Source organism: Salinicola sp. V024 (assembly GCF_052645315.1).
Genome location: NZ_JBQXYB010000007.1, coordinates 57390 through 115060 on the forward strand (window position 1 = coordinate 57390; position 57671 = coordinate 115060).

47 protein-coding genes and 1 pseudogene are annotated in these 57671 nt (G+C 63.6%); 19 read left to right on the top strand and 29 right to left on the bottom strand.

Annotated features, from left to right (window positions below; translation table 11 throughout):
- Nucleotides 1–96: 96 nt before the first annotated feature.
- Nucleotides 97–2013 carry a DNA primase gene (dnaG, locus tag ACUN9V_RS11900; RefSeq protein WP_445511534.1) on the bottom strand — a complete coding sequence of 639 codons (1917 nt, stop codon included), beginning with the start codon at nt 2011–2013 and terminating at the stop codon, nt 97–99.
- A 272-nt stretch (nt 2014–2285) separates the two neighbouring features.
- Nucleotides 2286–2501: a 30S ribosomal protein S21 gene (rpsU, locus tag ACUN9V_RS11905; RefSeq protein WP_075560838.1), complete on the bottom strand. Its 216-nt coding sequence runs from the start codon at nt 2499–2501 to the stop codon at nt 2286–2288.
- A gap of 343 nt (nt 2502–2844) precedes the next feature.
- On the opposite strand from rpsU, the gene tsaD reads away from it, so the two are divergent.
- Nucleotides 2845–3873, top strand: a complete 1029-nt coding sequence (tsaD, locus tag ACUN9V_RS11910) for a tRNA (adenosine(37)-N6)-threonylcarbamoyltransferase complex transferase subunit TsaD (protein ID WP_445511535.1) — start codon at nt 2845–2847, stop codon at nt 3871–3873.
- Nucleotides 3874–4096: 223 nt separating this feature from the next.
- On the opposite strand, the pseudogene ACUN9V_RS11915 reads toward tsaD, so the two are convergent.
- Nucleotides 4097–4654: pseudogene (locus tag ACUN9V_RS11915) on the bottom strand (glycerol-3-phosphate acyltransferase); the annotation flags it as partial.
- Between the two features lie 160 nt (nt 4655–4814).
- On the opposite strand from ACUN9V_RS11915, the gene folB reads away from it, so the two are divergent.
- The 4 genes from folB to ACUN9V_RS11935 all read left to right on the top strand — a co-directional run bounded on the left by folB (nt 4815) and on the right by ACUN9V_RS11935 (nt 8165).
- Nucleotides 4815–5168 carry a dihydroneopterin aldolase gene (gene folB, locus ACUN9V_RS11920; RefSeq protein WP_075560836.1) on the top strand — a complete coding sequence of 118 codons (354 nt, stop codon included), beginning with the start codon at nt 4815–4817 and terminating at the stop codon, nt 5166–5168.
- Nucleotides 5168–5698, top strand: coding sequence for a 2-amino-4-hydroxy-6-hydroxymethyldihydropteridine diphosphokinase (gene folK, locus ACUN9V_RS11925; RefSeq protein WP_445511536.1), 531 nt, complete (start codon nt 5168–5170; stop codon nt 5696–5698). The genes folB and folK overlap by 1 nt, the downstream gene beginning before the upstream one ends.
- A gap of 169 nt (nt 5699–5867) precedes the next feature.
- Nucleotides 5868–7424, top strand: coding sequence for an ATP-binding protein (locus tag ACUN9V_RS11930; protein ID WP_445511537.1), 1557 nt, complete (start codon nt 5868–5870; stop codon nt 7422–7424).
- A 45-nt stretch (nt 7425–7469) separates the two neighbouring features.
- Nucleotides 7470–8165 carry a response regulator gene (locus tag ACUN9V_RS11935; RefSeq protein ID WP_445511538.1) on the top strand — a complete coding sequence of 232 codons (696 nt, stop codon included), beginning with the start codon at nt 7470–7472 and terminating at the stop codon, nt 8163–8165.
- A 49-nt stretch (nt 8166–8214) separates the two neighbouring features.
- On the opposite strand, the gene ACUN9V_RS11940 is transcribed toward ACUN9V_RS11935, so the two are convergent.
- From ACUN9V_RS11940 to ACUN9V_RS11955, 4 genes are all read right to left on the bottom strand, one after another.
- Nucleotides 8215–8757, bottom strand: a complete 543-nt coding sequence (locus ACUN9V_RS11940) for an O-acetyl-ADP-ribose deacetylase (protein WP_445511539.1) — start codon at nt 8755–8757, stop codon at nt 8215–8217.
- A 299-nt stretch (nt 8758–9056) separates the two neighbouring features.
- Entirely contained in the window at nt 9057–11027 is a 1971-nt protein-coding gene (locus ACUN9V_RS11945) for a diguanylate cyclase (protein ID WP_445511540.1), read from the bottom strand.
- A gap of 148 nt (nt 11028–11175) precedes the next feature.
- Nucleotides 11176–11775 carry a recombinase family protein gene (locus ACUN9V_RS11950; protein WP_445511541.1) on the bottom strand — a complete coding sequence of 200 codons (600 nt, stop codon included), beginning with the start codon at nt 11773–11775 and terminating at the stop codon, nt 11176–11178.
- Between the two features lie 365 nt (nt 11776–12140).
- The gene (locus tag ACUN9V_RS11955) at nt 12141–13109 is read right to left on the bottom strand and encodes a LysR family transcriptional regulator (protein ID WP_110649165.1); all 969 of its coding nucleotides are present in this window, start codon (nt 13107–13109) and stop codon (nt 12141–12143) included.
- Between the two features lie 122 nt (nt 13110–13231).
- Between ACUN9V_RS11955 and ACUN9V_RS11960 the strand changes: the two genes are divergently transcribed.
- The 5 genes from ACUN9V_RS11960 to wrbA all read left to right on the top strand — a co-directional run bounded on the left by ACUN9V_RS11960 (nt 13232) and on the right by wrbA (nt 17286).
- Nucleotides 13232–14062: a DODA-type extradiol aromatic ring-opening family dioxygenase gene (locus ACUN9V_RS11960; protein ID WP_087718286.1), complete on the top strand. Its 831-nt coding sequence runs from the start codon at nt 13232–13234 to the stop codon at nt 14060–14062.
- Nucleotides 14063–14124: 62 nt separating this feature from the next.
- Nucleotides 14125–14922 carry an SDR family NAD(P)-dependent oxidoreductase gene (locus ACUN9V_RS11965; RefSeq protein WP_445511542.1) on the top strand — a complete coding sequence of 266 codons (798 nt, stop codon included), beginning with the start codon at nt 14125–14127 and terminating at the stop codon, nt 14920–14922.
- Between the two features lie 93 nt (nt 14923–15015).
- Complete coding sequence (locus ACUN9V_RS11970; protein ID WP_179208840.1) at nt 15016–15537, top strand: cytochrome b; 522 nt, start codon at nt 15016–15018, stop codon at nt 15535–15537.
- Nucleotides 15538–15601: 64 nt separating this feature from the next.
- Nucleotides 15602–16543, top strand: a complete 942-nt coding sequence (locus tag ACUN9V_RS11975) for an aldo/keto reductase (protein WP_087718288.1) — start codon at nt 15602–15604, stop codon at nt 16541–16543.
- A gap of 146 nt (nt 16544–16689) precedes the next feature.
- Nucleotides 16690–17286, top strand: coding sequence for an NAD(P)H:quinone oxidoreductase (gene wrbA / locus ACUN9V_RS11980; RefSeq protein ID WP_087718289.1), 597 nt, complete (start codon nt 16690–16692; stop codon nt 17284–17286).
- A 64-nt stretch (nt 17287–17350) separates the two neighbouring features.
- Here the strand turns inward: wrbA and ACUN9V_RS11985 are convergent, their stop codons facing one another.
- The 4 genes from ACUN9V_RS11985 to ptsP are packed head-to-tail and all read right to left on the bottom strand — an operon-like array spanning nt 17351 to nt 23763.
- Nucleotides 17351–17908: a hypothetical protein gene (locus tag ACUN9V_RS11985; RefSeq protein ID WP_432415355.1), complete on the bottom strand. Its 558-nt coding sequence runs from the start codon at nt 17906–17908 to the stop codon at nt 17351–17353.
- Nucleotides 17853–19859: a PTS fructose-like transporter subunit IIB gene (locus ACUN9V_RS11990; RefSeq protein ID WP_332779009.1), complete on the bottom strand. Its 2007-nt coding sequence runs from the start codon at nt 19857–19859 to the stop codon at nt 17853–17855. Before ACUN9V_RS11990 ends, ACUN9V_RS11985 begins: the two co-directional genes overlap by 56 nt.
- Nucleotides 19860–19870: 11 nt before the next feature.
- On the bottom strand, nt 19871–20836 hold the full coding sequence (gene pfkB, locus ACUN9V_RS11995; RefSeq protein ID WP_445511543.1) for a 1-phosphofructokinase: 966 nt from the start codon (nt 20834–20836) through the stop codon (nt 19871–19873).
- Complete coding sequence (gene ptsP / locus ACUN9V_RS12000; RefSeq protein WP_445511544.1) at nt 20836–23763, bottom strand: phosphoenolpyruvate--protein phosphotransferase; 2928 nt, start codon at nt 23761–23763, stop codon at nt 20836–20838. Before ptsP ends, pfkB begins: the two co-directional genes overlap by 1 nt.
- Nucleotides 23764–24048: 285 nt before the next feature.
- Here ptsP and cra point away from each other — a divergent pair, with 285 nt between their 5' ends.
- From cra to ACUN9V_RS12015, 3 genes are all read left to right on the top strand, one after another.
- On the top strand, nt 24049–25032 hold the full coding sequence (gene cra, locus ACUN9V_RS12005) for a catabolite repressor/activator (RefSeq protein WP_445511545.1): 984 nt from the start codon (nt 24049–24051) through the stop codon (nt 25030–25032).
- A gap of 111 nt (nt 25033–25143) precedes the next feature.
- Entirely contained in the window at nt 25144–27192 is a 2049-nt protein-coding gene (locus ACUN9V_RS12010; RefSeq protein WP_445511546.1) for an alkaline phosphatase family protein, read from the top strand.
- The gene (locus ACUN9V_RS12015) at nt 27189–27686 is read left to right on the top strand and encodes a GNAT family N-acetyltransferase (protein ID WP_445511547.1); all 498 of its coding nucleotides are present in this window, start codon (nt 27189–27191) and stop codon (nt 27684–27686) included. The genes ACUN9V_RS12010 and ACUN9V_RS12015 overlap by 4 nt, the downstream gene beginning before the upstream one ends.
- Nucleotides 27687–27806: 120 nt before the next feature.
- Here ACUN9V_RS12015 and ACUN9V_RS12020 read toward each other — a convergent pair whose 3' ends face one another.
- The 7 genes from ACUN9V_RS12020 to ACUN9V_RS12050 all read right to left on the bottom strand — a co-directional run bounded on the left by ACUN9V_RS12020 (nt 27807) and on the right by ACUN9V_RS12050 (nt 37052).
- The gene (locus ACUN9V_RS12020; RefSeq protein WP_445511548.1) at nt 27807–29342 is read right to left on the bottom strand and encodes a SulP family inorganic anion transporter; all 1536 of its coding nucleotides are present in this window, start codon (nt 29340–29342) and stop codon (nt 27807–27809) included.
- Nucleotides 29343–29501: 159 nt separating this feature from the next.
- Nucleotides 29502–30161 (bottom strand): carbonic anhydrase, encoded by a 660-nt coding sequence (locus tag ACUN9V_RS12025; protein ID WP_445511549.1) that lies wholly within the window; start codon nt 30159–30161, stop codon nt 29502–29504.
- A gap of 574 nt (nt 30162–30735) precedes the next feature.
- The gene (locus ACUN9V_RS12030) at nt 30736–31536 is read right to left on the bottom strand and encodes an MOSC domain-containing protein (RefSeq protein WP_445511550.1); all 801 of its coding nucleotides are present in this window, start codon (nt 31534–31536) and stop codon (nt 30736–30738) included.
- Nucleotides 31537–31578: 42 nt separating this feature from the next.
- Nucleotides 31579–32124, bottom strand: a complete 546-nt coding sequence (locus tag ACUN9V_RS12035; RefSeq protein ID WP_445511551.1) for a DUF4385 family protein — start codon at nt 32122–32124, stop codon at nt 31579–31581.
- Between the two features lie 23 nt (nt 32125–32147).
- On the bottom strand, nt 32148–34748 hold the full coding sequence (locus tag ACUN9V_RS12040; RefSeq protein WP_445511552.1) for a TRAP transporter permease: 2601 nt from the start codon (nt 34746–34748) through the stop codon (nt 32148–32150).
- Between the two features lie 412 nt (nt 34749–35160).
- The gene (locus ACUN9V_RS12045) at nt 35161–36135 is read right to left on the bottom strand and encodes a TAXI family TRAP transporter solute-binding subunit (RefSeq protein ID WP_445511553.1); all 975 of its coding nucleotides are present in this window, start codon (nt 36133–36135) and stop codon (nt 35161–35163) included.
- Between the two features lie 380 nt (nt 36136–36515).
- The gene (locus ACUN9V_RS12050) at nt 36516–37052 is read right to left on the bottom strand and encodes a DUF192 domain-containing protein (RefSeq protein WP_445511554.1); all 537 of its coding nucleotides are present in this window, start codon (nt 37050–37052) and stop codon (nt 36516–36518) included.
- 222 nt (nt 37053–37274) lie between these two features.
- Between ACUN9V_RS12050 and ACUN9V_RS12055 the strand changes: the two genes are divergently transcribed.
- The 5 genes from ACUN9V_RS12055 (at nt 37275) to ACUN9V_RS12075 (ending at nt 42147) form a co-directional block, all read left to right on the top strand.
- A complete protein-coding gene (locus ACUN9V_RS12055) occupies nt 37275–38144 on the top strand; it encodes a DMT family transporter (protein ID WP_445511555.1) in 870 nt (289 codons plus the stop codon).
- Complete coding sequence (locus ACUN9V_RS12060) at nt 38141–38599, top strand: GNAT family N-acetyltransferase (protein WP_445511556.1); 459 nt, start codon at nt 38141–38143, stop codon at nt 38597–38599. The genes ACUN9V_RS12055 and ACUN9V_RS12060 overlap by 4 nt, the downstream gene beginning before the upstream one ends.
- A gap of 262 nt (nt 38600–38861) precedes the next feature.
- A complete protein-coding gene (locus tag ACUN9V_RS12065) occupies nt 38862–39080 on the top strand; it encodes a DUF1656 domain-containing protein (protein WP_439304869.1) in 219 nt (72 codons plus the stop codon).
- A complete protein-coding gene (locus tag ACUN9V_RS12070; protein WP_445511557.1) occupies nt 39080–40078 on the top strand; it encodes an efflux RND transporter periplasmic adaptor subunit in 999 nt (332 codons plus the stop codon). The genes ACUN9V_RS12065 and ACUN9V_RS12070 overlap by 1 nt, the downstream gene beginning before the upstream one ends.
- A gap of 5 nt (nt 40079–40083) precedes the next feature.
- Entirely contained in the window at nt 40084–42147 is a 2064-nt protein-coding gene (locus ACUN9V_RS12075; protein WP_445511558.1) for an FUSC family protein, read from the top strand.
- Nucleotides 42148–42166: 19 nt separating this feature from the next.
- Here ACUN9V_RS12075 and ACUN9V_RS12080 read toward each other — a convergent pair whose 3' ends face one another.
- The 7 genes from ACUN9V_RS12080 to ACUN9V_RS12110 all read right to left on the bottom strand — a co-directional run bounded on the left by ACUN9V_RS12080 (nt 42167) and on the right by ACUN9V_RS12110 (nt 49599).
- Complete coding sequence (locus tag ACUN9V_RS12080; protein WP_445511559.1) at nt 42167–43201, bottom strand: trans-3-hydroxy-L-proline dehydratase; 1035 nt, start codon at nt 43199–43201, stop codon at nt 42167–42169.
- A gap of 36 nt (nt 43202–43237) precedes the next feature.
- Entirely contained in the window at nt 43238–44023 is a 786-nt protein-coding gene (locus tag ACUN9V_RS12085; protein WP_445511560.1) for an ABC transporter ATP-binding protein, read from the bottom strand.
- The gene (locus ACUN9V_RS12090; RefSeq protein ID WP_445511561.1) at nt 44020–44796 is read right to left on the bottom strand and encodes an ABC transporter ATP-binding protein; all 777 of its coding nucleotides are present in this window, start codon (nt 44794–44796) and stop codon (nt 44020–44022) included. Before ACUN9V_RS12090 ends, ACUN9V_RS12085 begins: the two co-directional genes overlap by 4 nt.
- A gap of 9 nt (nt 44797–44805) precedes the next feature.
- Nucleotides 44806–45810: a branched-chain amino acid ABC transporter permease gene (locus ACUN9V_RS12095; RefSeq protein WP_439286536.1), complete on the bottom strand. Its 1005-nt coding sequence runs from the start codon at nt 45808–45810 to the stop codon at nt 44806–44808.
- A 1-nt stretch (nt 45811) separates the two neighbouring features.
- Nucleotides 45812–46726, bottom strand: a complete 915-nt coding sequence (locus tag ACUN9V_RS12100) for a branched-chain amino acid ABC transporter permease (RefSeq protein WP_075560815.1) — start codon at nt 46724–46726, stop codon at nt 45812–45814.
- A 125-nt stretch (nt 46727–46851) separates the two neighbouring features.
- Nucleotides 46852–47976, bottom strand: a complete 1125-nt coding sequence (locus tag ACUN9V_RS12105) for a branched-chain amino acid ABC transporter substrate-binding protein (RefSeq protein ID WP_445511562.1) — start codon at nt 47974–47976, stop codon at nt 46852–46854.
- 327 nt (nt 47977–48303) lie between these two features.
- The gene (locus ACUN9V_RS12110) at nt 48304–49599 is read right to left on the bottom strand and encodes a hypothetical protein (RefSeq protein ID WP_445511563.1); all 1296 of its coding nucleotides are present in this window, start codon (nt 49597–49599) and stop codon (nt 48304–48306) included.
- Nucleotides 49600–50015: 416 nt separating this feature from the next.
- Between ACUN9V_RS12110 and ACUN9V_RS12115 the strand changes: the two genes are divergently transcribed.
- Complete coding sequence (locus ACUN9V_RS12115) at nt 50016–52649, top strand: membrane-bound PQQ-dependent dehydrogenase, glucose/quinate/shikimate family (RefSeq protein ID WP_445511564.1); 2634 nt, start codon at nt 50016–50018, stop codon at nt 52647–52649.
- A 502-nt stretch (nt 52650–53151) separates the two neighbouring features.
- On the opposite strand, the gene rpoH is transcribed toward ACUN9V_RS12115, so the two are convergent.
- From rpoH to ftsY, 4 genes are all read right to left on the bottom strand, one after another.
- Nucleotides 53152–54018, bottom strand: coding sequence for an RNA polymerase sigma factor RpoH (rpoH, locus tag ACUN9V_RS12120; RefSeq protein ID WP_445511565.1), 867 nt, complete (start codon nt 54016–54018; stop codon nt 53152–53154).
- Nucleotides 54019–54300: 282 nt separating this feature from the next.
- Nucleotides 54301–55281 carry a permease-like cell division protein FtsX gene (gene ftsX / locus ACUN9V_RS12125; protein ID WP_445511566.1) on the bottom strand — a complete coding sequence of 327 codons (981 nt, stop codon included), beginning with the start codon at nt 55279–55281 and terminating at the stop codon, nt 54301–54303.
- A complete protein-coding gene (gene ftsE, locus ACUN9V_RS12130) occupies nt 55278–55946 on the bottom strand; it encodes a cell division ATP-binding protein FtsE (protein ID WP_445511567.1) in 669 nt (222 codons plus the stop codon). The genes ftsX and ftsE overlap by 4 nt, the downstream gene beginning before the upstream one ends.
- Nucleotides 55943–57586 (bottom strand): signal recognition particle-docking protein FtsY, encoded by a 1644-nt coding sequence (gene ftsY, locus ACUN9V_RS12135; RefSeq protein WP_445511568.1) that lies wholly within the window; start codon nt 57584–57586, stop codon nt 55943–55945. The genes ftsE and ftsY overlap by 4 nt, the downstream gene beginning before the upstream one ends.
- Between the last annotated feature and the right edge of the window lie 85 nt (nt 57587–57671).

Sequence of the window (57671 nt, forward strand, 5' to 3'; positions counted from 1 at the left end):
GTCTGCTCTAGAAACGCCGGACGGTTGCTGTACAAACGCCGGGCGCTCGCGCCAATCTCGTTATTTGCATGACCTTGGTGTCAATCCGGTCGACGCTCATGGAGAGCCTGACCCGCCAGTTGCCAACTGACCGATCAGCGCCCGGAGCCGCTGCTTCTCTTCGCTGCCGAGGGCGCCCGGCTGACGGCTCTTCTCCAGCAGCTGACGATACTCCTCGACCGGGCTCAAACGCTCGCTTTCACGCTCGAGATAGCGCACCCAGTTGTCCAGCTCGCTGGCCCGAACCTCACGCGGAATGGCCAGCTCACGGCGCGCCAACTGATCGAGGCGTTCACCGTCGGCACTACCATGAAAATGCGCCAGCAGTACCTGAGGACTGCGGTAGCGTCCGGCACGCAGCAATTGCACCACTTCGCGGCACAGACGGCCATCAGGCACTTCCGTCGGGCACCATTCGAGCGTTTCGGGCAGCCCCTCGGCCAATCCCGGCTCGTGCAACAGCAGATGCAATATCCGAGCCGGAATACTCAGGGAAAGCGTAGCAGTTCCTGAGCGAGATGCCGGAAATGCGCGCGATCTTGCCGAATGTTGCCTCTTATCGACCCTCGCTCCGGGGTCTGAAGCCGTTTCTTCGCTCTCTGCCACCGCCATCAGGGCTTCGTAGCCACCGACGTCCGGTGTCGTTGCCTGACGCGGCAACGACTCGGCATGCGTCGCCAGCCAATCGATGAAATGCGACTGTTCGATGCCACTTCGAACCGACAGTTCCCTCACCAGCAGAGATTTGAGCACCCCTTCCGGAAGACGCTTGAGAGTCTCCAGCACGGCGGTAACGAAACGCTCCCGCCCCTCAACCTGCTTGAGGTCGTGCCCTTCGGCCGCCTGCTCGAACAGGAATTCCGACAGCGGGCTGGCACAGGTGACTCGGTTCTCGAACGCCTCCTGACCTTCCTGACGGATCAGCGTATCCGGATCCTCACCCTCGGGCAGAAACAGGAAGCGCACCTGGCGACCATCGATCATCGATGGCAGCGCGGTCTGCAGCGAACGACGCGCCGCCTGGCGTCCAGCGTTGTCGCCGTCGAAGCAGAACACCACCTCGTCCACCAGCCGAAACAGACGCTGCAGGTGGTCGGTGGTCAGCGCCGTGCCCAGCGTGGCACAGGCATTGCGAATGCCGAACTGCGCCAGCGCGACGACATCCATGTAGCCTTCGACCACCAGCACGCGGGCAAGTTGGCGATTAGCCTGGCGCGCCTCGAACAGGCCGTAGAGTTCGCGCCCCTTGTGAAAGACCGGCGTTTCCGGCGAGTTCAGATACTTGGGCTTGGCATCACCCATCACCCGACCGCCAAACGCGATGGTGCGGCCTTTCCAGTCCCGAATCGGGAATATCACCCGGTCTCGAAAGCGATCATAGGTACGCCCGGTCTCTTCACGGTGCACCAACAGCCCGTATTCGACCTGGACCGCCTCGCTGATTCCTTGTTCGAGCAGATATCGCTTGAGCGATTCCCACTCGTCCTCGGCGTAGCCGATACCGAAATCACGGATGATCTCCTGACTCAGGCCGCGGCGATCCAGATACTCTCTGGCCTGACGTCCGCCCCCCAGCGCCAGCCGCTCCCGGAAGAAGCGCGAGGCCAGTTCCAGCAGGTTGACCCCTTCTTCGCGCTTCTGCTGACGTTGACGAGCACCCGGATCCTCACCGCCTTCGCGTTCGACCTCCATCCCTGCCCGCGATGCCAGCTGCTCGACGGCTTCGGGAAAGCGCAGATTGTCGAATTCCATCAGGAAACGCAGGGCGTTGCCGTGAGCGCTGCAACCGAAGCAGTGGTAGAACTGCTTATCGTGGCTCACCGTGAACGACGGCGAGTTTTCCTGATGAAACGGGCAGAGGCCGCTATGATTGCGCCCACTTTTCTTGAGCTGAACGCGCTCGGAAATCACATCGACGATATCGGTACGCGCCAACAGGTCATCGATGAAGCGCTGAGAAATCTGTCCGGCCATATCGTCGGGACGCTCTGGAGAATCCGGCTGCAGGCGGGCTGTGATAAAGGGCCCGGCGCTGCCATGTCTGTTGTAAAGCAGGTCTGTTGTAAAGCAGGTCTGTCGTGACGAAGATCTGTTGTAAAAAGTGCCTGTCGCGAAGCGTGGACAGTCAGAAATTCCTGCCTGCGTGCCGTTTCCGGCAAATGGCAGCGTGACAAAAACAAACGGCCACCTGAACGGCGGCCGTTTGATCGTCCCTCTGAGGTGACCGAAGTCACCCACAGTACGGATCAATACAAGCGTTCGAAACGCTTACGCTCACGCTGCAACTTCTTGGCGTGACGCTTCACGGCAGCCGCAGCTTTACGCTTGCGAACCGCAGTGGGCTTTTCGTAAGTTTCGCGACGGCGGACTTCGGATAGAACTCCGGCTTTTTCGCAGGAGCGTTTGAAGCGACGCAGCGCGACGTCGAACGGCTCGTTATCACGTACTTTAACAGCGGGCATGAAGCACTCACCTACCTTGGGAATTGAGTTCGGTTTGAACGCACACCCTTTTCGACGCGCAACCCGGGATATTCGAAACCTCGTCACGAAGGAAATGGATACCTTTCGTGGCGCAACCCCGGATTTTCCCGGTCCGGTTCTTTCCAGCTCGATTCGAGTCATCATGACCCGGATCTTGCGAATAGACAGCCGAGAACGTGTTAAAGGCGCACGACCCAGTCCTGCAGAGCAGAGTATTCTAGTCTCGGCCCCCAACCAATGCAAATGACTTTTCGGCAGCGTAAACTAGCGCTCTTTCTGATTCCCGACCTTTTTGCCTCCCGACCTCGACGGACATCCGACTATGCGCGTGCTGGGCATCGAAACCTCCTGCGACGAAACCGGCGTCGCTCTCTACGACACCGAGGCTGGCCTGCTGGCCGACGCGCTCTACAGCCAGGTGGCGCTGCACGCCGAATTCGGTGGCGTGGTGCCGGAACTGGCCTCGCGCGACCACACTCGCAAGCTGCTACCGCTGGTCGATCAGGTGCTCGACGACGCCGACCTAACCAAGCACGATCTGGATGCCATCGCCTACACCGCCGGGCCCGGTCTGGTCGGCGCATTGATGGTCGGCGCCTGCACCGCCCACGGCATGGCCCGCGCGCTGGAGATTCCAGTACTGGGCGTGCATCACATGGAAGGGCATCTGCTGGCGCCGATGCTGGAAGAAAATCCGCCGGCATTTCCGTTCATTGCTCTGCTAGTCTCCGGCGGCCATACCCAGCTGGTCGATGTGCGCGGTCTCGGCGACTACCGGCTGCTGGGGGAGTCCGTCGACGATGCGGCCGGCGAGGCCTTCGACAAGGTCGCCAAGATGCTCGACTTGCCTTACCCCGGCGGCCCCCAGGTCGCCGCGCTGGCCGAGCAGGGTCGCAGCGAGCGCTTCCGCTTTCCGCGGCCGATGACCGACCGGCCGGGCCTCGATTTCAGTTTCTCGGGACTCAAGACGCACACCATGACCGCGCTGCGCCAGCTTCGCGAGCAAGACGTGCTGGACGATCAGGCGCGTGCCGACGTCGCCCGTGCGTTCGAGGACGCCGTGGTCGATACGCTGACGATCAAGTGCCGGCGTGCGCTCAAGGAGAGCGGTCGGAAGCGGCTGGTGGTCGCCGGTGGCGTCAGTGCCAACCGCCGCCTGCGCGAGACACTGGACGCCGCGCTCGCCAAGCTGGACGCCAAGGCTTTCTATCCGCGCGGACGCTTCTGCACCGACAACGGCGCGATGATCGCCTACGCCGGCGCGCAGCGACTCGCGGCCGGTCAGCGCAGCCAGACCCTGCAGCCTCGGCCGCGCTGGCCGCTGGCCGAGCTCACTCCTCCCGCGGCCTAGCCTCCCCTGGCTCGACGTTTTCCGGATCCGTCTTTCGGGAGTCGGCTCTGGCCGCGACAGGATTTCGCCGGTTGCGTGACGCGTCTTCCTCATCGCAAGGATCGGAAGCATCAGGATCGGAAGCATCAGAATCGGAAGCATCAGAATCGGTGGCAGAAGAGTCGGCATCGAAAGCCTCGGCCAGAGCTGGCTCCTGTGTCTCGCGGCGCCGCTCCTGCCATAGCCGGATGTTCAAGGCGTGTCTTGCCAGCACCAGTAGCGAGAATACGCAGATGACACCGGTCATGGCCGGCACCAGCCAGTAACTCAGCAGCGGCGCCATCAACGCCGTGGCCAGCGAGGCCACCGCCGCCGTACGCACGCGCCAGGCCAGCAGAAACCAGCACAGCGCGCAGATCAATGCCACCGGCGTCGCCAGCATCAGCAGCACGCCAAAGGCGCTGGCCACCGCTTTCCCCCCGTGGCCTCGATGCCAGACCGGGCAGCTGTGCCCGACCAGCACGCCGAGCCCCACCAGCCCCTGCGCCCAGACCGACAATGACAGCGCCCCCGCCAGCCACAGCACCGGCATGCCCTTGACTGCGTCAACGATCAGCGTCAGCAGCGCCGGCCGCCAGCCAAACGCCCGCAGCACATTGGAAAACCCCGGGTTTCCGGAGCCGGCAAGACGCGGGTCGCGAAGCCCCCAGGCACGACAGACCCAGATCGCGCCAAGCAGCGAACCACTCAAGTAGCCGGCCACCATCAGCAGACCGGTAACGAGGACCGAGGGCAAAGGCATCAATCTCCTTGTTGGCGCGGGTCGGGCATCATCGAGAGGCCCTGATTCTGCCACTCTCATCGCGTACAATCGACGCCACCTTGGCCGGGGCCTCGATCGACACGCCTCATCGCCGACAACACCGGCCGCCAACCCGACCCGCTGCTGACGAGGACATCGCGTGGATCAGATATTGATCGAGGGCCTGACCCTGGAGACGGTGATCGGCGTCTACGACTGGGAGCGCACCGTACGCCAGCGCCTGGAACTGGACCTGGAACTCGGTACCGACATCCGCCCCGCCGCCCGGGGGGACGATCTCACCCGGACACTCGACTACGCCGCCATCTGCCAGCGCCTCACCGCCTATGCCGAGGCCAACGCCCATGGCCTGGTCGAGACCTTCGCCGAGCGCGTCGCGGCAATACTGATCGATGAGTTCGGCGTTCGCCAGCTGCGCCTGACCGTGCGCAAACCGGGCGCCGTGGCCGCGGCGCGCGCCGTCGGCGTCCGTATCGAACGCAGCGTCGACTGATGGCGCTGGTCGTGCTCGGGCTGGGCAGCAATCTGCAACGCCAACGCCACCTTCGCCGCGCGCTGGACGCGCTGACCGATCTCGCCGGTGCGTCGCCGCTGCGACTCTCCAGAGTGTTCGAAAGCCCGGCCGTCGGCTTCGACGACGACCGCCCCTTTTACAATCTGGTCGTGGCATTCGACACCGAGCTGTCGCCGGGAGACGTGACCGATCGCTGCAAGCGTATCGAAGGGGATAACGGCCGTCCGCCGGGGCCTGCCAAGTTCATCGCCCGCACGCTGGATATCGACGTGCTGCTATGGGGCGATGCCGTCGGGTGCTACGGTGAGGCACGTCTGCCACGCGAGGACATCACCCGCTACGCCTTCGTGCTGCATCCGCTGGCCGAACTGCTGCCCGCGCACGCACACCCGGTCGACGGTCGCACTTTCGATGAGCTGTGGGCAGCCTTCGACGCCACCGGTCAGCCTCACTGGGCGGTGGACTTCCGCTGGGGGGGCCGCTGGATTTCCCGCGCCGACGAGCGCTGATCGAGCTGGGCTCGGCCAGGCGCCCAACAATTTCCAGCGCGACGATCTTCAGTACGACTGATCTCCAGCACAACAATCTCCATAATGTTTTCCCATTGCCTGAATCGTCATTGCTTCGCCTTGCGCCACACTCCAGAGATCGACGACAACCGTGAAAAAGCCAGACGCTATGTCTTTATCGCTCAGCAGCCGACGTGGCTGGCCACGACTATCACGCCTCAGCATCAAGCTCTTCGCCATCATCCTGGTCACCAACGTGCTGATCAGCGGGCTGGTGTTCGTGTTCGTGTCCCGCAGTCTGGACGAGGGTTTTGTCAACTATCTCGAACGCAGCCAGTCGACGCGCGCCGAAACACTGGCCAACGCGCTGGGCGAACAGTGGACCCAACGCGGCAGCTGGCAGTGGCTACGCGACAACCCCCGCGCCTGGCAAAGCCTGGTCCGCAGCCAGCTGTGGTCGAGTGATCGGCATCCGCCCACCGGCATCGATCGACAGCTCTCCGATGCCCGGGGCTACGTGCTGCTGGATGAGTTGAGCAATCCGGTCATCGGCGAGCCGCTACTCAAACCGCCCCCCGACGATCTCGACATGCCTCCGCCGCCGGAGCCGCACTTCGTCCCGATCCGCAGTGGCGACAAACTAGTCGGTCAGCTTGGTTATCTGCCCCCCGAGCGGCTGATGGCACGCATGGACCGGATATTTCTCGACCGTCAGCAGCGCAATCTGACGATCATCGTCGGCTCGCTGTTTCTGACCTCGCTGCTGCTGGCCGGCGGGCTCGCCTGGTGGCTGGGTCGCCGCGCCCGCCTGATGACGCTCGCCACCCGCCGGCTGACGCTGGGCGACTACAGCGTGCGGCTCTCCGAGCGTGGCCGGGACGAACTGTCGCGCCTCTCCGCGGATTTCAACCAGCTCGCCGAGACGCTCGAGGCCAACCGCCGCGCCCGCCAGCGCTGGGTCGCCGACATCGCGCATGAACTGCGCACGCCGCTGGCGGTGCTGCGCGGCGAAATCGAGGCCATGCAGGACGGCGTGCGGCCGCTGTCGTCGGATAACCTGGGCTCGTTGCAGCAGGAGGTCGATCAGCTCGGCCATCTGGTCGAGGATCTGCGTCTGCTGGCTCAGAGCGACGCCGGCGCGCTGGATATGCATCTGGTCCCGGTCGATCTCGGAGAGTCGCTGGAGCAGCGGCTCGACGACAGTCAGGCGCGGCTCGAAGGTCACGGGCTTTCGCTGCAGCTGGAAACCGAATCGCTGTGGGTGCGTGCCGACAATCAGCGGCTCCGCCAGCTGTGGGACAATCTACTGTCCAACACCATTGCCTACACCGACAGCCCCGGTACGCTGCGAGTCACGCTGAAACGCCAGGATCAGCGCGCGGAAGTCACCTGGGAAGATACCGCACCCGGCGTCTCGGACGACGAACTGCCCCGCCTCACCGAACGTCTCTATCGTGTCGAGGGATCGCGCAATCGGCGTAGCGGCGGCAGCGGACTGGGCCTGTCGATCGCCCGCGCACTGATCGAGGCGCAAGGGGGCACCCTGATCCCGTCCACCTCGTCGCTGGGCGGGCTGCGCTGGACGCTGACCTTCCCGCTTGACCTGCCCGGCGGCGTGTCGACCGATGTTTCGAGCCATGTTCCGGCCGGATCCGCCTCGGGATCATCACCGACGCGATCCCCGGGGCGATCCCCGGGGCGATCTCGACAACGACCCAGCGAATGACTCGATAAACACGGCAGTCACGCCAACTGACCTGGAGCCGGCTTGATGAACGACACCATTCTGATCGTAGAAGATGAACCCAAGATCGCGCGCCTCGTCGCCGACTACCTGTCGAAGAGCGGCTACGCTTCCGACCATATCGATCACGGTAATGCGGTGATGGAGTGGCTGGAGGAGAACCAGCCAATGCTGATACTGCTCGACCTGATGCTGCCCGGCACCGATGGCCTGACGCTGTGTCGCCAGATCCGCGAGCGATTCCCGGCGATTCCCGTCATCATGCTGACCGCGCGCGTCGAAGAGGTGGATCGTCTGCTGGGGCTCGAACTGGGTGCCGACGACTACATCTGCAAGCCCTTCAGCCCCCGCGAAGTGGTGGCCCGCGTCAAGGCGGTGTTGCGCCGTAGTCAGGGCGTCGCCAGCGTGGGCGAAGACAGTGTCGCCGCCGCCGACCGGCTGACGCTGGACGAGGACGGCTGGCGTGCCCTGGCGGGCAGCGAGGATCTCAATCTCACCGCCGTCGAGTTCCAGCTGCTCAAGGTCATGATGCACAGCCCGGGGCGGATCTTCTCCCGCGACCAGCTGATGGATCACATGTACCGTGATCACCGCATCGTCTCCGAGCGCACCGTGGACAGCCACGTCAAGAAGCTCAGGCGCAAGATCGCCGATGTCTGGCCAGACCGCGACATCATCCGCTCCGTCTACGGCGTCGGCTACAAGTATCAGCCCGAAGAGTGATGCCGTCTCCGGCCCAATCTCGACGCTGGCCAACAAGCGCCGGCACCGGTCAGCCGGCCGGGGCGCCGTGAGCCAGAAAGGTATCGACATCCCTCGCCGAGAAGAACAGCAGCGTCACCTCGAGATCGGGAAGCGCGGGCAGCAGCTCGCGCATCACGCCGGTTACGATGGCGGCCGCCGCGTCGGCCGGATAGCCGTAGACACCGGTCGAGATCGCCGGAAACGCCAGCCGCGTGAATCGATGCTCTCCCGCCAGTCGCAGCGAGTTACGATAACAGTCGGCCAGCTGTTCGGAGCGATCTGCCGATTTGGCGAAGACCGGCCCCACGGTGTGGATCACGTGAGAAGCCGGTAGCCGGAACCCCGGCGTCATCGCCACCTCCCCCACCGGCAGCCCCTCCGGCCAGACCGTGCGTCGCAACTCGCGGCACGCTTCGAGGAGTTCGGGCCCCGCCGCGCGATGGATCGCGCCATCGACGCCGCCACCGCCCTGCAGACTCTTGTTGGCGGCATTGACGATCGCATCGCCCTCGAAGCGGGTGATATCGCCCTCGGCAACGACCAGGCGGTCGCCCTGCCAGTGAATCTTCATCACGTCTCTCCTGTGGACCACGCATACTCGATCGGTAAAACGCAAAAGGTTGGCAACGACCGAATCGCTGCCAACCCCTCTTTCCCAACCCCTCTTTCCCAACCCGTCGTTTTCACACAATGTAGGACGCGATGCCAACGCTCGCGAACCAGAGCCGTTTCGAATCAGGAGGCCTGGTGTCATTTTCAGAAGACGGCTGCACGGAATGTCAGGGGTCGATTGCACCCTCCGGGCTTGCTGCTGTGGCATAGGTAACACTCGGTCTTGCCCTTTCCCTGCCGGCTACCTCCAGGGCAGGGTCATGCGTTGACCACACTATTTCGCCCCCGTGACTTGACTGCATAGCTCGCAGCATCGGCACGCCTTACCACGTCATCGACGCTCTGGTCCGACCATTGGAAGTTGCTCACCCCGATGCTGGCCGTCACTTTCCACGTGCGGCCGTTGTGTTCCAGACCCTTGGCCGCAATGCGCGCTCGCAGCGACTCGGCAATGCGCATGGCCTGGGAGAACTCGCAGCCAGGCAGCAGAATGGCGAACTCGTCGCCCCCCTGGCGGGCGGCATGGTCGCTGCTGCGCGTTTCCGCGCTCATCGCGGCCGCCACCTCGCGGAGCATGCTGTCGCCCAGGGCGTGACCGCCTGCGTCGTTGATGGCCTTGAAATGGTCCAGATCGAACATCAGCAGGGCCGACTGGGTGCCGGCTTTTTTCCAAGCGGCAAAGGCTTCCTCCAGCCGGCGCTCGAAACCGCGGCGGTTGAGCAGGCCGGTCAGCGGATCGTGCTCCGCTTCCCAGCGGCGCAGGGCATCCTCGTGCTGACGCTGGGTGATATCGCGTACGACCCCCACCTGGCCGATGATCTCGCCGTCCACCCGGATCGCAGTGGCGTGGACGTCCAACCAGTACAGCTCACCATGCTCGCCGTAGTAGCGAAACTGGCGCGCGACGTCCTGGTGCCGGAGAAGGCTCGCCTGCCAGGCGGCCACCACCGGTTTGCGATCCTCTTCGTGGATACGCTGGGCCCAGGTCGGCAGGTGGACCGGCGGCGTGATCCCCAGCAGTTGTCTCAGTGCCTGATTGACGAAAGTCAGGTTTCCCTGGGTGTCGGTGACGAACATGCCCTGGGGCGAGGCGGCCAGGATACCTTTCAGGAATGCCTTACGCTGTTGCAGGTCTTCCATGGCCTTCAGACGGCCATGCTCCACCTCATTGAAGACGTCGATGACGTTGCGCAGCTCGGACAGGCGGGTGGCGATCTGAAGGGAGCGCCGGTGGCCTTGGCTCAGCTCCTTGAGCTGCTGGGCCAGGCGCGTCAGTGGCCGCAGGGTCAGCCAGATCACGGCCGCCATCATCGGCAGCAACAGCCCCAACACCCACCAGCCCCGCCACGTAATGCGCTCCATGACGTTTGCCAGGGGGGTATAGACCTGATCGAGGGGCAGGTAGAGACCCAGTATCCAGTCGGCGGGCCAAATCTGGCGATAGGCCGTCAGGCCCGCGCTGCTTCCAAGCAGGTTGCCACTGGCCTCGCCCTGCCAGCCATCGCGCGCCAGATCGAGCCAGGGGTCGCGCGCCACGTCCTCCAGCGTTGGCAGGTCTTGCCGCTGGTCGGGGTGATAGAGCAGCCGGCCCGAGGCCGTGGCGATCACCACATGGCCCTCGTCGCCCAGCCGGAGGCGCTGGAACCCCTCGAACAGCTCGCTGCGGGCGATCTCCACCAGGCCACCCACGAAGCCCGTGTAGCGGCCCTGCTCCGTGTGGCGCGGTACCAGCATCATGACCATGGGCTTGCCGGAGACCGCTCCGACGAAGGGTTCACTGACATGCGGGCGCTGCACGTTGCGCATGAAGCGCGCATAGGACCGATAGCCGATGTCCTGGCCGCGGCGACCTTCAAGCGTCGGCCAGTCATCGACGACGATGTTCTCGGCATCGACCAGAATCAGGCCCTCGAAGAGGGCGAGCAAGGGGTCATGGTTACCCCGGGCCAGCATTCCCGGCGAGGCGTCGGGATACAGCCCGGCCAGGCGCTCCAGTACCTCCAGACGCTGCTCGATCTCATGCGTGATGTCGTTGCGGATCAGCTCCGCCTCATACCGCAGATGCACGCGGTTGGATTCCTCGACCAGCAGGGTGCCGGACTGCCAGCCGAAGGCCAGTAGTGTCATGCTCAGCAGCGTCCAGATCACCACGACCCCCAACAGCAGGCGGCCCCGCAACGAGAAGAGGTAATGATGCAGGACGTGTTTCAGAGACTGGGCGACCCTCATATTCGGCACTCCTATGCTCAACGGCGACGCCACTCCCGCGGCGCAATCGGCGACGCTTGTTCCCAAAGCCTGTTTCGGTAACACCCTACGCCATGTCCGCACAGCCCGCATGGCGACCGACATGGCGCAATCCGCTGCTTGGCGGCCGTCATCTTGTAAGGTCGTCCGCCTTTTCGGCCTTATCGTGGATATCGGGCTGGCTGGCCTTCAAGGCGGCGTAGAGGGCCGTCTTGCTGACCTTGATCCGTGCGGCGGCCTCGCGGACGTTCAGCCCGTTGGCCAGGTACTCCCTTGCCCGCTTCAATTTGTCCTCGGTGACGACAGGCTTGCGTCCCCCTTTGCGCCCGCGAGCGGCGGCAGCGGCCAGTCCCGCCCTGGTACGATCCCGGATCAGGTCACGCTCAAACTGCCCCAGGGCACCGAACACATGGAAGATCAGCCGCCCACCGGGGGTGGTGGTGTCGATGGCTTCGGTCAGTGACCGGAAGCCGACACCACGCGCCTCCAAGGTGCTGACGACCTCGATCAGATGCGGCAGCGAGCGTCCCAGTCGATCCAGTCGCCACACGACCAGCACATCCCCGTCGCGTAGGAACTCCAGGGCCGCTGTCAGGCCGGGACGTTCCGCCTTGGCTCCGGAGACGGTGTCATCGAAGATTCGCTCGCATCCTGCCTTGTGAAGCGCATCGGTCTGCAAGGCGGAGTCCTGCTCCGCCGTCGAGACCCGCGCATAGCCGATCAGTGCCATGGACCGCCTTTTTGTCCGCTTATCCGTCCGCCTATCTTATTGTCCGAAACCCCATCAAACAAGCCTATTCTCGGACACTGTCCGGCTTGGCCGCCTAATGATCGTTTCCCGGACAAAGATGCATCATGCACGGGAGTTCTGAGCAAGCGGGCAATCGCTTTGAACGAGTGCGCTTTCCTATTGACCAGCTGGTCGCTGATCGAGGACATCGTCTCGCCGCTCCAGACGATGAGCTTGCCAGGGCGGGATCACCGCCAGGTATTGAACGGCCTCCTCTGGGCCCTGTGGCCCTGTGTTCAAGAACCAAATGGCGCGATTCTCCAGAATGCTATCGTCCTTGGAAGTCCGGCAGATGGAGAATGTTATCAGTCGGGCTGGTCACGGAGTCTCCTTACACTGGCCGAGCTTTCCCTAGTTGTCAGAGACGGGGTCTGGCAGGAGGACTGCGCAAATGCCTCAACCAGGTAATCGATCATCGCCCTGACCTTGGCTGGCGGGCGCCGGTCGGGGGGAAACAGCACATGCAAGCCGCCCAGGTCGAGCGTGGGCTGGTCGAGTTCCAGGGCCACCAGGGTACCGCGCGCCAGGGCCTCCCCCACGATGAAGTTCGGCTGATAGATCACGCCCTGCCCGCCAAGCGCCGCCACCAATAATGCATCACCATTGTTGGCTTTGAGATCGCCTTGCACAGGCACCTGAATGTCGCCCTCGCGACCGAAGCTCCAGGTCCCCTCTCTCTGAGAGGGCGACAGGGTATAGCTCAGACAGTTATGGCCGGATAGTTCGGCGACGCCCCCCGGCGTGCCGTATCGTTCCAGATAGTCCGGCGCGGCACAGACCCGCATCGGGCAGTCGCCCAGCCGTCGCGCCTTGAGCGAGCTGTCGGCAAGATGACCGATGCGGATCGCCAGGTCCCAGCCTTCCTGGATCAGGCCGTGCTGGGCATCGCTCAGGCCCAGTTCGACCTCCACCTTTGGATAGCGACGGTGGAACGCGGGTAGCAGTGGCGCGATGAAGCGCACGCCGAAGGAGAGCGGTACATTCATGCGCAGCCGCCCGACCGCTTCGACTCTCTGGGCGGCCACTTCCGACTCCGCCTCGTCGAGTTCCTGCAGGATGCGCCGGCAGGCCTCGAGATAGTCGGTGCCGGCGTCCGTCAACGTCAGCCGTCGGGTGGTGCGATGCAGTAGCTTGACGCCCAGCCGGGCCTCCAGGGCATCCATGTGCTTGGTGGCCATAGCCGGCGACATGCCCAGCGCGCGTCCCGCCGCCGATAGGCTGCCGTGGGTTGCCGCTTGGGTAAAGACCCGCATCCCCGTAAAACGGTCCAGCATCTATTTCGCACTCATAGTTAAAGGTGTTTGCATAAAATACCATATTCTCTTACTAAGGGAGTGAGGATACAGTATTACCTACCTAAGTATTCACCGGGCCGCATGGCCCAAGGAATTACACGATGACCAACGCGAGCGTATCGCCCCCTGATTCAACCACCCAGCCGGTGCTGTTCATTCCCCACGGCGCCGGCCCGTGCTTCTTCATGGACTGGAACCCGCCCGGCACCTGGGAAGGCATGGCAGGCTTCCTCAAGGGCGTGGCCGCCTCGCTGCCGGCCCGCCCCCGCGCGATCCTGATGGTCTCCGCCCACTGGCGAACCCCCGGCTTTCGCGTGAGCGCGGGTGAATACCCCGAGCTGATCTACGATTACCACGGGTTTCCTGACCACACCTATGAGCTCACCTACCCGGCCCCCGGCGCGCCGGCCCTGGCAGAGCAGGTCGACAGGCTGCTCTCTCAAGCCGGTCTGGCCAGCCAACGGGACACCGAGCGGGGGTTCGATCACGGTATGTTCGTGCCGCTGAAGCTGATGTTCCCCGAGGCGGATATCCCCGTAGTGCAGTTGTCGCTGCGCGATGATCTCGATCCCGCGGCCCATCTCGCTGCTGGCGAGGCCTTGGCGTCGCTGCGTGATGAAGGTGTACTGATCGTCGGCAGCGGCATGAGCTTCCACAACATGCGCGGCTACGGGGATGCGCGTTTTACCGCACCCTCCGAGGCCTTTGATGACTGGCTGACTCAGACCGTGGAGGCTGAGCCGGATCGGCGCCACGCCGCGCTTGGCGACTGGGCTCGGGCACCCCATGCGCCTCAGTGCCACCCGCCGGGCGACGAAGAGCACCTGATCCCGCTGATGGTCGCCGCCGGCGCCGCGGGGAAGGACAAGGGCCGCAAGATCTATTCGGAACAAGTGCTCAAGACGCAGCTGTCCGCCTACCGCTTCGGCTGAGGCGGCCACGCCACTTTCACAGCCACCTCACATGGCAACTCACGCAATACAGCAGGAGATAGATGATGCGAATTGAACTTTCCGGCAAACAGGCCCTAGTCACCGGCTCCACCGCGGGCATTGGGCTGGCGATCGCCACTGGCCTGGCCCAGGCGGGTGCCAGCGTGACCGTGGTCGGTCGCGATCAGGCCAAGGTGGACAAGGCCGTGGCCCATATCCAGCAGGCCAGTGACCGTGACGATGCCAGCGGCGTGGTGGCCGACCCCGGCACCGCCGAAGGCTGTCAGGCGCTGATCGCGGCCCGCCCCGAGGTCGATATCCTGGTCAACAACCTAGGCATCTACGGCGGCCGCCCCTTCTTCGAGATTGACGACGCCGCCTGGGAAGAGATCTTCCAGATCAACGTCATGAGCGGGGTGCGCCTGGCGCGCCACTATGCCCAGGGCATGCAGGCCCGCGGCTGGGGTCGCATCCAGTTCATCTCCAGCGAGTCGGCGCTGAACATTCCCTCCGAGATGGTGCACTACGGTGTCAGCAAGGCGGCCCTGCAGGGTGTCTCCCGCGGTCTGGCCAAGGTGCTGGCCGGCAGCGGCGTCACGGTGAACACCATCCTGCCCGGCCCGACCCGTACCGAAGGCGCCCAGGCGATGATGGCCAAGCTGGCCGCCGAGCGCGGCGTCTCGGCCGAAGAGATGGAGACCCTGTTCCTGGAGGAGAACCGCCCCTCGACGCTGCTCAAGCGCTTCGCCACCCCCGAGGAGGTCGCCAGCCTGTGCGTCTATGCGGCCTCGCCCCAGGCCAGTGCCACCACCGGCTCCGCCCTGCGAGTGGAAGGCGGCATCGTCGAGAGCATTGCCTGATCGAGACGTCGGGACCGCGGCGATAGCAGGCGGTTTGCTAGCCTGCTAGCTTGGAGCTGCTTGAATTTTTGAAACTACCTGGCGGAGATGTCGATGATCAACGATTCCAAAGAACGCTATGGCAGCGTCAGCAAGGCCTTCCATTGGCTGATGGCGGTATTGATCATCTGGCAGCTGCTCAAGTTTGGTGACCGGATCGCCGAGGGGGAGCACTGGGTAGGCCAGACCCTGGTTCCCTGGCACGTCTCCATCGGCACCCTGCTACTGGTGTTGATCGTGCTGCGCCTGGCGTGGGTGGCGCGTCAGCGTCATCAGCGTCCGGCCCAGGACCCGGCCACTGCCAAGCTGGTCAAGGCCGGGCATGGCCTGCTCTTCGCCGGCATGCTGCTGATGCCGATCACCGGGGTGATGGTGATGCTGGGAGGCGGCTATGGACTGACCGCCTTCGGGTTGGAGATCTTTGCGGAGAGTGAAGAGATCGCTTGGGCCGCAAGTCTCGGCAGCCTGCACTCACCGCTGGCTTGGGCGTTGACCGCGCTGGTCCTCGGGCATATCGGCATCGCCCTGTTTCACCACTTTGTCCAGCGTGACGATACGCTCAAGCGGATGCTGTAGCGCGACCGTGACAGGTACCAGGCATTGCCTTCAACAGGTTTTCGACATGGGAGAGAAAAGGATCATGAAAAAACGCAACTTGGGCCGCTCCGGGGTCGAGATCGCACCGCTCGTCTTCGGTGGCAACGTTTTCGGCTGGACCGCCGATGAAGACCGCTCCTTCACCCTGCTCGATCGCTTCGTCGAGCGTGGCTTCAACGCCATCGACACCGCCGATGTCTATTCGGCCTGGGCGCCGGGGCTCGAGGGCGGTGAGTCGGAAACGGTTCTGGGTCAGTGGCTGGCCCGGCGCGGGCGGCGCGACGATCTCGTACTGATGAGCAAGGTGGGCATGTGGGAGCCGCGCAAGGGCCTCTCGGCGGCCAACATCGAGGCCGCCGTCGAGGACTCCCTGAAGCGCCTGCGTACCGATTACCTGGACGTCTACTTCGCACATATCGATGACCAGGATGTGCCACTGGAGGAAACCCTTGGGGCCTTCGCCCGGCTGATCGAGGCCGGCAAAGTGCGAACCATCGGCGCTTCCAACTATTCCGCCGAGCGACTGGGCGAGGCCCTGGCGGTCTCCCGGAATCAGGGGCTGCCCCGCTACGAAGTGACGCAGCCGCTCTATAACCTCTATGACCGTGACGACTTTGAGGCCGGGCTTGCGAATGTGGCCGAGGAGCATGCGCTCGGGGTGGTGAGCTACTTCTCCCTGGCCAGCGGCTTTCTGACCGGTAAGTATTCGAAGCTCGAAGATCTGGAAGGTAACGCCCGGGCCGATTTCCTGAAGGGCTACTTCGATGAGCGCGGTCAGCGACTTCTGCAGGAGCTGTTGAACGTATCCGATGAGCTTGGCGCCAAGCCCGCCCAAGTAGCTCTGGCCTGGCTGCTGAGCCGCCCCGCGGTCACCGCGCCCATTGCCAGCGCCACTAGCCTAGGTCAGCTGGATGAAGTACTGGATTCCGTGAGCTTGTCGCTGCCTGAACAGGCGCTGGCCAGGCTAGATGTTGCTAGGCGATAACTGACCACCCTCCATCAACCAGGTAATCCGGTGAGCAAGCGACTAGGCTCATTCCTGTGATGGACAGGTATCAACCACTTACTTCCGGATACTCCCGTTTGTTCGAAAGATCGACAACTCGCAACACTCCCAAGGAGGTACACCCCATGACCCAGGTACTGGTGCTCTACTACTCCATGTATGGCCATATCGAGACCATGGCGAACAGCATCGCGGACGGCGCACGCCAGGTGAACGGTGTCGAAGTGACGATCAAGCGGGTCCCCGAGACGATGGACCCGGAGGCCTTCGCCAAGGCCGGCGGCAAGGCACTCGACACCCCCGAGGCGCGTCCCGAGGAACTGGCCGACTATGACGCCGTTATCTTTGGCACGCCGACCCGTTTCGGCAACATGGCCGGCCAGATGCGCACCTTCCTCGACCAGACCGGCAGTCTGTGGGCGAGCGGCAGCCTGCGCGGCAAGGTGGCCAGTGTCTTCACCTCCACCGGCACCGGCGGCGGCAACGAGACCACGATTCTCACCGCTTGGACGACCCTGGCCCATCACGGCATGGTGATCGTGCCCATCGGCTATGGTCTCGAGGCCCAGTTCGATATCTCCGAGGTCAAGGGCGGCTCGCCGTATGGCGCCGCGACCATCGCCGGTGGTGACGGCTCACGTCAACCCAGCGAGACCGAGCTGAACCTCGCCCGTTTTCAGGGCGAGCACGTCGCCGGCATCGCTGCACGGCTGGCCGGATGATAGCGCTCCTCTCGCCCTTGCCGATTAGGCCCCGCCCGGTCACCCGTGCGGGGCCTTTCGTGTGTCAGGGCCAGAGGTTCAGCCCCGGGCAAGATGCTCGGCGATGGCCCGGTCGAAGGTCTCGTGGGTAGCCGGTCGCGCTCGTCCATGACGACCAGGACGATGACCGTGTGGTCGATCTGCACTTGTTCCAGCGGCGTAATAGCAGCGGGAGGTACGCCGCCAGCACCCGCAACGGGCGCGCTTTGCACGCCTGAGCGACCTCGCGGTGAAACGCCGCCAGACTGCGCTTCTGCTTGGTCAGAAAGCGCTTTTGCAGCAGCTCACGGATGATGCGTTCGACCGACTCCGGCAGACGCCCCTTGCCTTTCCCGCCGCCGGATTGGCCGGGAGCCAGGTCCGTCACAAGGCCAGTGCCTTGCCGGGCACGGTGGATCAGGACATATACCTGTCGCCGGGACAGGCCCAGCGCTTGAGCGGCGGCGTCGACGGCCTCATGCCCCACCACCTCAAGCGCTGCCAGTGGTCCGATGATGTCCGTTCGCTGCCGGGCCTGGGCCCAGGCTTTATCGGGCAGGGTGGCCACGCCTTGCTCGGCAATCGGTGTTGAGTCTGACGCCATGCCCCCGACTCGCCTGTGGTGCATAGGAGTACTGAGCATAGTCGAGGTTGGTGAAGGTGACTGCTGATACCGGGCTGTCAGGAGCCGCCTTCACACCTGGCGTTACGCCCCGCCACCTGGTGCAGTCGTCTTCTGAAAATGACACCTGGCGGCTCGCCTCGGCCGACGCGGACTCGGGCAGGGTTGCGGCGGCCGGTGCCATGCCAGCCTCGCCACGCTTGAGCAGGGCGTAGCCGACACCGGTGATCACCGAGCCGGCAGCGATGGCCAGCAGATAGAGCAGCGCCAGGTTGACGGCGTTCGGGATCAGCAGCACGAACAGGCCGCCGTGCGGTGCCATCAGCTTGACGCCGAACCACATCGAGAGCGCCCCGGTCACCGCGCCGCCGACCATCGATACCGGAATCACGCGCAGCGGATCCTTGGCGGCAAAGGGTATCGCCCCCTCGCTGATGAAACAGAGCCCCAGCACGAACGACGCCTTGCCCGCCTCGCGCTCGGCCTGGGCGAACCGGCTGCGCCTCAGGAACGTCGCCAGGCCCATCCCGATGGCCGGCACCATGCCCGCGGCCATGATCGCAGCCATCGGCATGTAGGTCTCGGTCGACAGCAGCCCGACGCCGAAGGTATAAGCTGCCTTGTTGACCGGCCCGCCCAGGTCGAAGCACATCATCGCGCCGAGCAGCACGCCCAGCAGAACCGCGTTGGTCGAGCCCATGTCGTTGAGGAAGGCGGTCAATGCCGACAGAACCGCCGCCACCGGCGTGCCGACCACGTAGATCATGATCAGGCCGGTGACCAGGCTCGCCAGCAGCGGAATGATCAGGATCGGCTTCAGCGACTCCACGCTGGCCGGCAGCTTGACGTAGCGCGTCACCGCCTTGGCCGAGTAGCCGGCCAGGAAGCCGGCCAGAATCCCGCCGATGAAGCCGGCGCCCAGCGTCGAAGCCAGCATCCCGCCGATCATGCCGGGCGCAATGCCCGGACGGTCGGCAATCGAATAGGCGATGTAACCGGCCAGCACCGGCACCATCAGCGCAAAGGCGGTGCCGCCGCCGATCTGCATCAGCGCCGCCGCCAGCGTCCCTTCCTGCTCGTAGGCCTTGATTCCGAACACGAACGAGAGCGCGATGCACAAACCGCCCGCCACTACCATCGGCAGCATGAACGAAACGCCGGTCAGCAGGTGCTTGTAAAATCCGCGCTCCTTGGCGCTCTTCGGGGATCCGCCGCTCTTGCGCTCGCCGCTGGCGCCCTTCCCGCTGCCGGCCGATTCCACCTGCGCCTCGTCGAGCGCCTTCTGGATCGTCTGCTGCGGCTGCTTGAGCGCACTACCGGTGGACGTGCGATAGACCCGCTTGCCGGCGAAGCGGGCGTTGTCGATCTCGATATCGCAGGCCAGCAGCACGACGTCCGCGGCTTCGACGTCTTCGTCGGTGATCCGGTTCTGCGCTCCCACCGACCCTTGTGTCTCGACGTGAATTCGATGACCCAGCGCCCGCCCGGCCTGCTCCAGCGCTTCGGCCGCCATGAAGGTGTGAGCCACGCCGGTCGGGCAGGCCGTGACCGCGACGATGCGCTTGATTCCGGAAGACTCGGGCGACACTGTCTTCGCTGGTTCCGCGGGCTCACTGGCAGCATCGAACACCGTCGCCTCGCGGGCGGCGCGTTCGAGAAACGCCTCGGGGTCGGGCAGCGCCTGCTGGATCGGCGCGCGATAGAGCCGCTTGCCAGCGAAGCGAGCGGCTTCGGGCACCCGCTCCGCTGCGACGACGATCAGATCCGCCGCGGCGATCGCCGCTTCCGACACCGGCGTGACAGCTTCGAGCTCGCCATGCATTTCCGTCCGGGCCTCCCAGCCGCGACGCTTGGCGGCCTGCTCCAGGCGTCTTGCAGCCAGAAAGGTCGTCGCCATGCCGCTGGGGCAGGCGGTAATCAGAATGACATTCATGCGTTCCCCGTTCATGCATTCCCTCCGACGCGCGCTTCGCCGCAGCGGCTGACGCTCGTCTGTTGCAGTAATTCCTGGAAGTCTTCGGCGTGCGGATTGCCGACACCGATATGGCGCACCGCCTCGGCGGCCAGTGCCGTCGCCTGGCGCAGCGCCTCCTGCGGTGATTGATCCGCGATCACGCCATGCAGCAAAGCGGCCAGCAACGTATCGCCCGCGCCCACCGTATTGCGGACCTCGACCCGGGGCGGCGTGGCGCGCCACTCTCCGCGCCGGCTGACCCACAGCACGCCGTCACCGCCCAGCGACAGGATCGCCTCCTCGACGCCGGAAGCGTGCAGACGCCGGACCGCATCGAGCTGGGCCGCCGGATCGGCCAGCGGGCCGCCGGCCCAGTCGGCCAGCTCCTGTTCGTTGGGCTTGGCCGCGTCGGGCAGTACCGCCAGCGCCGCGGTCAGGGCCGGGCCGCTGGTGTCGATCCAGACCGGCACGCCGCTGGCCTTGAGCGCCCGGATCAGCGCCGCCAGCGCCTCAGGCGACACGCCCGGCGGCAGGCTGCCGGTCACCACGACCGCAGCCGGCGACGTCGCCTTGCAGCGCGTGACCAGATCGGCCGTCAGTTCGGCCAGCGCCGCCTCGGAGACCTCGATGCCCGGGCCGTTGATGTCGGTCACGCGGCCGTCGTCCTCGGCCAGCTTGGCGTTGATCCGGGTCTCGCCGGGCAGGCGCAGGCTGGCGTCCTCGATCCCGTCACGCTGGCAGGCCTGGACGAAGGCGGTGTCATTGTCCGCCCCCAGAAAGCCTGACAGCGTGACCCGGTGGCCCAGCGACGCCAGCACCTGTGCCACGTTGAGCCCCTTGCCGGCCGCTGCCAGATGCGACGAACGCGTGCGATTGACCGCCCCCGGCTCGAGCCGCGGCAGCTGGATCGACAGATCCAGCGCCGGATTGAGCGTCACCACCAGCACGTGCGCCATTAGAGCGCCTCCAGCGCATCGCGCACGGCCTGGCTGGTGGCCTGGGCCAGCGCCGTTTCGGCATGCAGGCGGGCGCTCTCCTGGGTGATCCCGCGCAGGCGCGCCTTGACCATCGGCACCTGGCGCACGGAGACCGAGAGCTCGTCGACGCCCAGCCCCACCAGCACCGGCACGGCGGCGGCGTCCGAGCCCAGCTCGCCGCAGACGCCGACCCACTTGCCCTCGGCGTGAGCCGCATCCACGGTCATCCGGATCAGGCGCAGTACCGCCGGGTGAAGGCCATCCGCCTGGGACGACAGCTCGGGGTGGCCGCGGTCGATCGCCAGGGTGTACTGGGTCAGGTCGTTGGTGCCGATGGAGAAGAAGTCGACCTCCGCCGCCAGGCTCGGCGCCAGCAGCGCCGCCGAGGGAATCTCGATCATCACGCCGACCTGGACGTCGGACGCGCCGATCTCCTGCTGCAGCCGATCGACGATCGCCCTGGCCTGACGGTACTCGTCGACGTCCTTGACCATCGGGAACATGATCCGCAGCGGACGGTCTCCGGCAGCGGTGAGAAGCGCCCGCAGCTGGGTTTCCAGCACGTCAGGGCGGGTCAGTGCCAACCGGATGCCACGCAGGCCGAGGAAGGGGTTGTCCTCCGCCGCCACCGGCCAGTAGGGCAGCGGCTTGTCGCCGCCGACGTCCAGCGTGCGCGCCACCAGCGGGCGGCCGCCGAGAGCATCGAAGGCACGCCGATACTCGCCGATCTGGGTCTCCAGATCCGGCGCCTCCGGGTGCGCCATGAACAGGAATTCGGTGCGCAGCAATCCGACGCCTTCGGCACCGTGTTCGACGGCATCCTCGGCATGCGCGGTGTTACCCAGGTTGGCAGCGACTTCGATACGCCGGCCATCCGCCGTGCGGCCCTCCTCGAAGCGCAGGCCGTGCGCTTCGCGACGCAGCCGCTCCAGCTCCTTGAGGCGCAGTTCGGCACGGTCGCGGCGCTCCGCGCTGGGCCGCACGATCACCCGGCCGAGGTCACCGTCGAGGATCAGTTCGTCGTCGTTGACGAGCGTCAGCGCCCGCGCACCGGCACCGACCACCGCGGGAATGCCCAGCGCCCGCGCCAGGATCGCGCTATGGGACGTGGCACCGCCGCGGGCAGTCAGCAATCCGCGCACCTGGGCGGTATCGAGGCGCGCCACGTCGGAGGGGCCGATATCGTCGGTGACCAGAATGTACGGGCGCTGCGGCGGCGTCGGCATGGAGACCCCGCACAGCACGCCCAGCACACGACGTCCCACGTCACGCAGGTCGGCGGCGCGCTCGGCCAGCAGCCGATCCGCCAGCACCTCCTGGGCGCGGGCGGCGGTATCGATCGCCTGCCACCACGCCGCTTCGGCGCTCAGGCCATCTCGCATGCCCTCGAAGGCGGCCTCGTGCAATTCCGGGTCGTCGAGCATCTCGGCATGCATGGAGAGAATCTCGGCCACGTCCCCGCCCTTGGCGGTGCCGATCAACGCGTGCAGCTGCTCGCGGGCCTCGACCAGGCTGGCGCGCAGCCGCTCGCGTTGGCGTTCTGCATCACCCTGTCTGTCCGGCGTCAGGTCCCGGGCCCGCTCGGGATAGTCGAAACTGGGCGCACGCATCACGAAGATCGGCGCGATTGCCAACCCGGGCGACGCGGCGGTGGCCGGCAGCGCGGTATCGTCGGCGAAGGGTTCGTACGCCGCTTCAGACAGGGTTTCGGCATCCGATCCGTTGGACTCGTGGCGTCGAGCGCCCTGATGGCTGGCATCGCCGACGTTCGACAGCGGCCGCACGGACTCGCCGAGCCCACCATTGACCGCCGCGACCATTGCCGCCAGCGCCGCTTCGGCACTCTTACGTTCACCCCCGCCCTCAGCGGAGAAGATCAGCGTCTGTCCACGCCGCGCGCCGAGTCCGATGACCTTGGTCAGGCTGGCGGCGGAGACGGTTTCCGCCGCGCCTTCCATCAGGCGCACGCGGACCGGCAGGGATTGCTCGCGGGCCGCTTGCACCAGCAACTTGGCCGGACGGGCATGCAGGCCGTGAGCGTTGAGCAGCGTCACGCGGGCCGTCTCGGTACGGCTCGACTCTCCGGATAGACGCGCCAACACATGATCGGCATCGGCATCGACCAGGGCTTCGCCTTCGCCGCTATCCAGCAGATCCGCCAGCCGACCCAGCAGCTCACAGTGCGCCTCGCCCTGCGCCGCCACGCAGAAGACGCCGTTGACGGCACCGCGGTGGCCGGTGAAGGCTCGCTCCGGCGTCGCCAGTGCCAGCGCCGGCTGACCAACACCGGTGCCGGCGCTCACCAGCCACAGCCCCTGGCCCAGCGAGACCGGCTCCTGCTCGGTGATCGCGGCCACGAAACGCGCATCGACGCATTCGGCCTGGCGCAGCCGCGCGGCTGCCGCCAGCGCCAGCTCGAACCGGTCTCGCGCCGGGAATCCCAGACATAGCGTGCCGGCGTCCAGGCGGGCCTTCACCTTGGGCTTGGCGAGCAGCGCAACCATCGCCTCGGCCGTATCCGCCTTGGCCAGGCGTTCGGCCACGCCCTCGTCGTCGAGCACGTGGGTCAACCGGCGCAGCACGTCGAGATGCTCGTCGCTGGCGGCGGCGATCGCTACCAACAGGAAGACCCGGTTGCCGTCGTGCCAGGTCACGCCATCGGGAAACTGCAGCAACCGCACGCCGGTTCGATGAATCTGGTCGCGACTTCCCGGGGTGCCGTGAGGAATGGCGATACCGCTGCCTAGAAAGGTCGAGCCCTGCGCCTCTCGGGAATGCAAGGCATCGCGATAGCTGGCTTCGACCAGGCCAGCTTCGTGCAGCGAGGCGGCGGCCTGATCCAGCGCGTTCTGCCAGCTGTCGGCCTGACAATCGAGCGCCGCGTCCTGCGGCTGGAGGGTCAGCATAACGGTCTCTCCGAAGGGTCATTCGATGCACGCAGCATGGTCCGCCAAAGCCTCCCGACGCAATCGGCGCTGTCCAAGAGGAGTATTTTGCCGGCTGCTGAATCGTGTCACCTAGATAATAAACATGCTCGCCGTTCGCGACCGCTTTGACAAGCTAGACCTTCGACGCAAGCGATGCCGGGCCGCTGTGCATCACGATCGGGCTGGGCCAGAAAAGCCCGACGAGGTATCGTTCCAGGCTGGTCGGATGCATCCCACCGATCATCAACGTTGCAGGAGCCTTGCATGAAGCTTGCCGATATCGCCCGTCTGGCCGGCGTTTCCCGGACCACCGCCAGCTATGTGCTCAACGGCCAGGCCAGGACGCGGCGCATCAGCCAGGCCACGGTGGAGCGCGTTCTGGCCATCGCCAGCGCCCACGATTATCGAATCGATGCCCAGGCGGCTGCGCTGCGCGGCGGCGACAGTCGAACCCTGGGGCTGATCGTGCCGGATCTGGAGAACGGCAGCTACGCGCGTCTGGCCAAGCGACTCGAGCACGGCGCTCGCCAGCAGGGCTATCAATTGCTGATTGCCGGTTCCGACGATGACCCCGGCAGTGAACGCGAGGTCGCAAAGTCGCTGCGCGCTCAACGCTGCGACGTGCTGCTGGTTGCCAGCAGCCTGAGCCCGGAGGATCCGTTCTACGTCGAACTGATGGCGCAAGGGCTGCCGGTCATCGCCATCGACCGTCCGCTGGACCCTGAGCGGTTCGTCAATATCGTCACCAACGGCCGTGCCGCCGGCGAGATGTTGACCCGTTCGCTGCTGGCCGATGACGTTTCGGACGTGGTGTGGCTGGACGCGGTACCGGATCTGTCGATCAGCGCCGAGCGCCGACAGGGCTTCCTGGACGCTCTGCGTGACGAGCCGGACTGCCAGCCGCGCTGTCTCAGCGGCGAGCGTTATGACCGCGATAGCGGGGCACGACTGATGCGCAGCCTGCTGAACGACGGCGGTCTGCCGGATGCCATCGTCACCGCGTCCTACACGCTGATGGACGGCCTGCTCGACGTCCTGCTCGAGCGCGGCGCCCCCCCGGATACGCTGCGACTGGCCACTTTCGGCGATGACCGGCTGCTCGATTTCCTGCCCTGCAAGGTCAACTCACTGCCGCAGGATCACGATCGGGTCGCCGAGCAGGCATTGGCGAGAGCGATGCAGGCGGCACGCGGTGAGTACACCCCGGGGCTGGACGTGATCGACAGAACGCTCAAGCGGCGGCGCTGAAAGTCGGCCTGACGGCGTGACATCTTGCATCGTCTCTCGAACGCGCTCTACATGGTCGCTGTATAGCGGCTGAAGTATGCTTAGCCCATCGACGCTTTCAGGAATGACGACTTGTCAGACGATCTCCCCGACATTCTGGCCGGCCCCCTGCTCCGCCGCGCCGCCCCCCGTCGATTGGTGTTGTGGTTGGCTGCCTCACGCGCCCTCGAACTTCAATTGACGCTCAGCTCTGACGCAGGCGACCGAACCCATGATCTGGAAGCGGCGACGTCCCGGTTGGCGGTCGGTACCCACGCGCACCTTCATCTGATCGATCTGCAGCTGGACGATCCCCTGCCTCTGGATGCCGTGATTTCCTACGACCTCGCCTATCGTGTGAATGCGGAAGGGGAAGGCGCCGGCTGGCGCTCGATGCGCGACTGGGGCGCGTCGCTGTGCTACGACGGTGAGCCGCTGCCGACGCTGGTGTTGCGTTCGCGCTACGACAATTTGCTGCATGGTTCCTGTCGCAAGCCTCACCATCCCAGTCAGGATGGCCTGGCGCGCGCCGATCGCTGGCTGAGCGAGCGCCATCAAGACAGCGCCGCCCGGCCTGCAGCGCTGCTGATGACCGGCGATCAGATCTACGCCGATGATGTTGCCGGCCCGATGCTGGCCGCCATCCACTCGCTGATCGCCCGCCTGGGGCTCCACGACGAGTGCCTGGAAGGTACGGACATCGCCAGCGGCAGCGAGCTGTATGCCAGAGACGAGACCTACTACCACCGCGATGACCTGCTGCCCGCCATTCGATCCACCGAGGCCCTGCGCGAGAAGTTCTTCGGTGGCGTGCGCAAGCCGATCTTCACCACGGCCAGCGCGGAAAATCACCTGATCACCTTCGCCGAGCTGCTGGCGATGTACCTGCTGGTCTGGTCGCCGACGCCATGGCGGCTGATCGAGGTGGAGATTCCTGAGCTCGCCGCCGAGGAGCTGGACCGTTATCGCGGCGAACAGCAGCATATCGATGCTTTCGTGGCCGAGCTGCCGAGCGTGGCACGCCTGCTCGCCCACCTACCTACACTGATGATCTTCGACGATCACGATGTCACCGACGACTGGAATCTGTCCGCCGCCTGGGAGGCCGCGGTCTACGAGCACCCCTTCTCGCGCCGGATCGTGGGTAACGCGCTCATCGCCTACCTGCTGTGTCAGGGATGGGGCAACGATCCTGACGGTCTGGCCGAGCCGTTGGCCGCCAGCCGTGCGTGGATCGACTCGGCCAGCGCCAGCGGCCAGCTCGACTGCGAGAGCCAGAATCAGCTCGTGACGCAGCTGCTCCGGTTTACCGGCTGGGGCTACACGATCGACTCGACGCCTCGGCTGGTGGTGCTGGATACGCGTACCCGGCGCTGGCGCAGCGAACGCCGCCTGCATCACCCCTCGGGGCTGATGGATTGGGAAGCGCTGAGCGAATTCCAGCAGCAGCTGCTCGGCGAGCCGTCGGTGATCATCGTCTCCCCGGCGCCGGTGTTCGGGGTCAAGCTGATCGAAGGCATTCAGCGTGTTTTCACCTGGTTCGGCAAGCCGCTGCTGGTCGACGCGGAGAACTGGATGGCGCACCCCGGCGCGGCGCATACCATGCTCAATATTCTGCGTCACAGCCGCACGCCGCAGCGCTACGTGATTCTCTCCGGCGACGTCCACTACTCCTTCGTCTACGCCATCACCATCCGCCAGCGGCCATCTGAAGCCTTGGCCGGCCAACCGAGTGAGAGGAAGCGCAAGGCGCGCGGAGCGCAGAATTGGAGACATAACTTGGGGTTAGGCGAGAATTCGAGCACCGCGCAACACGGCGATTCGCTCACGCAGGAGGCCGGCCCCCGCATGTGGCAGATCACCAGCAGCGGCCTCAAAAACACCTTCCCCGAGACCTTGCTCGACTGGTTCGATCGCCTCAATCGTTGGCTCTATGCGCCCTGGTCGCCGCTGAACTGGCTCACCAAGCGGCGCCGCATGGCCGTGGCACCCTATGACCCCGAGCACGCCTCGAAAGGCGAGCGGCTGTGGAATCGGGCCGGCATTGGCCAGGTTCTGCTGGACGATCAGGGCGCGCCCCGCGAAGTGACCCAGCTGGGCGCGGACGACTGTGATACCCGTTTTTCCGAGACTCGCCGGTGAGCATTCTGCGCGAAGCCAGATTATCGGACCTGCCGGCCATCGAGGCTCTGGTCAAAGCGGCCTACGGCCATTACGTCGATCGCATCGGCAAGATCCCCGGGCCGATGCGGGACATCGATGACCACCGCTATGCACGCCATATCGATGCCGGCCACGTCAGCCTGCTATTCGATAACGCGGACGGTGAAGAGAGCGTCGATGCGGGAAATGGCGGTGAGCCGGTGGGTCTTCTGGTGTTGATTCCCCAGACCGATACGCTGCTGCTGGATAACGTCGCCGTCGCTCCCAGCGCTCAGGGACGTGGATTCGGCAAGGTACTGATGCAGGTCGCGGAGGCGCGGGCGCGCCAACTCGAATTCGACAGCATCACGCTCTATACCCAGGAGCTGATGCACGAGAATCTGGCGATCTACCGACGCCACGGCTACGTGGAAACTCATCGCGCCGAAGAGTTCGGCCTCAAGCGGGTCTATCTGCGCAAATCGCTGGCCTGAAGCACCCTGATACCCGGCAATGCCAACCACCGCGTCCCGTGGGAAGGCGGGCGGTTGGCAGGCGGCTTATCTCAAGGGTCCTCTTATAGGCCCTCTTAATAGGCCCTCTTCAGGCCCGTTTCAGACGGTGCGGGCACTCGCGGGGACGGCTTCGACATCGCCGAACGTGCCGCTGGTCCCTTCGACGTCGCGAAGTTCGACCACGATCCCCCGGGCCGCGGCGTTCTCGACGAAGCGGTCGATGTCTTCGCGAATATCCGGATCGATGTAGTTGGCACCGATGGCATCGATGATCAGCTCCCCGTTATCTGGCACGGCGTCGAGACACTGGCGCATTTCCTCGCGATTGAGAAACGAGACGTCCTGCTGGAACTTGAGCAGCATGTGATCGCCGCGCCGGGTGCAAGTAATGGCCGAGCGGTAACCCGATTGCAGCAGGAAGTAGAGACTGCAGACCAGCCCCACCAGCACGCCCATCAGCAGATCGGTGGCAAGAATCGTGATCACCGTCACGGTGAACGGGATGAAGCGACGCATGCCTTCACGGTATTGATCGAGAAACAGCGCCGGTCTGGCCAGCTTGTAGCCGGTATGCAGCAGGATCGCCGCCAGGGTCGCCAAGGGAATCAGCTCCAGCCACATCGCCAGGAACGCCACGCTCACCAGCAGCAGGCTGCCGTGTATCACACTCGACAGCCGGGTACGACCACCGGCATTGGCATTGGCGGAGCTGCGCACGATCACCGCGGTGACCGGCAGCGCGCCGACCAGCCCGCAGACCATGTTGCCGACACCCTGGGCCTTGAGTTCACGGTGGGGCGGCGAGTGACGCTTGAGCGGATCGAGCTTGTCGATCGCCTCCAGACTCAGCAGGGTTTCGAGACTGGCAATGATGGCGATGGTGATGGCGACGGTGTAGACCGCCGGATTGGCCAGAGCGCCAAGGTCGGGGTGAGTCATCTGCCCGATCAGTTCCGTCGGCCCGGATAGCCCGCCCAGGTCGATATGGTGCCCGGCACTCAGCGCCCAGCCAGGCATCGCACCGCCGACCAGGCGATCGATGGCGATACTGCCGAGCACCACCAGCAGAGGGCCCGGAATCAGCGCCAGCGCGCGGTGGCGTTTGATGATCGGCTGCTCCCACAGCACCAGCAGACCGAGACTGAACAGCGCGATCACGGTCGCCAGTGGCGAGATATCACTGAACAGCGCCACCGGGTCGGTAATCGCCGGCATGTCATCCAGCGGGTGACCCAGCGCCATCGGGAACTGCCCCAGCACCAGGATCAGGCCGATCCCTGCCAGCATGCCCTTGATCACCGAAGTCGGCACGAAGGCACCGATTCGCCCCAGCTTGAACACGCCCATCAGCAGTTGCAGTACGCCGGCCAGAATCACGGCTATCAGGAACGCGGCGAAGCTGCCGAGCTGCTCGATCGCGTCCAGCACGATCACCGTCAGCCCCGCGGCCGGGCCGCTGACGCTGAGCGCGGAGCCACTGAACATCGTCACCACCAGCCCGCCGATCATGCCGGCGACGAGCCCTGCGATAGGCGGTGCACCGGACGCCAGTGCAATTCCCAGACAGAGTGGAATCGCAACCAGGAAGACGACGATTCCCGCCGGGATATCCCGGGAGAGATGTCGCAAGGACAAGGTGCCGGAGTTGTCGTGAGGTGTCGATGTCGTCGACGTTATGGGCGCCGTCTGTGTAGATACCGTCTGTGTAGATACCGTCTGTCTTGATGCAGTCTGTCTTGATGTCGTCATCGTCGTGTCCTCGAATCCATGAGTCACAGCGTAAAAGGCGTTGTTCTATCCGGCCGCGGCGCGCTGCCAGTCGGGCTCGGCGCTTTCGGACCCGCTCCCTTCGACCTCACGACGACAGACTTCATCCAGATGCCCGCTCGCGAGGTCGTAGACCCAGCCGTGCAGGCTCGGCGCCCGACGGGCCTGCCAGCTATCGGTGACCAGACGCATCTCGGCGAGCCGTTCGACCTGAGCGATCACGTTGAGCTCGACCACGTGGTCGACCTTCTGGCTGAGCTGCGAGAACTGCTCGAGCGCCACGTGATGCTCGGCGACCAGCCGTTTGACCTGCCCGAGATGCCTTTCGACGTAGGGCAGTGCCTGCAGGGCATCGCCACCGCTGACTGCCGCCTGAATGCCGCCGCAGCCGCGATGGCCACAGACGATGATGTGATCCACCTTGAGCGCGTTGATCGCGTACTCGAGCACGCTCGAGACGTTGGCGTCGTCTTCATGCACCAGATTGGCGATATTGCGATGGATGAAGAGTTCGCCGGGTTTGGCGTTGCAGATCTGCTCCGCCGGTACTCGACTGTCGCAGCAACCAATCCATAACGCGGCAGGCGATTGCCCCTGATGAAGCCGCTGGAAGACCTCCGGATCGGAAGCCTTCATGTCGTCGGCCCAGGCCCGGTTTTCGAGTAACAGTCGGTCGAAGAATTGCATGTCCAGCACTCCCGTATGGTGACGATCGAAGAGCCTTGTCCGTGAGCAACCGGGAACGTCGGTCGGTTTCGATATCAGTCGGCCTCAACACAAGGTTCTGATGAAATCACCTGCCCTATCGATAACTACGAGCCGAAGGTTCAAATCGAAGGAGACGAATCGGCATGAGACGAAAGGCGCAGGCTTCGCTTTCAGTGGTACGGCGAGGAGGCTGGATCGGGCAAGCAGAATCCGCTTTGCAGACGGCAAATTTCGTAAGGCTAGGTGATGGAATGTTGATTCGGAAAAACGTGACAGAAGAGACCCACTGACATCGGATAGCAGCCAAACGGCGAGTGCCGACTGTCCCAAAACGTAAAATGGGGCTTCCGGAGCAGGGACGGAGGTATAGATGAACCCGGCATGACAGCGGGCTTCATGAAATAAAAACGAAGGCGGGACACATCAAAAATTTAATAAAAACTAATGTAACAGAAGGCGCGACAACCTTGCGTGAAGATGAATCGATTTCAATCACTCGTGACGCTTGCAGGCATGAACGCCATTTGCCGATGGCGTTCATGCCGGGTTCATGTCAACCGGTGGTTTCCAGCACCTCGATCGGGGCGTTGACGCCGATCTCACCGCTGTTTTCCGCGACGAGATTCTGACCGAAATAGACCTTGCCCTTCTCGCCCCGGCGATAGCCTGCCAAGGTCTTGAGCGGCTCCTTGTCGACCCGCTTTTCACCGCGCGCCGGATCGACCGTCACCATGGCGCAGCGTGCGCAGGGCGCATCGATCCGAAACGTGACGTCGCCGATACGAATGCGTTTCCAGCCATCCTCGGCGTAGGGCTCGGTGCCGGTGGCGACGAGATTGGGCCGAAACTGCGCCATCACGTGAGTGCCATCGGTACGCGCGTTGAGATCCTCCAGCGAGGCCTCGGAGATCAGCAGCAGCGGGTAGCCGTCGGCGAAGCTTACCCGGACACCGATCGACTCCCGGTAGCGCGACGATCGCTCGCCCAGCCACAGCAGCCGCGCGGGTTCGCCGGCAGCCTCGCTGAACCACGCGTCGAGCGAGTCATGGGTCGTGGTTGCCGTGAAGGGGTCGGCCCAGACCTGAGTCTCGAACGGCTGACCCGAAAACTCCTGGCGCGCCACGTCCACCGGCGGCAGCCTGCCGTGAGTCACGGTGAGGCGTTCGCCATCGAACTGTGCGCGCACGAGCTGGAGCCCGGGATGCGTCCGCGCCGTCAGGAAAGTGCCGTCGGGCTTGACCACCATGAACCGGCGATCGCCGACCAGGCCCTCTTCCTCGACTCGAGCACGTTGCAACGATGAGCCCGCCGTGGACTTGATCGGATAACGATGAATGGCAGCGAGGGTTGGCACGAAAGACTCCTTGCGAAAAGTGATGACGCGAATCCGCGGGAATCAGCGCTTGGCGGATCTCAGCCGACGCTGATAGTCACGCTTGGCCCGCTGGTAGGCTTGGTCGTCGCGTACCTGGTCCAGCATCTCACGATAGTGCTCGGCAATGCGTGCCTTCTCGGCGTCGGCGTTGCTCGGTTGCCGCAGGCGACCCTCGGCATCCTTCTTGCGCCCACCGGGATAGCGCGCATAGCGCCGCGCGCGGGTGTAACCCATCTGGAGATACTTGCGCGCCATGTCCATGCCGACGAAATCGCCCTGCTGACGATAGTCGCGGTAGCGTTCATGGATGTCGGCAACGGCCTGTCTGGCATCGGCCTCGTTACGAATCGCCCACAGCGGAAGCAGCTCGTCCTTGTAGGGATGGACGTGAAACACGCCGCGTTCCCCATGGCCGATACGGTAGCACTCCGGGTTCTGGCGATAGTCGATGGATGCGTCGGGAAAGCTCACGGTCACCTCGTTCATGCTGACGATCAAGCGGCGCAACGACATTGGCGCGATCGAATCGAATACAAAAACGGCCGTCTCCGGAGAGACGACCGTCATGTTGCCACGCCCGCGATCCCGCGTCAGGCGGTCGCGACGCGTTCCGGCTTGTTCGCTTTGGGTTCACGTCGACGCCGCTGGAGCAGGACGACCAGCCCGAACAGCAACAGACCCGGGATCCACATCAACTCTTTCGGCATCTGAGACGTGGGGATACGCACCGATACGATCTGCTGATCGAAATCGAAACCGAGCTTTTCCGCCTGGCTATCGAAATCGGTCATGTCGACCAGCGTCTTGCCGTCTTCCTGCATCAGATGCAGGCCCAGGCTCGAGAGCCGCTCGGCCCCGGTATCGCCCTCGGTCGCCGGCACCTGGATCACGAAACTGGTGGGCGAACCGTAGGCGTCGAGACCGTCGATACGCGTCATCAGATGACCGTCGGGGCCGATCTCACCCAGGGCCTGTTCGAACTGCGCCGGCGGCACCTCTTCGTAGGGCGCATCGATCATGTCCATCCAGAAGCCGGGGCGGAACAGCGAGAAGGCGATCAGCAGCAGCAGCAGGCTCTCGTACCAGCGACTCTTGACCAGCATGAATCCTTGCGTTGCCGCCGCGAAAATCAGCATAGCCGCCGTGGCCACGATGAAGATGATGACGCCGTGCAGCCAATCGACATTGATCAGCAACAGATCGGTATTGAAGATGAACAGGAACGGCAGCGCCGCCGTTCTCAGGCTGTAGTAGAACGCCTGGAACCCGGTCCGGATCGGATCCGCGCCGGAGATCGCCGCCGCGGCGAACGAGGCGAGTCCTACCGGCGGCGTCACGTCTGCCATGATGCCGAAGTAGAACACGAACATGTGAACGGCGATCAGCGGTACGATCAGGCCATTTTGCTCGCCCAACTGAACGATGACCGGCGCCAGCAGCGCGGAAACCACGATGTAGTTGGCGGTGGTCGGCAGACCCATGCCCAGGATCAGGCTCAGAACCCCGGTGAGCAGCAGCATCAGCAGCAGGTTGCCCATCGATAGTGTCTCGACCAGGTCCGCCAGCACCAGGCCAACCCCGGTCTGGGCAACGGCGCCGACGATGATGCCGGCGGTCGCCGTGGCAATACCGATGCCGATCATGTTGCGGGCGCCATCGATCAGACCGTCCCAGAGGTCCATGCCGCCGCGCTTGATGTCGTTGACCAGATCGCTTTTGCCCCGGAATAACGCGTCGACCGGGCGCTGGGTCAGGATGATGAAGATCATGAAGGCGGTGGCCCAGAAAGCCGAAAGCCCCGGCGACAGACGCTCCACCATCAGACACCACACCAGCACCACGACCGGCAGGATATAGTGCAGCCCCACCATCACGGTGGGTTTGGTGCGCGGCAGCGTGGTGATTTCAGAATTGGGGTCATCGATTTCCAGCGGGGGATAGTTCGAACCCAGCTTGATCAGCCCCACATAGACGGCGGCAAGCAAAAGCGCGATGACCCAAGGCGCGCTCTCGCCCAGCGCGGGCTTGAGCCAGCCGAGGCCGTAATAGACGATGACGGACATCAGCATCAATCCGACCAGACCGGTCAGAAACCCAATAATCTTGTTGAGCCACGGACGCTGCGGGTTGCCGCTGGGCAGCCCCTGCATGCCCGCCTTCATCGCTTCGAGATGAACGATGTAGAGCAGCGCGATATAGGAGATCACCGCCGGCAGAAAGGCATGCTTGATCACCTCGAGATAGGAGATGCCCACATACTCGACCATCAGAAACGCCGCGGCCCCCATGACGGGCGGCATGATCTGACCGTTGACGGAGGAGGAAACCTCGACCGCGCCGGCCTTGGTGGCACTGAAACCGACACGCTTCATCATCGGAATGGTGAAGGTACCGGTGGTCACGGTATTGGCAATCGAAGAGCCGGAAATCAGGCCGGTGAGGCCGGAGGCGACAACCGCCGCCTTGGCCGGACCGCCGCGATAGTGGCCCAGCAGCGAGAACGCCACCTTGATGAAGTAGTTGCCGGCACCCGCCTTGTCGAGCAGCGCGCCGAACAGCACGAACAGGAACACGAAACTGGTGGAGACCCCCAGCGCGATCCCGAACACGCCTTGCGTGGTCAGCCACTGGTGGTTGACCAGACCCGAAAAGCTCACGCCGCGGTGGGCCAGAATGCCCGGCATGTAAGGCCCGGCCAGCGAGTAGACCAGAAAGATCAGCGCAATGATCATCAGCGGCGGGCCGAGCGCGCGGCGCGTCGCTTCGAGCAGCAGCACAATGCCGATGACGCCGACGATCACATCCTGCAGGATCGGGGCACCGGGACGCTGTGACAGCTGCGCGTAGAAAAAGTAGAGATAGGAGGCGCAGAACGCCGCCACGATCGCCATGACCCAGTCGAGGATCGGCATGCGTTCGCGCGGAGAGCGCTTGAACGCCGGATAGGCCATGAAGGCAAGAAAGACCGCGAATGCGAGGTGGATGGAACGCGCCTCGGTGGCGCTGAAGACACCGAACCCGACCATGAAGGGTAGCGGCGAGGCGATCCAGAGCTGAAACAGTGACCACAGCGCCGCTATGCCCAGCAACAGGCGATTCGGCATCCCGGTCAGCTTGCGCCCCCCGGTATCGGTCGCAGCCAGTTCGTCCAGCTTGGCCTGATCAGGGCCAGAAGTTTTGTTGTCCGTCATGAGCAGATCCTGACTTGAGGAAACACTGAATAATTGCCTGCGCGAGCGAATCGCTACGCTATGACCGCCATCCCTGGCGGTCACCGAAGGCCGGCCTACGGCCGTTCAAATTCGCTCCCGGCGAATTTGTGCGCGGTACTCGAAGGCTCACCTAACCCCAAGTTATGTCTCACCTTCTGCGTTCCGTGCGCCTTGCGCTTCATCTCGCTCGGAGAATGACTCAGCGCTCCCTTGGCAGCCGGTAGGCGAAAGGACATCGAGACGACATCATTTCGCGCTTGATTCGATGCGACGCCAGGCGTCGCGGGGACTCGATCTAAGGACGCGGCGGTTGTCACCAACCACCGCGTCAGAGTGTCAACGCCATCTTGGAAGAATGGCGCTGTGGGCGATTACAGCCTGCCCTTTTCCTTTACAGCCAGCCCTGCTCTTTGTAGTAGCGCTTGGCACCTTCATGCAGCGGTGCAGAAAGACCCTGGCTGATCATGTCTTCCGGCTTCATGTTGGCGAAGGCGGGGTGCAGACGCTTGAAGCGATCGAAGTTGTCGAACACGGCCTTGACGGTCTGATAGACGATTTCGTCGTCGACGTCGGCAGACGTGACGAAGGTGGCGCGGACACCGAAGGTCTCGACGTCATCCGGGTTACCCTCGTACATGCCGCCGGGAATGGTGGCCATGCTGTAGTAGGGGAACTTGTCGACCAGCCCTTTGACCACATCGTCGTTCAGCGGCACCAGATTGGAAGGAACGGTAGTGGTTGCTTCCTGGATCGCACCGTTGGGGTGACCGACCACGTAGGCCATCGCATCGATGTTGTTGTCGGCTAGTGCCGAGGCCATCTCGGCCGCACCCAGTTCGGAAGCCAGCGAGAACACGCTGGTGTCCCAGCCCTCGGCGTCCATCAGCACTTCCATGGTGGCGCGCTGGCCGGAACCCGGGTTGCCGATATTGACGCGCTTGCCCTTCAGGTCCTGTACGGAATGAATGTTGGCATCTTCACGCGCCAGGATGGTGAGCGGCTCACCGTGCAGCGAGAAGACCGAACGCAGATTTTCCATCGGCTGGTCGAACTGCGCTTTGCCTTCATACGCGTTGAACTGGACGTCCGACTGGGCGACGCCCATGTTCAGTTCGCCGGACTTGATCCCGTTGATATTGGCAACGGAGCCGCCGGTCGACGGCGCGTTACAGCGGATGCCGCTCTCTTCGGCACTGCGGTTGACCATCCGGCAGACTGACTGGCCGACGACGTAGTAGACGCCGGTCTGACCGCCGGTACCGATCGTGATGTACTGCTGATCCTGCGCCATGGCGGGCGTCGAGACCGATGCGACCCCCATCAGAGCCGTGGAGAAGATGGCTGCGGTTAATGCGTGGCGTTTCATGCGCATACCTCGAATTTTTCCCGTTTATTGTGTTGATCGGCTTTTCCGACCGCGAAGACGACAGGCTGAGCGGCGTGCCTCAAAGGCGTGATCGACATCGCACCCTGCCCGTGGACTTATCTATTGCAACATACGTATCGCGAACTAGCTTAACCCGACGGCGCGACATCATATAGCGTGTTCTGAGCTGGCAAAACCTTTGCGAACGGCATATCCATCGCTCTATCGCTGAAATGGCAGCACCGGTCGGCCTGCAGCTACCGCTCTCGAGACACCGTCCGCGAAAGACAGCGCGCTCGCGCGTCGGACTCGCGCGTCGAATTAGCGCGTCGAATTAGCAGTCCGTTATCGGCATGTCTCATGCAGGAAACGAATGCGTTTCAGGGCGAATCCAGCCACGGCGCCAGTTCGATGCGATCGCCCACGCCGATGCCGCGCGCGGCAAAGTATCCGGCATTGGTCTCCAGCGCCGCGCGGAATGGCGCGCCCGCCGGATAGACGGGACATCGGCTGGACTGCTCGGCATGACAGGGCGACATCGTCTTGAGCGAACGGATCACGCCCCCGCTGTCGATGAAAGCGATATCCAGCGGGATTCGGGTCTTGTACATCCAGTACGCGTTGGCTCCCGACTGTTCGCTAGCGTAGACAAACAACATCCCCGCCTCGGCAGGCAACGCTTGCCGCTCCATCAGTCCTTTCGCGCGCTCTGCTGGCGTTCTCGCAATCTCGACCTGAAGGCTATGTTCACGCTGGCCGCTATCGACAGTCAGCTCATGGCGTGGCGACGTCTCTCCCCAAGCCGGTATCGTCAGCAATACCGACACCAGCAACGCGCCCTGGATCATCATTTTCGCCAACGGTTTTATCGTCGCCATGACACCTGCCGGATGAGTTGTGGAGGCATTCTGGCGCATGGTAGCGCATTCATCTCCAGTAAGGGATGCCGAGATGCCGCGCCAATAGCAGGGATTCGCCCTCTCTCGGAGCGACGATCGGCACGCCAGCTCAAAATAACCTTGCTCTCGTCCGAGGCGCTGGGACAATGTCTCATCAGCGCCATGCGGTAGCGCTCTTGAACGATATCTTCGAACGTAACAGACGCTTTTAAACGACGCCCTTAAAGACGAGTATCGCGCGTGCCTCTCAAGCATCTACTGATCGGCCTCGGCATCATCGCCATCTGGGCTTTCAATATCATCGTGATCAAGGTCGGGATCGAGGATCTGCCACCCCTGCTGGTAACGGTTCTTCGCTTCATGCTGGTCGCCGTGCTGGTGGTGCCGTTCACACGCATTTCACGTCGGCAGCTTCCCTGGATTCTGGTATTGGCCGTGACCTTCGGCGGGTTGCACTTCCCGCTGCTGTTTCTGGGCCTGCAGCGATCGGAAGCCGGTACCGGCGCCCTGCTGGTACAGATGGGCACACCGTTCGCGACGCTGCTGGCGGCGATATTCCTCAAGGAGAAACTCGGCTCGCGGCGGATCGTCGGATTGATCCTGGCATTCGGCGGTGTCGTGGTGCTGGCCGGCGGCCCTTCGCTGCCGCCGCCGGCATCCACCGCCCTGCTGCTCGCCAGCGCGTTTTTCTGGGCGGTCTCGACCATGATCATCAAGCTCGCCCCGCCGATCGCACCGCTGACCCTGACCGGCTGGATCTCGCTGTTCGCGATCCCGCTGGTCGCGCTGGGTAGCTGGCTATTCGAGGATCATCAGTGGCAGGCGATCCAGCAGGCTGGCTGGGCCGGCTGGGGTGCCGTGGTCTACACCGCGGTGATGTCGTCGATCGCCGCCTACGGGCTATGGTACTGGCTACTACAGAAACACCCCGTCAGCCGAGTAGTACCGTTGACCCTGCTGATGCCGGTCTTCGCCGTCATTCTCGGGGTCTGGCTGCTGGGCGACCCGCTGGGCTTCAACAAGCTCGCGGGGGGCGCCATGGTCATTGCCGGGCTCGCCGTCATCAACATCCGTTTCCGACGTCACCGCCAATCGAGTGCTGCCCCATGAACCATCAATCGATGCCCGACATCCAGCCCATGACCCCCGACGATCACGCGGATTTCGCCGCCATGATGCTGCGCACCCCGGGTGTGGTGCTCAGAACCGCCGATGGCTATGCGGCCACGCAGCGCTATCTCGAGCGCAACCCCGGATTGAGCTTCGTGGCGCGTTCAGCCGAGGGAACAGGTATCGTCGGCTGCGCCATGGCCGGTCACGATGGCCGACGCGGCTATCTGCAACACGTCATGGTCGACCCGGACTACCGTCACCTCGGGCTCGCCCGGAAGATGGTCGAGCGCTGCCTGGCGGCGCTGCTGGACGCGGGGATCGAGAAAGTGCATCTCGACACGCTGGCGGATAATCACGAAGCTCACCGTTTCTGGCAGCACCTGGGCTGGGCCGACCGGCGCGACGAGATCGTCAAGTTTTCACGCGTACTGGTCGAGGATGACAATGCCTGATATCGCTGTGCCGAGCCAGACGAGCCAGGCAAGCCTGCCCGGCATGAGGTCGCTGTCTCGGAGATCCACATCGTCCCCGAAGCGGCGGTTTCCAGTTAGACTACGAATCAAGGTTACGGGTCACGGCTACGGCTACGGCTACGGCCGCGATCAAGACCAATGCGACCAGCATCACAACAACGATGGCGGCGGTTGTGACCCTATTTAAATAGCGTGCTAACATTACCGTCCGTCCCACGCCGCCACTACCAACGGGATACGTATGGGTCTACAGGAAATCGCCGTGGGCGGAATCTTCATCAGCCCATTGCTGCTCTACGCGATGATCGGATTCATCGCCACCATCGCCGTGCGCTCGCTGCTGCACTGGATGATCGGTCAGCGCGCGCTGTGGTATGAGGCCTGGTTCGACGTTTCGCTGTTCGTGCTGTTCACTGCCGGCATTACCTTTCTGTTTTCCGTCCTGCTCGAGAGTACTTGATGCGCAATTCGCTACGTGTCCTCCTGACCCTCGTCGTCGTCGCGATCGCCGTGGCCGCCGGTTTCTGGCTGTGGAACTACTACCTCTTCACGCCATGGACGCGAGATGCGCGCGTACGTGCGGAAGTCGTGACCATCGCCCCGGACGTTTCCGGATGGGTACGCACCTTGAACGTCAACGACACCGGCCTCGTCGCCAAGGGCGACACCCTGTTCGAGATCGACCCTGCACGCTATCAGGCGGCTCTGGAACAGGCGCAGGCGACGGTGGAGAACCGTGAAGCCACCTTGAAGCTGCGTCAGACCGAAGCCCAGCGCCGCAGTCAGTTGAGCAGCCGTTCGATCAGCGCCGAAGATCGCCAGATCGCCCAGATCAACAGCCGGGTCGCCGCTGCCAATCTCAAGCAGGCCCAGGCCGATCTGGCCAGCGCCAAGCTCGACCTGGAGCGCACCCAGGTCGTGGCGCCGGTCAGCGGTCATGTGCTCAATCTGCAACTCGCCGCGGGCAACTACGTGACTCGCGGCACCCCGGTCATGGCGCTGGTGCAGTCGAACTCCTACTACGTCATGGGTTATTTCGAAGAGACCAAGATGCCGTCGATCCGGGTCGGCGATCCGGTCGCGGTCACTCTGATGAATGGCGATACCCATTTGCGCGGGCACGTCGCCGGTATCGGCCGCGGCATCGCGGACGCCAATACCACTCTCAACAACCAGCAGCTGCCGCAGGTACAGCCCACTTTCAACTGGGTACGGCTGGCCCAGCGTATCCCGGTGCGCATCACCCTGGACCACATTCCCGACGAGACGCTGCTCAGTTCCGGTATGACGGCCACGGTACGGGTCGAAAAGGCGGACGGTGATCACGCCGACGACCGCGTCTCGACGCCGGTGAGCACGGCCACGCCTGCCAATGTTCCTGCCGATCGACGCCCCACCCAGCAGGCCCAGCGGCCTGACGAAGGTCCGGCCGGAGACACCGCCGCCGACGCGCGGTGAACGCCATGTCACCGCTCGTCAAGACCTACCTGATGCCCGAGACCTCGGCGGTCAAGTTCGCCATCAAGACCACCCTGGCGATGATGATCGCGCTCTATCTGGCGCTGTGGTTCAACCTCGACCGCCCTTACTGGGCATTGATCTCGGCCGCCTTCCTGCAGATCCGGCCGATGAGCGGCATGGTCATCGAGAAAGGCATCTGCCAGATCAGCGGCACGCTGATCGGCGCGACGGCGGGTATCCTCATCATGGCGCTCTTCGCCCAGGCGCGAGTGCCGGCGCTGATCACGCTGACGCTGTGGATCATGCTGTGTACCTACGTCGGCTCGCTGTGGCGCAACAACTACACCTACGGCTGCCTGATGGCTGCGGTCACCGCCATGCTGATCGTGGTGATCTCCAACGGCAGCACCCCGGGAGGAATCTTCGATATCGCGGTGGCGCGACTGTCGGAACTGGGGCTGGGCGCCATCTGCGCCACCCTGGTCAGTTCGCTGCTGTGGCCCTCTCGGGTCGGCAAGCATCTTTCCGACCAGGCCGACACGGTCATCAACGAAGCATTCGAGAATGCCGCCCTGCGACTCGAAGCCAGCGACGACATTCCCGCCATGCAAAAGGCGCTGCGGGGTAGCCTGGGCCCGCTGACAGTACTGGAAACGGATAGCCAGGCAGCACGCTTCGAAGGGCCGGAGGGGCCGGGCCGCATCCGCGCCACTCACGTGCTGACCCGACGCACGCTGCGTTTTCTGGCCAATCTGCAGGCGCTGCATCAGATGCTGCACGATCACGCCGACAAACTGGACAATCGGAGTCTCGAGATAGCGCTTCAGGTCGCCCAGGGGTTTCGCGAGGCGGAACACGTCAAGGGCGTTCCCCAGGCGCGTCAGGAACTTCAGGACCTGCGTCATCTGGTCCACGAGAGCGACGAAGAAGGCATGGCTCCGCTGGATCGGCGCGCGCGTCTGGGCCTGCGCGAGTCGATCGGCCACGCCATGGTGATGCTCGACGCCCGCGAGGCGATCGCCTCGCCCGGCACCCACAAGTTGCGTTCGGCCTCGCTGGCCTGGCATCGCGATCACCTTGCCGCCGGTATCAACGCCATCCGTTCCGGGTTGGTGTTCGGCACGCTGGCCACCTCCTGGATTCTCACCGCCTGGAACAGCGCCATGGTCGCCATGCTACTGGGCACGCTGTTCTCGTCGTTCTTTGCCAGCCGCGACAACCCGGTGGCGATCACCATGATGTTCTACAAGGGCATGCTTGCGGCCATTCCCAGCGCCTTTCTGTTCGGCCATGTATTGCTGTCACAAGCCCATGGTTTCCCGATGCTGGCCATGCTGTTCGGCACGCCGCTGTTCCTGGGGCTACTGGGGGCGACCAATCCGGCGACGATGGGTTACTGCCTAGCCTTCACGATCTTCAATATCCTGCTGACCATGCCCGGCAACAACATGGATTTCTCCTTCGACAGCTTCGCCAATCGCGCCGTCGCGGTGATCATCGGCCTAACCTGCGTAGTGATGGGCTTCCGGCTGCTACCAGGGCTCGGCACGCGCCTGCGTCGGCGCCGCCTGATCAATGCCATTTCGAGAGACATCCATCACTTGCGGCGGCGGTCGATACGCGACGCCGAAACCCGCTTCAGCGGACACATGGCCGATCGCATCCTGCAACTGGCGCAACACGACGACATGCTGCCGGAGGATCAGCGCCATCTGTTCATTCTGGGGCTGACCGGGCTGGATCTGGGCACTGCGACGCTGCGCCTGCGTGACCGCCTCGACGACGCCCCGCACCCGCTGATTCGACGGGCGCATCGCCAGCTACTCCGCGCCCTGGCCAGCGGCTTCGAGGAGAGCGCCAACGGCCGCCAGCCTCAGGGCATTCGCGAGGCAGGCCAGCGCCTGAACGAAGCCATCGCCGCCCACGGCAACGTGCCCGCCGACCGCCGCGTATTGCTGGAAGGACTGGTCGAGCGCCTCGAGCTGACGCTGGAGCGTCTGGGTCGCATCATGGCCGAACGCCCGCAGATCAAGCCCGACCATCAGCCCGATCCCGCAACCTCCTGATCGATCAGCGACGCAGCCTTCAGCGGCCGATACACGGCCAGGTGTCGGCGAGACGATAGCCGGCGGGCCACGGGTCGTGAGGGTCGAGGGTGTGCTGATGGGTGCCGGTGATAAACGCGCGTCCGCGGATCAGCGGCGTCACCGCCTCCTTGCCGCCAACGCGAGTCGTGCCATCGAGCTTGCAATAAAAGCGCGAATCGATGATCGATTCCCCGATGAAGGTCTCGTTCAGCCCGAGCTTGCCCTGAGCATGCAGCAGCGCCATACGCGCCGAACAGCCGGTACCGGTGGGCGAACGGTCGAGCTTGCCGGGCTGAATCGCCACCGTGTTGCGCCCCAGCCAGGCGTCGCCCTCCCGCGTCAGCGGCGCGGCGATCTGGCAGAACGAGACGTGCTGCCACTCGGGATTGGCGGGGTGATGAAAGCCGAACTGCTCGTTGACCGCATTGGTGATGCGGATGCCGGTTTCGACCAGCTCTCGCGCTTCGTCCGGGACCAGTCGGAAGCCGAGATCCTCGGCATCGACGATCACGAAGCTGTCGCCGCCGAACGCCGTATCGACGCGCAGCGTTCCGAGCCCGGCCACTTCGAGCTGCAGATCGCGCCGGTCGACGAATGCCGGCAGGTTGCGCACCGTGACGTCCAGCACCCGGCCATTCTCGCAACGCGCCATGATCTCGATCACTCCGCCCGGCGCCTCCAGTACCAGCTGCGTTTCCGGCTCCTGCATCGGCAGAATGCCGGTTTCGAGCAGTACGGTGGCGACACACAGGCTGTTGGATCCAGACATCGGCGGGGTGTCTTCCGGCTCCATGATGATCCAGCCCATCTGCGCGCGCGGATCCTTGGGCGGCACCAGCAGATTCACGTGCCGGAAGACGCCGCCGCGAGGTTCGTTGAGCATGAAGTTGCGCAGCGTCTGGTCGCGTGCGACCCAGCGTGACTGCTCCCACAGCGTGTCGCCGGGCGGCGGTGCCACTCCGCCGACGATGACGTCCCCGACCTCGCCCTCGGCATGACAGCTGACGCTATGAATCACTCGACTGGTCTGCATTCGATTCTCCGAAGTCTGCTATTCCCTGACCCCCTGTTATTCGCCAACGCCTAAATAGGACTTCACGATCGATTCGTCCTGGCGAAGTTCAGCCGCCGCGCCCTGCATCCGGATCTCGCCGTTTTCGATCACGTAAGCATAATGCGCCAGACGCAGCGCCAGACGCGCATTCTGTTCGACCAGCAGAATGGTGGTCCCGGCCTCGTTGAGACGCTTGATGATGCGCATGATGTCGGTCACCAGCTTGGGTGCCAGCCCCATCGAGGGCTCGTCGAGCAGCATCACGCTGGGACCGTGCATCAAGGCTCGCCCCATCGCCAGCATCTGCTGCTGGCCGCCGGAGAGCAGCGAACCATCCTGATGGCGGCGCTCGTGGAGGATCGGAAACAGCCCGTAGACCTCGTCGAGTCGCTGGCGGCGCAGCGCGTTGTCCTTGACCGTGAACGCGCCGAGTTCCAGATTCTCCTTGACCGTCAGCCCCCGCAGGATCCGGCGCCCTTCGGGCACGTGGACCACGCCGCGGCGGGCGATGTCGTGGGCGGCGAGCTTGGCGACCGACTCCCCTTCGAGCTGAACGTCGCCCCGCTGCGCCCGCACTAGCCCCGACACGGTCTTGAGCGTGGTCGACTTGCCGGCGCCGTTGCTGCCCAGCAGGGTCACGATCTCGCCTTCGTGCACATCCAGGGTCACGCCTCGCAAAGCCTGGATCTTGCCGTAGAAGGCTTCGACGTCGCGGATGCTCAGGCGCACCTTGCCAGGCCGCTCGGTAGTGGCCGATACCTCGGATCGCGCTGCCTCGTGTGGTGTCGTGGTTTGCGTCACAGTGCCAGCTCCTCGTCGTCCTGACCGAGATAGGCCTCGATCACCCTGGGATCGTTCTGCACCGTGTGGGGGTCGCCCTCGGCGATCAGACTGCCGTGATCGAGCACGCTGATTCGCTCGGAGACGTTCATCACCAGGCTCATGTCGTGTTCGATCAGCAGCACAGCGACGCCGCGCTCGTCCCGGATGCGTCGAATCAGTTCGATCAAGCTCTGTTTCTCGCTGCTGTTGAGCCCCGCCGCCGGCTCGTCGAGCAGCAACAGCTTGGGCTCGGTCGCCAGGGCGCGGGCGATCTCGACCCGGCGTTGATGCCCGTAGGCCAGATTGGTCGCCAGTCGCTCTTGTTGCCCCAGCAGGTCGACGAAATCGAGACACTCGAGACTGGTCTCGAGGATCCGGCGCTCTTCGGCGCGCTGACTCGGCAGGCGCAGTATCGCCGCCAGCGCACCGGACTTGGTCCGGCAGTGCTGGCCGGCCATGACGTTCTCGAGCACCGACATCTCACGGAAGAGGCGCACGTTCTGGAAGGTACGAGCGATGCCCATCCGGGTCACGGCATGCGGCTTGCGTTTGACGATACGCTCGCCATCCAGGGTGATATCGCCTTGCTGCGGGCGATAGAAGCCGGTGATCACGTTGAACATCGAGGTCTTGCCGGCGCCGTTGGGGCCGATCAGGCTGTGAATGCGCCCCGCCTCGACACCGAAGTCGACATCGTGCAGTACGGTGTTGCCGGCGAAGCTCAGCGACACCTGTTTCAGTTGCAGCAGCATCGCTTTCTCCTAGGATCTCTTTTCGGGCCAGATACCACTCGGCCGGAACAGCATGATCAGCAACAGCAGTACGGCGAATATCAGCAGTCGCAGCGTGCCGAAATCACGCAGCAATTCGGGGCCGAGCACCACGATGAACGCGCCCAGGATGACGCCGGGTATCTTGCCCATGCCACCCAGCACCACCGCCAGCAGAATCAGCACCGACTGCTGGAAGCTGAAGCTCTCCGGCGAGATGGCCCCCAGATTGACCGAGAAGAAAATCCCGCCGATCGCCCCGAAGATGGCGCCGGTCACATACGCTGCCAGCTTGGTCGCCACGCGATTGATCCCCATCGCTTCGGCGGCGTCCTCGTCGTGGCGCACGTAAAGCCAGGCCCGCCCCAGCCGGGAATCGAACAGCCGCTGACTGGCGACATAGGCCAGCACCGCCAGCACTACGAAGACGTAGTAGAAGTCGATCGAGCTATCGATGTGCCAGCCGAACAGCGACGGCTCCGGTATGTGCGACAGACCGCTGGCACCACCGGTGATCTCCAGGTTGCGCGCGGTGAAGCGCACGATTTCGCCGAAGCCCAGCGTCACGATCGCCAGATAGTCACTGCGAAGACGCAGCGTGGGCCCGCCGATGATCACCCCGGCGAGCGCCGCGGCCAGCAGGGCAAACGGAATGGCCGCCCAGAAGTTGACCCCGAACTGCTGGGTCAGAATGCTGACGGTATAGGCGCCGACGGCGAAAAAGGCGGCGTAGCCGAGATCGAGCAGCCCCGCATAGCCGACCACGATGTTCAGTCCCAGGCAGAGCACGACGTAGAGCAGCGCGTTGGTCAGAATGACCGTGGTGTATTGACTGGATATCCATGGCGTGACGATCAGAATGGCCAGAATGACGACATGCAGTGCGCGCCGTCTTCCCGGTGATTCGAAGGCGGCATAGAGGCGCTGAAACAGATTCCGCGGCCGCGGTTCTTGGCCGTCTGGGGCAGTCACCGGGGTTGGTTTGGGTTCGGACATGTCACATCCTCTCCACTTCGGATTTGCCCAGCAGTCCGGTGGGCTTGAATACCAGCACCAGAATCAGGATCGAGAAGGTGAAAACGTCCTTCCACTCGCTGCCGATGAACGGAATGTGCGTACCGAAGGACTCCAGCAGGCCCAGAATCAGGCCTCCCAGCATCGCCCCGGTGATACTGCCGATCCCGCCGATCACCGCGGCGGTAAAGGCCTTCAATCCGATCAGAAAGCCCATGAAGTACCAGATGCTGCCGTAGTACGCACCCGCCATGGTGCCGGCGGCGGCGGCCAGCCCCGAGCCGATGAAGAACGTCACCGCGATCACCGCGGAGACGTTGATCCCCATCATCCGGCACATGTCCTTGTCGATCGACACCGCACGCATGGCGCGCCCGTACAACGTCTTGGAAACGAACAGTTCGAGCGCAATCAGCAACACCGCGGCGGTCGCGACCAGGACAATCTGGTTATAGGAAAGAAAGAGATTGCCGAGGTTGAAGCCACCGAATCCCAGATCGGTCTGAAACGCGGTGTACTGGCCACCGGTCAGTGCCAGCGCTGCGTTCTGCAGTACCAGCGAAACCGCCAACGCCGTAATCAGGATCGACAGCCTCGGCGCACCGAACATGGGATGATAGGCCACCCGTTCGATCACCACGCCAAGACAGCCCACAGCGAGCATTGCCAGCAGCATGGCGATGAAGATGCCGAGCCAGCCGGCGCCGACGAAACCGGAGATCAGCGATAGTCCGCCAAAACCCGCGAAGGCACCGGTCATGTAGAGATCGCCGTGGGCGAAGTTGAGCAGTTTGATGACGCCGAACACCATGGTGTAACCGAGCGCCACCAGGGCATAAAAGGAGCCCAACACCAGCCCGTCGACGAGCTGCTGCAGAAAAGAGTCGTACCAGGTCATGAGCGTGCATCTCTGGACAGCGGAAAGCGGAAGGGGTGCGCCGAGAGCACTGCGGGCATCAACATTCCCGCAGCGCTCGCCGACACCGTCGGCTCAAGCGATTGATCGAGCTACGGCACTACCCGTCATTTCTTCTCGTAGCGGGTCCACTTGCCGCCCTGCCCTTCGAGTACCACGAAGTTGCTGCGCGCCAGCGTATGCTGGGGGGTAAAGGAGATCGGGCCGGCCAGCCACTCTTGCCCATCGGCGCTGTTCAGGGCTTTGATGATGGCATCGGCGTCCGTCGAGCCGGCCTTGTCGATGGCCCAGGCCATCAGTTGCATTCCGTCATAGGCGAGCGGCGCATACGGCCCCGGCGCATTGTCGAACTTGGACTGGTAGTCGCTGATGAACTGCTTGGCGGCCGGCAGGAAGTCGGCGGTCGGGTTGGAAAACGCGAATACGCCCTCTGCCGCCTGGCCGGCAATGTTGAACAGTTCCGGTGAGTTGGAGCCATCGCCCACCGCGATGGTGCCCTGGAAACCGCGCTGACGGAGCTGGCGAATCAGCAAGCCACCGTCGGCGTAGTACGCCGTCCAGAAAACCGCCTCGGCACCCGAGCCGCGGATCTTGTTGACCAGTGCCGAGAAGTCCTGCTCACCCTTGTTGATGTACTCGAACGCGGAGACGGTGTGGCCGGCGCCGGTCCAGGCATCGCGGGTCAGGTTGGCCAGATCCTGCGAATAGGCGTCGCCCTGATTGACGATGGCCAGCTTCTCGATTCCCTTGCCCTCGAAGAAGTCGAGCGCGGTCTTGGCCTGATCGTCACCGGTGGAGTTGATCATCACCGCGTTGCCTGGATTGGCCGGAATCAGCTGCGTCGAGTTGGCGGCCACGATCACGAACGGGATATTGGCATCACCGTAGGTCTTGAGCGTGGGCTGGGTGGCACCGGAGCAATACCCGCCGACGACGCCGACCACTTCTCGCGAGGCCAGACGGCTGGCCGCGTTGACCGACTGCTGCGGATCACAGGCGGTATCGCCGGTCACCAGCTCGATCTGACGGCCGCCCAGCAATCCACCCTTGGCGTTGATCTCGTCGGCGGCCAACGACATGGCGTTGAACATGTCCTTGCCATAAGTCGCTTCGGAGCCGGTCGTCGGGACCTGAACGCCCAGCGTGATGGGGCCATCCTGAGCCATGGCGAGAGAACCGGCGGCGAGATTGATGACGGCCGCGGAGGCGATCAATTTGAGAAATTTACCCATACAGCAACACTCCCTTCAGCGCTTTTTGTTTGTTCATGCTTGTTTGTTGGTACTGCAAAGGGGTCGGGCATTGCGCCCTTCCGTGCCTGGACCGCGCTGATCGCGGCATTCCTTCATCCTGCCATGGAAAGTTACATTCTGACACTAAGCTTTTCGTAGGCCGGCTGAAGCCGGCTGATAATAGACACTAGGCTTTTCGTATAAAATATACAAGAAGATCCCCGAGAGCCGTATGCCGGCGCCTCGCAAGCCCGTGGCGGCCCCGGCCGGCCAAAAAAAACGCCCAGCAATCGCTGGGCGTTCATCTTTCACCATCCCTGGCTCGGATCAGTAAGTCAGACCGAAGTGGGACTGGATGCTGGTATGCCAGCCGTCATCGACAGGAGAACCGAAGTAGTTCAGCCCGTTCTTGTTGGTGATGACGTCGAACCAGGCGTAATAGCGACCAGCCGTCAGTTTGACGCCGATGTCGTTGAGCATCGGATCGTCCATGTCGCCATAGCCGCCATTGATGGCGGAGAAGTCGTCAGACGGGTCGATGTAGCTGAAGTCATTGAAGAAGTAGGCGTTCTCGATCGGCCCCCAGTCGACATCCATGCTGTAGGCCAGACTCGCCGAGTACATCTCGCCCTCGGCCGGAATCAGGTAGTTGAAGCCAAACGCGCCAATCTGAACCACGTTGTCGGAAATGCCGGAAGCGGCTTCACTCGGGTTCTTGGCATTGAACTCGTAGGTCGTGGCCTGCAGCTGAGTCATCCAGTTGCCATAGCTGCCATCCAGACCCATCGCCACCGCCCAGCTGTCTCCGCTCTTGTTCGTATTGTTGTTATAGAGCTGCCCACCCTTGGCGGAAAGATTGACCTGAGTGGTGTAGTCACTCCCTTGATTGAAGGTGTACGCCAAGCGCCCGGCCAGCTGATTTTCCTCGGTATTGCCCTGCGCGCTGTCACCGATGGCATTGGCGCCATAGTGCTCGTTACCGTCACCCAGCTGATCGCTCTTGAAGAAAGCTAGGCTGGACTCCCAGGCACCCTGGGTATGATCCCATTTGATGCCGGCATTCTGGTTGTCATTGAAACCCGCCAGGTACGGGAGACTGCCGTACCAGCCGAGATAGCCGTAATCCATGTTGCCGAACGGCGTCTGGACCAGACCGAGCTTGACGTTGTCATTATCGCCGAACTGGTAACCGGCCCAGGCATGGTGCAGAAAACGATAGCCATCGTAGAGACGATACTGGAAGGAGTAGGAGAGCGAGCCTTCGCCGCCATCCATCCCCAGAATGAACTTGCCGAAATCGAGATCCCCGGCCGTGTCCTGACTGGTCTCGTCCCAGTCATTGAAAGTGTAACCCAGCTCCACGGTACCGCTGAACTGCGGCGTCCCGACCTCGTCCAGCATGGAGCGATTTTCTTCGGCCATGTCGCGGGTCTTGGTCGCTTTCGTCTGCTGACTCTCCCGCTGTTCGGCCAACTGCTGTTGCAGCTGCTGGACTTGTTGCTGCAAGGCGTCGAGCCGACGCTGGATCGCGTCGTTATCCTGTGAAGTCTGCGCCAGCGCCGTCGGCACGCACGCCATCAGCCCTACGGCAAGGCCGAGGGATTTGAAGATCGGTGAAGTCACGTTGTCGTTCCCTTAGTACAGGTTATTAGTACGGATGCCGGGCTCGGATCCCGGATACGGATTCTTATTACAGGCTATTAGTACGGATCCTCGATATTATTAGGTTACCGTTATTCCGGTGTTGTCGAAAAAGCCGTTGATAAAGCCGTCGAACAAGCCGTTGGACGCTCTTGTAGGCTTATTGCACATTTACCGTAACAAAACGGCTACCCCCCTTAAACCTTTGCCGGACAAAAGGGTTGACGCAATAGGTCGCCAAAAAGCCCGAATTAACGTGAATTTGTGGCCTGAAATCATCGCTACCCTGCGATACCATGACTATCCTTATCGCATGCGACTACATGTCGCGGTAAGCATCTGGCGCAGCGGAGCATGCGCCTGAATAACCATTAGAGTTTGTTTCAAGGGAGAATTCCGTGGCCACTTCGACCTCTTCCGGCGGCGTTGGCGCAATATTCGCCAAGCTTGTCGGGATCATCGTTGCACTTGTCGGTCTGGCGCTGGGAGCCGGTGGCGCTTATTTGGCGACACTCGGCGGTTCCTGGTATTACCTGATCGCCGGGATATTGATGCTGATTGCCGGCATCCAACTGTTTCGCGGCCGGATCTCCGGCGCCGGTATTTACGGAATCGTCTTCATCGGTACGTTCCTGTGGGCGGCCTGGGAGTCGGGGCTCAATTACTGGCGCTGGATTCCTCGGCTCGACGTGGTGCTGATTCTCGCCATCTTGGTCGCACTGGTCACTCCCGCGCTCCGGGGCGGTCCGTCACGCAAGGCCGGGTTTTCTGTCGCAGGTGTCCTGTTCCTGGGCCTGATCGTGGCCGGGGCACTGGCTTTCCTCCCGAACCGCGGCTATGAGCATCCCGAAGATGTGCCGGCACTGGCCCAGGAGTCGCTGTCCACCGATGTCGGGGACGCCCAGCCGGCCGATGTTCCCGCTGACGAAGACTGGTCCGCCTATGGCCGGGATTCGGCGGCTACGCGCTACTCCCCTGCCGACCAGATCACGCCGGACAACGTTGGTGATCTCGAGGTGGCCTGGCAGTACCGCACCGGCGACATTCTCGACCACCGCTGGGGTGCGGAAACCACGCCGCTGAAGGTCGGCGACGATGTCTTCCTGTGCACCTCGCGCAATATCCTGATCTCGCTGAATGCCGCGACGGGTGAAGAGAACTGGCGCTACGATCCGCAAGTTTCCAAAGACGCCATTCCCTACACCGCCGCGTGCCGTGGCGTGACGTATTACAAGACACCGACAGGTTCATCGTCGAGCGTCGATCCGTCGACGGCTCAGAACGGCGAAGGCTCTCCGGCCGCCGATAACGGCCAGAACGGCCAGAACGGCCAGAACGGCCAGAACGGCCAGAACGGCCAGAACGGCAACGATAGCCAGAGCGGCGACAATCAACCAGCGCCGACAGACGATACGTCTTCCGGCCAGGGCGCAATCGCTTCGAACGACGATCAGTCCTGCCAGGCGCGGATCATCTCCGGCACGCTGGATGGCCGCCTGATCGAAGTCGACGCCGCTACCGGCGAGCCCTGCACCGACTTCGGTGACAATGGCCAGGTCGATATCAAGCGCAACATGGGCGAGACCCCGGACGGCTACGTCTCCATCAACTCTGCACCGATCGTGGTACGCAACGTGCTCATCACCGGCCACCAGGTGCTGGATGGTCAGCGCCGCTATCCGCCCTCCGGCGTGATCAAGGGCTACGATGTCGAGAGCGGTGAGCTGCTATGGGCCTGGGATGCAGGCCGTCCCGACCAGAGCGAGCCGTTGACGGGCGATGACACCTACGTACGCGGTTCTCCCAACATGTGGACCACCGCCGTGGGCGACAGCAAGCTCGGCATGATCTATCTGCCGATGGCCAACAGTGCCGGCGATTACTGGAGCAGTTCGCGCACACCGGAAGAGAACGAGTGGGCCGCATCGATGGTCGCGATCGACGTCGAGACCGGCCTGCCGAAGTGGCACTTCCAGACCTCACACAAGGATGTCTGGGATTATGATCCCGGCTCGCAGCCAACGCTGATCGACTTCCCCACCGACAATGGCAAGGTGCCAGCGCTGGTGATGCCGACCAAGCAGGGCGAGATCTACGTCTTCAACCGCGAGACCGGCGAATTGCTGGGCGGCGGTGCCGAAGAACGCCCGGTCCCCCAGGGCGGCGCCGAACCGGATCAGCGCAGCAAGACGCAACCGTTCTCGCTCTACGCCACGCTGCGCCAGCCGGACATCGACGAGAAGGACATGTGGGGCATGACCCCGTTCGACCAGCTGTTCTGTCGTATCCAGTACCGTCAGGCGAGCTGGGAAGGCATGTACACCCCGCCGACCGCCGAACAGCCGTGGATCCAGTACACCGGCTACAACGGGGGCTCCGACTGGGGCAGCGTGGCGATCGATCCGCATCGCGGCGTGATCATCGCCAACTACAACGACATGCCCAACTACAACGAGCTGGTGCCGCGTGATGTCGCCAACAAGCTCGGCTGGGTGCCGCGCGACGAGCAGAAGGAAGACACGGGTGGAGCCGAAGGCGCCGGTGATCCACAGGCCAATACGCCCTATGCGATCAATGTCAACGCCGGCTGGCGCGTGCCGTACACCGGCATGCTCTGCAAACAGCCGCCTTACGGGCATATTCGCGCCATCGATCTGGCGAGCGGCGATACCCTGTGGGACCGTCCGCTGGGTACGGCTCGCGCCAACGGCCCGTGGGGCATCCGTTCGGGCCTGCCGATCGATATCGGCACGCCCAATAACGGCGGCTCGGCGGTGACTGCAGGCGGCCTCATCTTCATCGCTGCGGCGACCGACGACCTCATTCGCGCCATCGACATCGAGAGCGGCGAGACAGTGTGGCAGGCGCCGCTGCCGGCGGGTGGCCAGGCCAATCCGATGGTCTATGAAGCCGACGGGCGTCAGTATGTGGTCATCGTGGCCACCGGGCATCACTTCATGGAAACGCCTACCGGCGACTATGTGATCGCCTACGCACTGCCGAAGGACGAGGATGACGCCTCATCGCAGTGACGAATCAGGCCCCGGTCAGGAAGTACCTGCCGGGGCGTTGATCCGAAAATGTTGTTGATATGATCAAGTACGATCAAGCGGCGGTGTCGATGACACCGCCGCTTTTTTTGATTGGCTGATAAGAATATGACGAGACTGCAGGCACGGGACGGACTGCCACAACGCCACAACAGAGTCCCGCTTCAGAATCTTCCCACCGAAGACCGACAGGCGGACACGAAGCGAAAACTAAGCGGACACCAAACCGACATTAAAAAGCCCGAACCTCGTGCAATACAGGGTTCGGGCTGTGCATCGATTTGACGGCAGTTTTTCTATACGAGAGGCAGTCGTCAGGCAGATGAGATAACTAACGCTGGCCTGTTCTCATCGACCAGGCTGACTGCGACATGAAGCTCTTAGACAAGGCGTTCCGGTTACGAGGCGCTACCGTTGCCAGGTACCAGGCGCCCATGTGGCAGGACGCGTTGATAACAGATGCCCCGATCACAGACGCCGAGTATCAGGCGGCTACCGTATCACCAAGCTGCTGCTTGATCTTCTTCATGGCGTTCTTCTCGAGCTGACGAATCCGCTCGGCAGAGACCCCGTAGACATCGGCCAGCTCATGCAGCGTGGACTTGTGATCGGAGAGCCAGCGACGCTGCAGAATGTCGCGCGAACGATCGTCCAGTTCGCCCAAGGCGCCCCGTAGCCGACCCGTGTAGTCGGCTTCCCAATCGTCCGCTTCGAGCTTGGCCGCCGGGTCGAAACTGTGATCCTCGAGATACTGCGCCGGCGCCTGATAGCCCTGATCTTCCTCTTCGCCGGGACTGGCATCGAAGCCCGCATCATAGGATGACAGGCGACCTTCCATTTCCCGCACGACCTTGGGCTTGACGTCGAGATCCTTGGCGATCGCGTCGACTTCGTCGTTGTTCAACCAGGCAAGACGCTTCTTGGCGCTGCGCAGATTGAAGAACAGCTTGCGCTGCGCCTTGGTGGTCGCAATCTTGACGATGCGCCAGTTACGCAGCACATACTCGTGAATCTCGGCCTTGATCCAGTGAACCGCGAAGGAGACCAAACGAACTCCCTGGTAGGGATCGAAGCGTTTGACCGCCTTCATCAGCCCGACGTTACCTTCCTGAATCAGATCGGCCTGCGGCAACCCATAGCCCGAATAGCTTCGAGCGATGTGAACAACGAAGCGTAGGTGCGACATGATCAGGCGACGAGCCGACTCGAGGTCGTCCTCTTCGTACAGACGTACGCCCAGGTCGTGTTCCTCTTCGGCCGTCAGCACGGGAATGCCGTTGACCGCTTGAATGTAGCCGTTGAGATCGTGACCCGGGGAAAGGTTCCCAATGGATTGAAGACTGTTGCTCATCTGCGATGTCTCCATGCTGGGCGGCGTGTCGGAGCGAAGAGCCGGTCAGCTCGATCCGCTTGGGAACACGTCGCAACAGGTTGTTCTGCCTGCCTACGAGGATACCTGATAGGACCCTCAGCCTAGACAAAAGTTCAATATTCTCGCCAGTATCAGTGGTGCTGAAACTGAAGCTTGGCGAGTGATGACCGATACGTTGAGTGGTTTTTTAGCGCATCCCATGGCCATTGACCAGCGCGCCGAACCACCCATGACGACTCATGACTACCCATAATAAATAGGCTAACGCGGTTTGATGTCCGCCAGATGACGACCCACCGCGAGCCATGCTCCCAACCAGCCTAATAGTGTACTAAAAAGCAGCAGAAATGCCGAATGTCCGATACCCAGCGAGGGCAGTGCGAAGTGGGCACCGTAGCTTTCTGCCAGCGCCGCGACCGGCGAGGCCAGCCAGTTGCCGCCAAGTACCAGAATGATCAGCGACAGCGCCCCGCCGCCGAGTCCGTACCAGGCGCCACTATAGAGAAAGGGGCGGCGGACGAAGGCATGGGTCGCGCCGATCAGCGTGACGACCTCGATTTCCTGGCGCCGGCTCTCTACCGCCAACCGGATGGTATTGCCCACCACCAGCAGCACGCCGAGGCCGAACAGCAGCGCCAACGCCAGCGCCACGCGCTGGCCGAGCGCCGCCAATTGTTGCAGACGATCGAGCCAGGCCAGATCCAGACGCACTTCGTCGACCCCGTCGAGGGCCTGCAGCCGTTGACTCAACGCCTGAACTTCAGCGGGCGCCGTCGCGTCGGGGGTGACCACGACACTCGCCGGCAGGGGATTGGTCTCGAGCTGCGAAAGCGCGTCGTCCACGCCCAGCGTCTGCTGGAAATCCGCCAGCCCTTCGGCGGCAGTCACCAGCCGCGTGCCGGCCACACCGGGCTGCTCGCCGACTTCGGCGGCCAGGTCCATAGCGCGAGACTCGCCCACATCGGCGGCAAAATAAACCGTCAGCGTGGCGCTATCGTCCAGCTCGGCGTCCAGCAGCCGCGCGCTGTCCAGTGCCAACCACAATCCCGCCGGCAGAATCAGCGCGATGGCGATCGCCAACATCGTCAACAGCGTTGCTATCGGCCGTTTGACCAGTCGCAATGCGCTGTCGCTCATCATCGCCCGATGATGCCGCAGCCAGGCGCGACCGCCGCCGGAAGCGCGACGCTGCGGCTTCTGCGCGCCACGAGGGCGCTCAGCGGAAGGCTGGCGTTCGCTCATGCCGCCCCCCCATCACCGACCAGGCGGCCGTCGCGCAGCTTCAGCACGCGATGCCGCAGCCGCGCGATCAGGGCCAGGTCATGACTCGCCACCAGCACCGTGGTACCGATTCGGTTGAAATCCTCGAACAGCCGCATGATATCGGCGGACAGCTGTGGATCGAGATTGCCGGTCGGCTCATCGGCCAGCAGCAACGCCGGCTTGTTGACTACCGCACGGGCGATTCCCACCCGTTGCTGCTCACCGGTAGAGAGTTCGATCGGCAGCGCCCGCTCGCGATGCAGCAGCCCGACCTTGTCCAGCGCCGCGCGCACGCGGCGCGCGGCATCGGCCGGCTCGACCCCCTGGATCGTCAGCGGCAGCGCCACGTTGGAGAAGATGTCGCGATCGAGCAGCAGCTGGTGATCCTGGAAGACCACGCCGATCTGGCGTCGGTAGTAGGGAACCTGACTGATATGCAGGCGGTCGAGATCATGACCGGCAACCAGCACCCGCCCCCGCGAAGGGCGCTCGAGACGCATGACCAGTCGCAGCAGGGAACTCTTGCCGGCACCGGAATGGCCAGTCAGAAAGAGCATTTCGCCACGCTCGACGCGGAAATTGATATCGGCGAGCGCTTCGAAACGCCCGCCGTAGCGCTTGCCGACGTGCTCGAAAGCAATCATGAATCCGCGTCGCCATCCCGGCCGGCGTCTCGATCGAAAAGCGCCTTGACGAAGGTCTGGGCATCGAACGGTCGCAGATCCTCGAGCGATTCACCGACGCCGATGAAGCGGATAGGGATACCCGTTTTCTTGGCAAGGGCAAAGATGATGCCGCCCTTGGCGGTGCCATCGAGCTTGGTCAAGGTGATACCGGTGACCGGAATCGCCTCGTCGAAGGTGGTCGCCTGAGAAATCGCGTTCTGGCCGGTACCCGCATCGAGTACCAGCATCACTTCGTGCGGTGCCGTGGCGTCGAGCTTGGCCATCACCCGCTGCACCTTCTTGAGCTCTTCCATCAGGTGGCTCTTGTTGTGCAGGCGGCCGGCGGTGTCGGCGATCAATACGTCGACCTTACGCGCCTTGGCCGCGGCGACGGCGTCGTAGATCACCGAGGCACTGTCGGCGCCGGTATGCTGGGCGATCACCGGCACGCGGTTGCGCTCGCCCCACACCTTGAGCTGCTCGACGGCGGCGGCCCGGAAAGTATCGCCGGCCGCCAGCATCACGCTGCGCCCTTCGTTCTGGAAACGCTGAGTCAACTTGCCGATGGTCGTGGTCTTGCCGACGCCGTTGACGCCGACCATCAGGATCACGAACGGGCCCTCACCCTTCGGCGGCAGCTGCAGCGGCTGGGTGACCGGATCCAGTAGAGCCGTCAGTTCTTCCTGCAGCGCGCGGTAGAGCGCGTCGGCGTCGGCGAGTTCCTTGCGCGAAACACGTCCGGTCAGGCGTTCGATGATCTCGCTGGTCGCCTCGATTCCCACATCTGCCAGCAGCAGCTGAGTTTCGAGATCCTCCATCAGATCATCGTCGATCTGCTTCTTGCCCAGCAGCAGATCGGCGACGCCATCGGTCAGATTGGCACGTGTACGTCCCAGACCAGCCCGCACGCGCGATAGCCAGCCACCCTTGGGCTTCTCCTTCGGCGCGGGGGCCGCGGCACTCGGCTCGGCTGCAACCGGCGAGGACTCGATCGGCGAAGATGAAGCCGCCGGGGCTTCGTCCGGCGAGGGGGACGCCGCTGCCGGAAGTTCGTCCAGAGAGGCCTCGACCGGAGAGGATTCTGCCGGAGAGGACGGCGGCGTCACGTCGGTTGCCAGCTCTGTCGCACGCGTCCCCTCCGCGGGGATCTCTTCCAGCGCCGACTGCGGCGACTCCTGCGACAACGGCTCACTCAGCGCTTGTCTGGCAGCCGTCTCCTCGAGCGCCGATGGCGCGTAATCCACGCTTGCCGAGCGTTCAGGATCTTCCGCCTGAACGAGCGATTCATCGTCGGGCGTAACGGTCCCGACCGCCGGAGCGGTCGTTTCGTCTCGAACGGAAGGGTCTTCGCCTGGAACGGAAGGGGCTTCGTCGGAAACGAGAGATTCCGGATCCCGCTCGACTTCGGGCTGCGAGGCGTCGGAAGACGCGCGCTCCTCCTCCGTGACGGCGTTTTCCGAGCCATCACCCTTGGCCTCGTCAACCTCGACGCTCTCGCTGTCGGGAACGCCGGCCTCCGCGTTTTCCTCTACCGCCGCGGCCTCGGCGTCTTCTGCCTCGCGCCGGCGGGCTTCCTCTTCCTGCTGCTGTTTCTTGCGACTCTTGAATAGTCCGAACATGGATGGCTTCACTGCTGAAAAGCCGTGCTGGCGCCGCTGAATCAGCGTCGATCATCACGACTTCGGAGAATATCGATATCGAAGC

Bases quoted from the DNA above. Each gene is read 5' to 3' on its own strand.
- ACUN9V_RS11935 (WP_445511538.1), top strand. From the start codon at position 7,470: ATGAACGACACCATTCTGATCGTAGAAGATGAACCCAAGATCGCGCGC.
- ACUN9V_RS12075 (WP_445511558.1), top strand. From the start codon at position 40,084: ATGTCACCGCTCGTCAAGACCTACCTGATGCCCGAGACCTCGGCGGTC.
- ACUN9V_RS12105 (WP_445511562.1), bottom strand. From the start codon at position 47,976: ATGGGTAAATTTCTCAAATTGATCGCCTCCGCGGCCGTCATCAATCTC.
- ACUN9V_RS11985 (WP_432415355.1), bottom strand. From the start codon at position 17,908: ATGGCGTCAGACTCAACACCGATTGCCGAGCAAGGCGTGGCCACCCTG.
- ptsP (WP_445511544.1), bottom strand. From the start codon at position 23,763: ATGCTGACCCTCCAGCCGCAGGACGCGGCGCTCGATTGTCAGGCCGAC.
- ACUN9V_RS12070 (WP_445511557.1), top strand. From the start codon at position 39,080: ATGCGCAATTCGCTACGTGTCCTCCTGACCCTCGTCGTCGTCGCGATC.
- folK (WP_445511536.1), top strand. From the start codon at position 5,168: ATGGCGCTGGTCGTGCTCGGGCTGGGCAGCAATCTGCAACGCCAACGC.
- ACUN9V_RS11940 (WP_445511539.1), bottom strand. From the start codon at position 8,757: ATGAAGATTCACTGGCAGGGCGACCGCCTGGTCGTTGCCGAGGGCGAT.
- rpsU (WP_075560838.1), bottom strand. From the start codon at position 2,501: ATGCCCGCTGTTAAAGTACGTGATAACGAGCCGTTCGACGTCGCGCTG.
- tsaD (WP_445511535.1), top strand. From the start codon at position 2,845: ATGCGCGTGCTGGGCATCGAAACCTCCTGCGACGAAACCGGCGTCGCT.
- ACUN9V_RS12100 (WP_075560815.1), bottom strand. From the start codon at position 46,726: ATGACCTGGTACGACTCTTTTCTGCAGCAGCTCGTCGACGGGCTGGTG.
- ACUN9V_RS11975 (WP_087718288.1), top strand. From the start codon at position 15,602: ATGAAAAAACGCAACTTGGGCCGCTCCGGGGTCGAGATCGCACCGCTC.
- pfkB (WP_445511543.1), bottom strand. From the start codon at position 20,836: ATGGCGCACGTGCTGGTGGTGACGCTCAATCCGGCGCTGGATCTGTCG.
- ACUN9V_RS12040 (WP_445511552.1), bottom strand. From the start codon at position 34,748: ATGACGGACAACAAAACTTCTGGCCCTGATCAGGCCAAGCTGGACGAA.
- dnaG (WP_445511534.1), bottom strand. From the start codon at position 2,013: ATGGCCGGACAGATTTCTCAGCGCTTCATCGATGACCTGTTGGCGCGT.
- ftsE (WP_445511567.1), bottom strand. From the start codon at position 55,946: ATGATTGCTTTCGAGCACGTCGGCAAGCGCTACGGCGGGCGTTTCGAA.
- ACUN9V_RS11930 (WP_445511537.1), top strand. From the start codon at position 5,868: ATGTCTTTATCGCTCAGCAGCCGACGTGGCTGGCCACGACTATCACGC.
- ACUN9V_RS11955 (WP_110649165.1), bottom strand. From the start codon at position 13,109: ATGCTGGACCGTTTTACGGGGATGCGGGTCTTTACCCAAGCGGCAACC.
- ACUN9V_RS11970 (WP_179208840.1), top strand. From the start codon at position 15,016: ATGATCAACGATTCCAAAGAACGCTATGGCAGCGTCAGCAAGGCCTTC.
- ACUN9V_RS12025 (WP_445511549.1), bottom strand. From the start codon at position 30,161: ATGCAATTCTTCGACCGACTGTTACTCGAAAACCGGGCCTGGGCCGAC.
- ftsX (WP_445511566.1), bottom strand. From the start codon at position 55,281: ATGAGCGAACGCCAGCCTTCCGCTGAGCGCCCTCGTGGCGCGCAGAAG.
- ACUN9V_RS11950 (WP_445511541.1), bottom strand. From the start codon at position 11,775: ATGGCACTGATCGGCTATGCGCGGGTCTCGACGGCGGAGCAGGACTCC.
- wrbA (WP_087718289.1), top strand. From the start codon at position 16,690: ATGACCCAGGTACTGGTGCTCTACTACTCCATGTATGGCCATATCGAG.
- ACUN9V_RS11945 (WP_445511540.1), bottom strand. From the start codon at position 11,027: ATGAGGGTCGCCCAGTCTCTGAAACACGTCCTGCATCATTACCTCTTC.
- cra (WP_445511545.1), top strand. From the start codon at position 24,049: ATGAAGCTTGCCGATATCGCCCGTCTGGCCGGCGTTTCCCGGACCACC.
- ACUN9V_RS12045 (WP_445511553.1), bottom strand. From the start codon at position 36,135: ATGAAACGCCACGCATTAACCGCAGCCATCTTCTCCACGGCTCTGATG.
- ACUN9V_RS12035 (WP_445511551.1), bottom strand. From the start codon at position 32,124: ATGACGGTCGTCTCTCCGGAGACGGCCGTTTTTGTATTCGATTCGATC.
- ACUN9V_RS11990 (WP_332779009.1), bottom strand. From the start codon at position 19,859: ATGAATGTCATTCTGATTACCGCCTGCCCCAGCGGCATGGCGACGACC.
- ACUN9V_RS11960 (WP_087718286.1), top strand. From the start codon at position 13,232: ATGACCAACGCGAGCGTATCGCCCCCTGATTCAACCACCCAGCCGGTG.
- ACUN9V_RS12060 (WP_445511556.1), top strand. From the start codon at position 38,141: ATGAACCATCAATCGATGCCCGACATCCAGCCCATGACCCCCGACGAT.
- rpoH (WP_445511565.1), bottom strand. From the start codon at position 54,018: ATGAGCAACAGTCTTCAATCCATTGGGAACCTTTCCCCGGGTCACGAT.
- ACUN9V_RS12090 (WP_445511561.1), bottom strand. From the start codon at position 44,796: ATGCTGCTGCAACTGAAACAGGTGTCGCTGAGCTTCGCCGGCAACACC.
- ftsY (WP_445511568.1), bottom strand. From the start codon at position 57,586: ATGTTCGGACTATTCAAGAGTCGCAAGAAACAGCAGCAGGAAGAGGAA.
- ACUN9V_RS12080 (WP_445511559.1), bottom strand. From the start codon at position 43,201: ATGCAGACCAGTCGAGTGATTCATAGCGTCAGCTGTCATGCCGAGGGC.
- ACUN9V_RS12065 (WP_439304869.1), top strand. From the start codon at position 38,862: ATGGGTCTACAGGAAATCGCCGTGGGCGGAATCTTCATCAGCCCATTG.
- ACUN9V_RS11965 (WP_445511542.1), top strand. From the start codon at position 14,125: ATGATGCGAATTGAACTTTCCGGCAAACAGGCCCTAGTCACCGGCTCC.
- ACUN9V_RS12095 (WP_439286536.1), bottom strand. From the start codon at position 45,810: ATGTCCGAACCCAAACCAACCCCGGTGACTGCCCCAGACGGCCAAGAA.
- ACUN9V_RS12050 (WP_445511554.1), bottom strand. From the start codon at position 37,052: ATGCGCCAGAATGCCTCCACAACTCATCCGGCAGGTGTCATGGCGACG.